The following is a 45,106-nucleotide window of genomic DNA, read 5'->3' as shown; positions in this document are numbered from 1 at the left end:
GGGCGCGCGGGGTTGCGGGGGGGGTTTTCCGCGAACGTGCGGGGGGGGGGGCGCCCGGGCCCCCTTTCCCGGGGGGCGCGTTCCCCCCGGGGGGGGCCCCCCCCCCGGGGGGGGGCCCCCCCCACGTCGTACGCGGACCGGGTCAGCCCTTGCTCAGCTCCCAGAACCGGAAGACGGTCGAGGCGTCGAGGCAGTACTCCAGGCCGTAGACGCGGTCCTGGACGACGGCGTACTGCTTGCCCTGCCAGACCGGCAGGAGGGGGATGTCCTCGGCGACCTGGTTCTGGATCCGCTCGAACTCCTTGTCGGTGGAGCCTCGGTCGCTCTCGGCGGCGGTGCGCGGCAGGAGCGTCTTGGTGATGGCGCCGGGGTCGTAGTTGTTGTCCAGGACGTTGCCCTCGCCGAAGAAGGGGCCGGTGAAGTTGTCGGCGTCCGGGTAGTCGGGCACCCAGCCCTTGACGTAGACCCCGTACTTGCCGGCCGCGACGTCCTTCTCGTACTGGGCGAACTCGACGGACTTGACGTCGGCGTCGAACAGCCCGCTGGCGTTGAGCTGCTTGGCGATCGCCGCGAGCTCCTGGTCGGTGGCCGGGCCGTAGCGGGCCGGGGTGGACCAGAGGGTCAGCTTCACCTTGTCGGTGATGCCCTCGTTCCGCAGCGCCGCCTCGGCCTTCGACCTGGACGGGCGGGCGCCGTAGATGTCGAAGAAGGCCGTGTTGTGACCGGCGACACCGGCCGGGATGATCGAGTACAGCGGGGTGGCCGTGTTGCGGTAGACGTCGTGCATCAGGGCGTCACGGTCCAGCAGGTGGGCGATGGCCTTGCGGACCCCGAGCCGGCCGGCCACGGGGTCGTCCATGTTGAAGACCAGGTGCTGCACCTCGGCGCTGCTGCCCTCGACGACCTCGATGCCGCCGTCGCCGCGGTCGGCCTCCTCGATGTCGTTGATGGCCTGGGCGGTGAGACCGCGGTAGGCGATGTCGACCTCGCCCTTCTCCAGCGCCTTCTTCAGCCCGTTCTGGTCGCCGTGGAAGAACGACAGGGTCACGCCGGAGTTCTGGGTCTCGGCGGAGCCGCTGTAGTGCTCGTTGACGGAGAACACGGCCTTGTTGTCGTCGAACGAGTCCAGCTTGTACGGGCCGGAGCCGACCGCCTTGCCGTCCTCGCGCAGACCGTTCGCGTCGTACTCGCGGTGGTTGACGATGGCGCCGGCGCCGGAGGCGATCTTGCTGGGGAAGGTGGCGTCGGCCGTGTTGAGCGTGAAGACGACCGTCTTCTCGTCCGGGGTGTCGACCTTCTCCAGGGTGGAGAACATGACCGCGGGACCGTCGGGGTCGTCGATCTTCAGCGTGCGGTCGAAGGAGAACTTCACGTCCTCCGCGGTGAGCGCGTCGCCGTTGCTGAACTTCAGCCCGTCGCGCAGCGTGCAGCGGTAGACCTTGGTGGCGGTGTCGGTGAACTCGCAGCTCTCGGCGGCGTCCGGCTGCGGTTCGGTGCCGCCCTTGGGGAAGCCCAGGAGCGACTGGAAGACGTTGTTGAAGAGCAGCCAGGACCCGGGGTCGTAACCGGAGGCGGGGTCGGTGGCGAGGACGTCGTCGGACATGCCGACCACGATCTTGTTGCCGTTCGAGCTCGCGTCCCCGTCGTCGGAGCCGCAGCCGGTGAGCAGGCCGGAGGCCAGCCCTGCCACAAGGGGCAGGACCGGCCACTGGTTGCGCAGGTTCACGAGCGATGCCTTGTCGTTCCGTGGGTCCGGAACAGGGCACCCGGATCCCGGCCTACAGGTAGGTCAGCCGCTGACCCCGCGCCCGAGCTCCCACAGCTGGAGCGTCGAGGAGGAGTTGAGCGCGTACGCCGTACCGGTGATGTCGTCGCGGGCGGCGAGGTACTGCTTGCCCTGCCACAGCGGCAGGACCGGGACCTCGTCGGCGACGATGTCCTGGATGTCCGTGAAGGCCTTCGAGGCCGCGAGCCGGTCGGCCTGGCGGCGCGACTCGGGGATCAGGTCGTTGCGGACCTCGGTGTTCACGTAGGGCGAGTTGAGGAAGTTGTCCTCGTCGAGGAAGGGCGCGACGAAGGCGTCGGCGTCCGGGTAGTCCGGGAACCAGCCCATGCCGTAGACGTCGTACTTGCCCTTCTGGCCGGCCGGGCGGAACTTGTCCCAGGTGGCGCCCTGGGTGTCCGTCTGGAACAGGCCGCTGTCGTTGAGCTGCTTGCTGAGCTGCTCGAACTCGGCCTTGGTGGCCGGACCGTAGTGGTCGGTCGTGTAGTGCAGCGTGAGCTTCACCGGGGTGTCGATGTCGGCGTCCTTGAGCAGCTCGCGCGCCTTGGCCACGTCCGGGTCGCCGTACGTGTTGAAGAAGGCGTTGGAGTGACCGGTGACGCCGGCGGGCACCAGGGAGAACAGCGGCTCGGCCTGGCTGCCGTAGACCCTGGCGACGAGCTCGTCGCGGTTGATCACCTGGGCCATGGCCTGGCGGACGGCCTTGTCCTTCACCGTCTCGGCCTTGGTGTTGAAGGCCAGGTAGCGGATCTCCAGCCCCGGGGACTCCACCAGCTCGACCTCGCCGTCGGAGGCGGTGGACAGCTTCTGGATCTGCTGGGGCGACATGCTGCGGCTGGCGACGTCGATGTCGCCCTTCTCCAGCGCGTCGCCCATGGACTCGGCGCTGTCGAAGGCCGCGAGTTCGACCTTGTCGTTCTTCACCTCGAGAACGCCCTTGTACGAGGGGTTCTTGGTGAAGGTGGCCTTGACCAGGACGCCGTCCTTGACCTCGCTCTTCATCGTGTACGGGCCGGAGCCGTCCACGTCGAAGCCGTCGCGCAGCTTGTCCTTGGCGTAGTCGTCCTGGTTGACGATGCCCGCGACCGGGGTGGACAGCTTGTACGGGAAGGTGGCGTCGGCCGCCTTGAGGTGGAAGATCACCTCGCGGTCGCCCTGCGTCTCTACGGTGTCGACGGTGGACAGCAGCGCGAAGACACCACTGTCGCCCTCGAGGGAGATGGCGCGGTCGATCGAGTACTTCACGTCCTGCGCGGTGATCGGGTCGCCGTTCGAGAACTTCAGCCCGTCGCGCAGCGTGCAGCTGTACCGCTCGTTGCCGGCGTCCGTGAAGCCGCAGGACTCCGCGGCCTCGGGCACCGGCTCGCCGTCGCCGCGGGGCTGCACCATGAGCGTCTGCACGGTCTGCCGCAGGATGTTCCAGGTGCCGACGTCGTAGGCCCAGGCGGGGTCGAGGGGCGCGAGGCCCTCTTCCTCGGAGGCGGTGAACCGGTCCGTGGTGCCCACGACGATCGCGTCGCCGTCGCCGCTGCCGCTCTCCGTGTCACCACAGGCGGCGAGCACCGGCGCGAGCAGGCCCATCGCGGCCGCCAGCACCAAAGTCTTGCGGTTCATGCTCGAGTTTCTCCAGGACGTGTCGACTCCGAGTGATCCGGCATGCGGGGGTGACGCAGCGGATCGCAGGGAGGGGTGAGCTTCTCGCGACGACATTAGTCCGCGCCCGCAGGAGGGTTCGCGGCGCCCGGAGTTGGGTGCTCATCACGCAGGGGAACCAGGTGTGAACGGACCGACAGGGATGACCGGGGAAGGATTGGTGCAGCTTCCCACCAATCGGGACACAGCGTCCCGCCGGTGATCTCCTGAATCGGGCGGGATGCACACCTGGACATCGTTGCCAACGCGTGCGCATGTGGTGAAGATCACATGTGAAAAGAGGCTTGGCGGTGCTCGACGACGACCGCCGGCGACCGGAACGCATGCGTGCGGCTCGGGCCTACGGCCCCGGGGACGGGGCGCCGCGCATGCCGGTCCGGCGCCATGGCACGCCGGGTGAACGGCTAGCGCAGATCCGTCATCAGTCCGCGGAGGAACGCCAGGTCCACGGCGTCGAGCGAGGGGACCACCGCGCGCCGGGCGGCCGGGGTGATGGGACCCACCGACGGCACCGCGACGACCTGGCACCCGGCGGCCTCGGCGGAGGTGACACCGGTGACCGTGTCCTCGATCACGGCGCACCGCACCGGGTCGGCGCCCAGTCCGGCGGCTGCCGCGAGGTAGGGGTCGGGGTGGGGCTTGGTGCGCGGCACCTCGTCGCCGGCGACGGACAGGGCGAAGTGCTCACGGCCCAGGACGGGCAGCACCCGGTCGATGATGCGCCGGTGCGAGGCGGAGACGAGCGCCGTCGGGATCTCGTGCTCGGCCAGCTCGGCGAGCAGCCGGGCGGCGCCCGGCATCAGCGGCAGGGCGTGGTCGATACGGCTCTCGAAGCCGTCGTTGAGCAGCACCGTGAGTTCGTCCAGCCCGATGTCGGCACCGGTCGCCTCGATGAGGAAGCCCGCGCTGCGGGTCATGGGACCGCCGACCACGACGTGGCGCCAGGCCTCGTCGAGGGTGTGTCCGAGGGAGGCGAAGACCTCCACCTCGACGTCCCACCAGAAGCCCTCGGTGTCCACCAGGGTGCCGTCCATGTCGAGGAGCACCGCCTGGAGTGCCGAGCCTTCGGTCGTGAGTGTTCCGAGCGCGGGGACCGTACTGGTCATCCACATACCTCCTTGAGGGACGATCAGGCCGGTTCCCACGAAGGGAACCGGCCTGCGGTGGACCGACCAGTGTACGTCGTGCGCGTCGGAAATGCCTGGTGTGACCGCTGGGGCCCCCGCGGGGGCCGGTCAGCGGGCGTTGAAGTACTTCGCCTCGGGGTGGTGGATCACGATGGCGTCGGTGGACTGCTCGGGGTGCAGCTGGAACTCCTCGGAGAGCTGCACGCCGATGCGCTCCGGCTGGAGCAGGTCGGCGATCTTGGCGCGGTCCTCCAGGTCCGGGCAGGCGCCGTAGCCGAGGGAGAAGCGCGCGCCGCGGTACTTCAGGGCGAACATGTCCTCCATCACGGCCGGGTCCTCTCCCGCGAAGCCGAGCTCGGAGCGCACCCGGGCGTGCCAGTACTCGGCGAGGGCTTCGGCGAGCTGGACGGACAGGCCGTGCAGCTCCAGGTAGTCGCGGTAGGCGTTGGCCTCGAACATCCGGGCGGTCTCCTCGCCGATGCGGGAGCCGACGGTGACGACCTGGAGGCCGACGACGTCGGTCTCGCCGGACTCCTCGGGGCGGAAGAAGTCCGCCAGGCAGAGCCTGCGGCCCCGGCGCTGGCGCGGGAAGGTGAAACGGGTGCGCTCGTTGCCCTGCTCGTCCAGGATGATCAGGTCGTCGTCCTTGGAGACGCACGGGAAGTAGCCGTAGACCACGGCCGCCTCCAGCAGGTTCTCCGTCTGCAGCCGGTCCAGCAGACCCCGCAGCCGCGGGCGGCCCTCGGTCTCCACCAGTTCCTCGTAGGTGGGGCCGTCTCCGGTGCGGGCCTGCTTCAGACCCCACTGGCCCTTGAACAGCGCGCCCTCGTCGAGCCAGCCGGCGTACTCCTTCAGCTGGATGCCCTTGATCACGCGGGTGCCCCAGAACGGCGGCTCGGGCACCGGGTTGTCCACGGCGACGTCGGAGCGGACGCTGCCCTCCTCCGGGCGCTCCTCGATCTCCACGGTGGCCGCGCGGACCCGGCGCTGCTTCAACTCGGGGAGGGCGGCCCCGGGGACGCCGCGCTTGATGCCGATGAGGGCGTCCATCAGGCGCAGGCCCTCGAAGGCGTCGCGGGCGTAGCGGACCTCGCCCTGGTAGATCTCGTGGAGGTCCTGCTCGACGTAGGCGCGGGTGAGGGCGGCGCCGCCGAGGATGACCGGGTAGTCGGCGGCCAGGCCGCGCTGGTTCAGCTCCTCCAGGTTCTCCTTCATGATCACTGTGGACTTCACCAGCAGACCGGACATCCCGATCACGTCGGCCTTGTGCTCGTCGGCGGCCTCCAGGATCGCGGAGACCGGCTGCTTGATGCCCAGGTTGACCACGTTGTAGCCGTTGTTCGACAGGATGATGTCGACGAGGTTCTTGCCGATGTCGTGGACGTCGCCGCGCACCGTGGCCAGCACGATCGTGCCCTTGCCCGCCTCGTCGGTCTTCTCCATGTGCGGCTCCAGGTGGGCCACCGCGGTCTTCATCACCTCGGCCGACTGGAGCACGAACGGCAGCTGCATCTGCCCCGAGCCGAACAGCTCGCCGACCACCTTCATGCCGTCCAGGAGGGTGTCGTTGACGATGTCCAGCGCCGGGCGCTGTGTCAGCGCCTCGTCCAGGTCGGCCTCCAGGCCGTTGCGCTCGCCGTCGATGATGCGGCGCTTGAGCCGCTCGTCCAGCGGCAGCGCGGCCAGCTCCTCGGCCTTGCCCGCCTTCAGCGACTTCGCGGTGGCGCCCTCGAACAGCTGCATGAGCTTCTGCAGCGGGTCGTAGCCCTCGGAGCGGCGGTCGTAGATCAGGTCGAGGGCGGTGGTCACCTCTTCCTCACTGAACCGGGCGATCGGCAGGATCTTGCTCGCGTGCACGATCGCCGAGTCCAGGCCCGCCTTCACGCACTCGTCCAGGAACACGCTGTTGAGCAGGATGCGGGCGGCCGGGTTCAGACCGAAGGAGATGTTCGACAGGCCCAGCGTGGTCTGCACGTCCGGGTGGCGGCGCTTCAGCTCCCGGATACCCTCGATGGTGGCGACACCGTCCTTGCGAGACTCCTCCTGGCCCGTGCAGATGGTGAAGGTCAGACAGTCGACGAGGATGTCCTCCTCGCGGATCCCCCAGTTCCCCGTCAGATCCTCGATCAGCCGCTCGGCGATCTCGACCTTCTTCTCCGCCGTGCGGGCCTGGCCCTCCTCGTCGATGGTCAGCGCGATCAGCGCCGCACCGTGCTCCCGCGCCAGCTCCGTCACCCGCGCGAACCGGGACTCGGGACCGTCACCGTCCTCGTAGTTCACCGAGTTGATCACCGCCCGGCCGCCCAGCTTCTCCAGCCCCGCCCGGATCACGTCCACCTCGGTGGAGTCCAGCACGAGCGGCAGCGTCGAGGCGGTCGCGAAACGCCCCGCCAGCTCCCGCATGTCCGCGACACCGTCCCGGCCGACGTAGTCCACGCACAGGTCCAGCATGTGCGCGCCCTCACGGATCTGCTCCCGCGCCATCTCCACACAGTCGTCCCAGCGGCCCTCCAGCATGGCCTCACGGAACTTCTTCGACCCGTTCGCGTTCGTCCGCTCACCGATCGCCAGATACGACGTGTCCTGCCGGAACGGCACGCTCTGGTACAACGACGCCGCACCCGGCTCGGGCTGCGGCCGCCGCTCCGTCGGCGCCATGTCCCGCACCCGCTCCACCAGCCGGCGCAGATGCTCCGGCGTCGTACCGCAGCAGCCGCCCACCAGCGACAGCCCGTACTCCCGCACGAACGTCTCCTGGGCGTCCGCCAGCTCGGGCGCGGTCAGCGGGTAGTGGGCGCCGTCCTTCGTCAGCTCCGGCAGGCCCGCGTTCGGCATGCACGACAGCGGGACACGGGAGTGGCGCGCCAGGTAGCGCAGGTGCTCGCTCATCTCGGCGGGACCGGTCGCGCAGTTCAGGCCGACCATGTCGATGCCGAGCGGCTCCAGCGCGGTCAGCGCCGCGCCGATCTCCGACCCCAGCAGCATGGTGCCGGTGGTCTCCACGGTCACCGACACGATCAGCGGCACCTCGAGGCCGACGGCCTCCATGGCGCGGCGGGCGGCGACGACGGAGGCCTTGGTCTGCAGCAGGTCCTGGGTCGTCTCCACCAGCAGCGCGTCCGCGCCGCCCGCGAGCAGGCCCTCCGCGTTCTGCTGGTAGGCGTCACGGATGGCGCCGAAGGTGGTGTGGCCGAGGGTGGGCAGCTTGGTGCCCGGGCCCATGGAGCCGAGGACCCAGCGGGGCCGGCCGTCGCGCCCGGTGAACTCGTCCGCCGTCTCGCGGGCGATGCGGGCGCCCGCCTCGGACAGCTCCAGAACGCGCTCGGGGATGTCGTACTCGCCCAAAGCGGTGAGGTTGGCGCCGAACGTGTTGGTCTCGACGCAGTCGACGCCCGCCCCGAAGTACTCGGAGTGGACCGAACGGACGATGTCCGGCCGGGTCACGTTCAGGATCTCGTTGCAGCCCTCGAGGTTCTGGAAGTCCTCGAGAGTCGGGTCCTGGGCCTGCAGCATGGTGCCCATGGCTCCGTCGGCGACCACCACGCGGGTGGCGAGTGCCTCTCGGAGCGCGGACACACGGGTCCGGCTGTCGGTGGAAGGGGTCGGCGGCAACGAGGCCATGAAAAGGGCTCCCTCAGGTGCGACGGCTGTCGGCTTTGCGGCTGCCCGGAAAAGTCACCTGTTCGAGCTTCCCCGGCAGGGCGCACGCCGTCAGGGTATCCGGGACCGCCCCCTCGCGTCGGGGGCGTCCACGGGGCGGACGAAGATGGCCGGGGGGCGCCGGTCGGCGCGGGGGTGACCCGACCGATCGTGACCGACCATTAGCGAGAGGTCGGCATGGACCGGTAGTGTTCGGCATTGCCGAACACCGGCAGCGGACGTCGCGCGTCGACGCTCGAAGGGGACGGAGGCAGTACGGCGATGGCACGGAACATCCAGTCGCTCGAACGGGCGGCGGCGATGCTGCGCCTGCTCGCGGGCGGCGAGCGACGACTCGGCCTGTCGGACATCGCCTCCTCGCTGGGCCTCGCCAAGGGGACCGCGCACGGCATCCTGCGCACCCTCCAGCAGGAGGGGTTCGTCGAGCAGGACGAGGCCTCCGGCCGCTACCAGCTGGGCGCCGAGCTGCTGCGCCTGGGCACCACCTACCTGGACGTGCACGAGCTGCGGGCCCGCGCCCTGGTCTGGACGGACGACCTGGCCCGCTCCAGCGGCGAGAGCGTCTACCTCGGGGTACTGCACCAGCAGGGCGTGCTGATCGTGCACCACGTCTTCCGGCCCGACGACAGCCGGCAGGTGCTGGAGATCGGGGCGATGCAGCCGCTGCACTCCACGGCCCTCGGCAAGGTCCTGTCGGCGTACGACCCGGTCGCGCACAGCGAGGCCCTGGAGGCCGACCGCAAGGCGTTCACCGACCGCACGGTGTGCGACCCGGACGCCTTCGAGCACCTCCTCGACCTCACCCGCGCGCGCGGCTACGCGGCGGACGTGGAGGAGACCTGGGAGGGTGTGGCCTCCCTCGCCGCGCCGATCCACGACCGGCGGCGGATGCCGGTGGGGGCGGTCGGCATCACGGGGGCGGTGGAGCGGCTGCGCCGCGACGGCGAGCTGCGGACCGAGCTGATCGCCGCGGTACGGGACTGCGCCCGCGCGGTGTCGCGGGACCTGGGCGCCGGGCGCTTCTGAGCGGGCCCCGGCCGCACGCCGGACACCGGACGACACAGCACCCGGACGCCTGAGGGCGGGCCGGGCCCCAGGCATGCGCTCGTACAAAGACGGGCAGCAATCGGTCTGATCCGGCAGGCCCGGCGATCAGTAACGATCGCACTTTTCGACAACCAAGACCCTTGACGCATCTCTGGCGCCGGACAAGACTCCCGTCCATCGGTCGGCATTGTCGAACACCTACCGGCAATACGCGCTAGAGTGGGACAACGCCAAGGGCCGGCAACGCTCTCACCCCTGAGGGCGCCAATCCCCGGAGGGACCCGGGGGTCGGCTTCCCTGGACGAAGGACAAAGGAGTCGCGGGTGTCCAGCTCCGACATCTTCATCGGCGAGACCATCGGTACCGCCATACTCATCCTGCTCGGCGGCGGTGTGTGTGCCGCCGTGACGCTCAAGGCCTCCAAGGCCCGTAACGCCGGCTGGCTCGCCATCGCCTTCGGCTGGGGCTTCGCCGTCATGACGGCGGTCTACATATCGGGGCCGCTCTCCGGCGCCCACCTCAACCCGGCCGTGACCCTCGCGCTCGCCATCAAGGACGGCGGGTGGGCCAACGTTCCGACGTACTTCGCCGCGCAGATCCTCGGCGCGATGATCGGCGCCACGCTGGTGTGGCTCGCCTATTACGGCCAGTTCCACGCCCACCTCACCGACAAGGAGATCGTGGGCGGACCGGGTGCCCAGACGACCGCCGCCAAGGCCGTCGAGGCGCAGGAGAAGGGCGCGGGCCCGGTACTCGGCGTCTTCGCCACCGGCCCGGAGATCCGGCACACGGTGCAGAACCTCGCCACGGAGATCATCGGCACCTTCGTGCTGCTGCTCGCCATCCTCACGCAGGGCCTGAACGACGCGGGCAACGGCCTCGGCGTGCTGGGCGGTCTGATCACGGCGCTCGTGGTCGTCTCGATCGGCCTGTCGCTCGGCGGCCCGACCGGTTACGCCATCAACCCCGCCCGTGACCTCGGCCCCCGCATCGTCCACGCCCTGCTGCCGCTGCCCAACAAGGGCGGCTCCGACTGGTCGTACGCCTGGGTCCCGGTGGTCGGTCCGCTGATCGGCGGCGCCATCGCGGCCGGCGTCTACAACGTCGCCTTCGCATAGATGACCGCATCGCCTCTCACCGCGATCGTTGTAGAAGCGCCGTACCCACTGCCCCGTAACCAAGGAACTTCCAGGAGCACACCGTGACCGACGCCCACACCGCCGGCCCGTTCATCGCCGCCATCGACCAGGGCACCACGTCCTCCCGCTGCATCGTCTTCGACCGCGACGGGCGCATCGTCTCCGTCGACCAGAAGGAGCACGAGCAGATCTTCCCCAAGCCCGGCTGGGTCGAGCACGACGCCACCGAGATCTGGACGAACGTCCAGGAGGTCGTCGCCGGCGCCGTCGCCAAGGCCGGCATCACCCGTGACGACATCAAGGCCATCGGCATCACCAACCAGCGCGAGACCACCGTGCTGTGGGACCGCCACACGGGTGAACCCGTCCACAACGCGATCGTCTGGCAGGACACCCGCACCGACGCCCTGTGCAAGGAGCTCGGCCGCAACGTCGGCCAGGACCGCTTCCGCCGCGAGACCGGCCTCCCCCTCGCCTCCTACTTCGCCGGTCCCAAGGCCCGGTGGCTGCTCGACAACGTCGACGGCCTCAAGGAGCGTGCGGAGGCGGGAGACATTCTTTTCGGCACCATGGACACATGGGTCATTTGGAACCTCACGGGCGGAGTGGACGGCGGCCGGCACGTCACCGACGTGACCAACGCCTCCCGCACCATGCTCATGAACCTCCACACCATGCAGTGGGACGAGCGGATCGCCGAGTCGATCGGCGTCCCGACGCCGATGCTGCCGGAGATCCGTTCCTCCGCCGAGGTGTACGGCGAGATCAAGGGCGGCAAGCTGGGCGACCTGCTCGGCGGCATCCCGGTGGCCTCCGCGCTGGGCGACCAGCAGGCGGCCCTGTTCGGCCAGACCTGCTTCGCCGAGGGCGAGACCAAGTCGACCTACGGCACCGGCACCTTCATGGTCATGAACACCGGCGACAAGCTGATCAACTCCTACAGCGGCCTGCTCACCACGGTCGGCTACAAGATCGGCGACCAGGACACGGTCTACGCCCTGGAGGGCTCGATCGCCGTCACCGGCTCACTGGTGCAGTGGATGCGCGACCAGATGGGCCTGATCTCCACCGCCGCCGAGATCGAGACCCTGGCGCTGTCCGTCGAGGACAACGGCGGCGCGTACTTCGTACCGGCCTTCTCCGGCCTGTTCGCCCCGTACTGGCGCTCCGACGCCCGCGGTGTGATCGCCGGCCTCACCCGGTACGTCACCAAGGCGCACCTCGCGCGCGCCGTCCTGGAGGCCACCGCCTGGCAGACGCGGGAGATCGCGGACGCCATGACGAAGGACTCCGGCGTGGAGCTCGCCGCCCTCAAGGTCGACGGCGGCATGACCTCCAACAACCTGCTGATGCAGACCCTCGCCGACTTCGTGGACGCCCCCGTGGTGCGCCCGATGGTCGCCGAGACCACCTGCCTCGGCGCCGCCTACGCCGCCGGCCTCGCCGTCGGCTTCTGGAACAGCACCGACGACCTGCGCGCCAACTGGCGGCGGGCCGCCGAGTGGACCCCCCGCATGGACGCGGACACCCGCGACCGTGAGTACAAGAGCTGGCTCAAGGCCGTCGAGCGGACCATGGGCTGGCTCGAGGACGAGGAGTAGAACCGCCATGACCACCGAAGCCACCCCGCAGTCCGTACCTGCCCTGGGGACGCACCCGGCGTCCGGCTCTAACCCGAGCCGCGCCGAGACCCGGGAGCAGCTCTCCAAGGCGTCGTACGACCTTCTCGTCATCGGCGGCGGCATCCTGGGCATCTCCACCGCCTGGCACGCCGCGCAGTCCGGTCTCAGGGTGGCTCTGGTGGACGCCGGTGACTTCGCCGGAGCCACCTCCTCCGCCTCGTCCAAGCTGCTGCACGGCGGTCTGCGCTACCTGCAGACCGGTGCGGTGAAGCTGGTGGCGGAGAACCACTTCGAGCGCCGTGCGGTCTCCCGCCAGGTGGCCCCCCACCTGGCGAACCCGCTCACGTTCTATCTCCCCGTGTACAAAGGCGGGCCGCACGGCGCGGCGAAGCTCGGGGCCGGCGTCTTCGCCTACTCGGCGCTGTCGGCCTTCGGTGACGGTGTCGGCCACCTGCTGTCGCCGGCGAAGGCCGCGCAGGACGTGCCGGAACTGCGCACCGACAACCTCAAGGCCGTGGCCGTGTACGGCGACGACCAGATGAACGACGCGCGCATGGCGCTGATGACGGTCCGCGCGGCCGCCGAGTCGGGCGCGGTCGTCCTCAACCACGCCGAGGTGACGGGCCTGCGCTTCACCAAGGGCCGGGTCACCGGCGCCGAGCTGCGCGACCGTCTCTCGGGCGACGAGTTCGGCGTCAACGCCCGCCTGGTGCTGAACGCCACCGGCCCGTGGGTGGACCACCTGCGGCGCATGGAGGACCCGGACGCCGCTCCGTCCATCCGGCTGTCGAAGGGCGCGCACCTGGTCCTGAAGCGCACCGCCCCGTGGAAGGCCGCGCTGGCCACGCCGATCGACAAGTACCGGATCACCTTCGCCCTCCCCTGGGAGGACATGCTGCTGCTCGGCACCACCGACGAGGAGTACGAGGGCGACCCGGCGGACGTCGCGGTCAACGAGAAGGACATCGCGCAGATACTCGACGAGGCCGCGTTCTCCATCCGCGACCAGCAGCTCGACCGTGACCTGATCACGTACTCCTTCGCCGGTCTGCGGGTGCTGCCGGGCGGTCCCGGCGACACGGCCAAGGCCAAGCGGGAGACGGTGGTCACCGAGGGCCGCGGCGGGATGCTGTCCGTCGCGGGCGGCAAGTGGACCACGTTCCGCCACATCGGCCGCACGGTGATGCGCAAGCTCCAGGAGCTGCCCGGCCACCCGCTGGGCGAGGACTTCGAGCCGATCGGCGCGCTGCCGAAGAAGCTGCCGCTGCCGGGTGTGGCCAACCCGCGTGCCGTCGCGCACCGCCTGCTGGTGGACGGCCCGGCTCCCGGCCCGCGCATGGCCGCGGACACCGCCCGGCACCTGGCCACCCACTACGGGTCGCTGGCGTTCGACATCGCCCGGCTGGCGAACGAGGACCCGGCGCTGGCCCGCCGTGTCCACCCGGACGCGCCGGAGATCCGGGCGCAGGTCGTGTGGGCCCGGGACCACGAGTGGGCCGAGACGGCCGACGACGTGCTGCGCCGCCGTACCACCCTGACGATCCGCGGCCTGGCCACGGACGAGGTCCGGGCGGACGTGCAGGAACTGCTCGGCAAGAAGTGACCGGACCGCCCCCGGTTCCCCGCCCGGGAACCGGGGGCGGCGGCCGTCCACGTCCCGACCGGGCGCGCCGGAGCGGCAGTTGGACGCGCGGGGTGACGCTCCGTTTTCCCGGTGCTGTGCGGGGCAGTGATGGGGCACTCCCCTTGTACGGGGCTGCGGGCGCCCCCGCGGACACGCCGTAAGGTTGGTGCGTACACGAGGGCACGTCGGAAGGAGGCCCTGGGTGATCGAGCTCGAGGGGGTTCCCGAGCTGATCGACCCGGTCATGGTGGCCGCGTTCGAGGGCTGGAACGATGCCGGTGACGCCGCCTCCACCGCGGTCGCGCATCTGGACAGGGAATGGAAGGGCGAGGTGTTCGCGGCGCTGGACGCCGAGGACTACTACGACTTCCAGGTGAACCGCCCCACGGTGTTCATGGAGAACGGCGTGCGGAAGATCACCTGGCCCACCACGCGGCTGTCGGTGGTCCGGGTGGGCGGCGAGAAACCACGCGACCTGGTACTGGTGCGCGGCATCGAACCGTCCATGCGGTGGCGTTCGTTCTGCAACGAGATCCTCGGTTTCGCGCACGAGCTGGGTGTGGAGCTGGTGGTGGTGCTGGGCGCGCTGCTCGGTGACACCCCGCACACCCGTCCGGTCCCGATCAGCGGGACCACGTCCGATGCGGACCTGGCGCGCCGTATGGATCTCGAGGAGACCAAGTACGAGGGTCCGACGGGCATCGTCGGCATCCTTCAGGAGGCGTGCACGCACGCGGGCGTGCCCGCGGTGTCGCTGTGGGCGGCGGTGCCGCACTACGTGTCGCAGCCGCCCAACCCGAAGGCCACGCTGGCCCTGCTGAACCGGCTCGAGGACCTGATCGACGTGCGCATCCCGCTGGGCGAACTGCCCGAGGACGCGCGGGCCTGGCAGGTGGGCGTGGACCAGCTGGCCGCCGAGGACAGCGAGGTCGCCGAGTACGTCCAGACGCTGGAGGAGGCCCGGGACACCGCCGAGCTGCCGGAGGCGTCCGGTGAGGCCATCGCGCGCGAGTTCGAGCGGTATCTGCGCCGCCGTGACGGAGCGCCGGGTCCGCCCGGCGGGCACGCCACCGCCGAGGGCTCGGAGGGGCCGTCGTACCGGCGGGACGGGCCGGGCGGGCGGTCGCGTCCGCCGAAGTCGCCCCGCCAGGAGACGGAGCAGGACGGCGACGAGTCGCCGGACGACTGAGGAGACAGCGCGAAGGGGGCGCCCCGTTCGAGGAACGGGGCGCCCCCTTCGCGCTGTGCCTCAGGTGCGGCGCCGTCGTGGCTGTCCGCGCAGTTCCCCGCGCCCCTCAGAGGGCGACGCCCAGGAGGGCGTCCACGGCTCGGGAGACGACGCCGGGGGCGCCGATGTCGCTGCCGCCGCTCTGCTCCTGAAGGACGGTCCAGCGGTCGACGGCGGCCAGGGCGGCCGGCGCGTTCAGGTCGTCCGCGAGGGCGTCGCGGATCTCCTCGACGAGCGCCTCGGCGGGCGGTCCGTCGGGACGGGAGACGGCGGCCCGCCAGTGGTCGAGCCGGGTCACGGCGTCCTGGAGGACCTGATCGGTCCACTCCCAGTCGGAACGGTAGTGGTGGGCGAGCAGCGCCAGCCGGATCGCCGCCGGGTCCACGCCCTCGCGCCGCAACTGGGAGACGAAGACCAGATTGCCCTTGGACTTGGACATCTTCTCGCCGTGCAGGGCGACCATGCCGGCGTGCACGTACGCCTTGGCCATGGGGTACTCGCCGGTGAGCACCTGGGCGTGCGAGGCGCCCATCTCGTGGTGCGGGAAGACCAGGTCGGAGCCGCCGCCCTGGATGTCGAAGGTCATGCCCAGGTAGTCGAGGGCGATGGCCACGCACTCGATGTGCCAGCCGGGGCGGCCCCGGCCGAGCGAGCCGCCGTCCCAGCTCGGCTCGCCCTCGCGGGCGGCCATCCAGAGCATCGGGTCGACGGGGTTCTTCTTGCCCGGGCGGTCCGGGTCGCCGCCGCGTTCGGCGGACAGCAGCCGCATGGCGGCGGCGTCCAGGTGCGAGACCTGGCCGAAGTGCCGGTCGGACTCGACGGAGAAGTAGGTGTCACCGTCGATCTCGTAGGTCGCGCCGAGCTCACGGAGCCGCTCGACGATCGGGACGATGCCGGGTATGGCCTCGACCGCGCCTATGTACTGCCGGGGCGGCAGCATCCGCAGGGCCGTCATGTCCTCGCGGAACAGGGCGGTCTCCTGCTCGGCGAGCGCGGTCCAGTCGACGCCGTCGCGCTCGGCCCGCTCCAGCAGCGGGTCGTCGACGTCGGTGACGTTCTGGACGTAGTGGACCTGCCGCTTGTTGTCGAGCCACACGCGCTGCACGAGGTCGAACGCGTTGTACGTAGCCGCGTGTCCGATGTGCGTGGCGTCGTAGGGCGTGATGCCGCAGACGTAGAGACGGGCGACGGGACCGGGGTCGAGGGCGACCGGACCGCCGGTCGCGGTGTCGTGGATCCTCAGGTCGCGGCCCTGACCGGGCAGGGCGGGGACTTCGGAAGCGGGCCAGGCATGCATGTCATGAGCCTAACCGGACCCGAGTTCCAGATACGAACCGGAACGGGCCGTATGGCCGGGAAGGCGCTCTTGCGCGGCACGGCGCGCCGTGCCCGACCCGGCCGGGGACGGCGGCGGGGCCCGTCAGACCGGGGGCCAGGGGATGGCCGGCCACTCGGTGCCCGGTTCCGGATGGGTCCCGGTGGTGAGCAGGGTCTCCACGCGGGCGCGGGTCGCCTCGATCTCCGCGGGGGTGATCAGCGGGGCCAGGACGGTGGTGAGGGGGCCGGAGGTGGCGAGGGCCGCCCGCAGGGCCTTGAGGACGTCCAGGGCCTCCTCCGTCAGCGGCTCCCCCGCCCAGCCCCACAGCAGCGTGCGCAGCTTGTTCTCGGCGTTGAAGGTGACACCGTGGTCGATGCCGTACAGCGGGCCCTCCGCCGTGGGCAGCAGGTGCCCGCCCTTGCGGTCGGCGTTGTTGATCACCGCGTCGAGCACGGAGAGACGGCGCAGCCGGTCGTCGTCGGCGTGCACGAGCAGCGCGGTGCGGCCCTCGCCGACCTCGGCGAAGCCGACCGCCTTCCAGCCCGGTCCCGGTTCCTCGCCGTCGACCAGGGCGAGCAGCTCGTCGCCCGGCGCGGTCTCGATCCACAACTGGCACATGCCCTCGCCGTACGGGCCGTCGCGCAGCACGGTGGGCGGCACCAGGTCCCAGCCGGTCGCCCGGGAGACCTCGTACGCGGCGACCTCGCGCCCGGCGAGGGTGCCGTCGGGGAAGTCCCACAGCGGCCGCTCCCCCGCGACCGGCTTGTAGATGCAGGCGGCCTCGCGGTCCCCGTCGGTGACGGTGCAGTACAGCGCGGCGTTCGACGCCTCACGGATGCGTCCGCGCACGGTCAGCTCGCCGCGGGCGAGCAGTTCGGCCGCGGCCGGGTCGGTGGCGGTCACGCTCCGCGGCGGTATCCGTTCTGGCGCGGACATACGTGTCCTTCCGGGTCGAGCGGGAGACTGCACAGCGGGCACGGCGGGCGGCCCGCGTTGACGACGTCCAGGGCACGCTTGGCGAACGCCCGCGCCTGCGCCCCCGTGAGGCGGACGCGGAGCATCGGGGGGCCGTTCTCCTCGTCCTGGAGCAGCCGCTCCTCCGCCTCGGCGAGGTCCTCCTCGGATTCGGCGTCCAGTTCGACGAGGGCCTGCGCCTCCACGATCATCCGCTGCTCCTCGCCGTCCCAGGCGAGCGCCATGGTGCCGACGCGGAACTCCTCCTCGACGGGGGTGTCCAGCGGGGCGGTGTCGGTGATCTCGGTCGGTGCCATGGCGGGCACCGACGCGCTGCCGCCGCTGCGCCGTACGACCTCGTCGAGCAGTTCGTCCATCCGCTCGGCGAGCGCCGCGACCTGTGTCTTCTCCAGGGCCACGCTGGTCACCCGGGAGCCGGCGGTGGCCTGGAGGAAGAACGTACGGCGCCCTGGCAGTCCGACCGTGCCGGCCACGAAACGTTCCGGTTGGTCGTAGAGGAACACCTGACGGGACACGTCCTGTCTCCATTGAGAGTCGGGGAACGGGCGAGGGGTGGATCGGAACGCAACTCTGCGGTCGCTTCACCCTACTGCGGGGAACGATCACGGTGCGCCCGCGTCGCCCCCCACGGTGGCGTCGCCGGCCGGCGGCTCCTCGCGCGGCGCCAGGGAAGCGAAGTCGCCGGTGTCACCGAGGCGCAGGAGAAACGGCCGCAGCCGGGTGTAACGGATCGCGGTGATGGAACACGGTTCGACGGAGATCCGCTGGAAGAGGTCGAGATGAAGTCCGAGGGCGTCCGCCACCAGAGACTTGATGATGTCGCCGTGCGAGCACATCAGATACACGGCGTCGGCGCCGTGGTCGCGCTCCACGCGCGCGTTCCACTCGCGCACCGCCTCGGCGGCGCGCGTCTGCATCGCGCGCATGGACTCCCCGCCGGGGAAGGCGGCGGCCGACGGGTGCGCCTGCACCACGTCCATCAGCGGCTCGTCCTTGAGTTCGGCGAGTTTGCGGCCCGTCCAGTCGCCGTAGTGGCACTCGCCGATGCGGTCGTCGGTGTGGTGGGTGAGGCCGGGACGGGCCTCGAGCAGCGGTCCGACGGTCTCCCGGCACCGGTCGAGCGGGCTGGTGACGACCTCGGCCAGGGGCACGGGAGCGAGCCTTCCGGGCAGTGCGGCTGCCTGCGCGGTGCCGCGGTCGTCGAGGTGGACGCCGGGCGTCCAGCCGGCGAGCAGTCCTTCGGTGTTGGCGGTGGATCGTCCGTGCCGGACCAGGAGCAACGTGGGCATGCGGCCCAGGGTAGGCGCACCGGCGCGCGCGGGATCCGGCGCGGGAGGGGAACCGGGCGGCCGCCGGGCATGGGAACAGGACGGGACGGCAGGGGACCTGCCGGGAAGGGAGGACACGTTTCGTGATCGTCGACTGTGGCGTCTACCGGGAGGGGCACCGGTCGGAGGGCCCCAAGGACTTCTCCGACGCGCTGGACGAGGCACGGTCGGCGGGGGGTTTCGTCTGGATCGGGCTGCACGAGCCGACGGCGGAGGAGTTCGACCTGGTCGCACGGGAGTTCGGGCTGCATCCGCTGGCGGTGGAGGACGCCCTCAAGGCGCATCAGCGGCCCAAGCTGGAGGTCTACGACGACTCGGTGTTCGTGGTCCTCAAGCCGGTGGTGTACGAACCGGACAGCGACACCGTCTCCTCCGGCGAAATCATGATCTTCCTGGGCGACTCGTTCGCGGTGAGCGTACGGCACGGGGAGGGTGCCCCTCTGGACGCGGTGCGGGACCGCCTGGAGCGGGAGCCGGACCTGCTGGGCGAGGGTGCGACGGCGGTGCTGTACGCGGTCGCCGACGCCGTGGTCGACCACTACCTGGAGGTGGCGACCGAGCTGCAGACCGACCTGGAGGAGCTGGAGACGGAGGTCTTCACCCCCGACGCGGGCGGTTCGCGCAAGACCGCGTCCCGGATCTACGGCTTCAAGCGGCAGATCCTGGAGTTCCGCCGGGCCACCGTGCCGCTCACGGCGCCCATGGCCCGGCTCGCGGGGGCCGGCACGACCGGGGCGCGGGTGCCGTTCGTGGAGGACGGGGCGCGGCCGTACTTCCGTGACGTGCACGACCACCTCACGCGGGTGAACGAGTCGGTGGAGGGCCTGGACCGGCTGGTCTCGGACGTCCTGTCGGCGCACCTGGCGCAGGTGGGTGTGCAGCAGAACGACGACATGCGGAAGATCTCCGCGTGGGCGGCCATGGCCGTGGTCCCCACGATGATCGCGGGGATCTACGGGATGAACTTCGAGCACATGCCCGAGCTGCACTGGAGGTGGTCGTATCCCGTGGTCATCGCGGCGATGGCCGCCCTGGAGGTGCTGCTGTTCCGCACCTTCAAACGCCGGGGGTGGCTGTAGGGCCGGTCAGGCCGCTTCCGGTTCCGGGGTCGCCGGGCCGCCCAGCGCGTCGCGCCGCTCGGGCATGCGCAGCGAGACCATGCGGCGCCAGCCGCCCAGGCGTTCGTAGAGATACACGGCGTGGATACCGAGGGCGAGGAGCGCCGCCTTCGGCCGGGACCAGCCCAGGACGCGGCCCATGTGCGCCATCACCGCGAGGCTGACGTCGCGGTAGACGCGGATCTCGGCGAGCGCGCACTCACGCAGGGTGCGCTGGATGGCACGGCCGTGTCCCGCGTAGGCGAAGCGCAGCAGTTCCTCGTGGCAGTAGGCCAGGTGGTTGTCCTCGTCGTTGGAGATCATCCGCACCGCGCGGCCGAGGTCGGGATGGTCGGCGAAGTGCTTGCGGAGCAGTTCCATCTGCTCGGAGGCGCGCTGCTCGGTGACCCGGCTGTGGGCGAGGTAGGTGACGATGTCCTGCACGGTGAGCGGCTCGTCACGCTTGAGCTGGTCGTGCGCCAGGCCGATGCCGTTGCGCTCCAGCAGCATCGTGTAGTCGGTCTCCGGCGGGACCGGGACGGGTTCCAGGCCGCGCTTCTTGAGCAGGGCGTTGAAGATCCGGCCGTGCTTGTCCTCGTCGGCGCCGTGCCGGGTGATCTTGGGGGCCAGATCACGCTGGGTCTCGGGCACGAGCGCGGCGATGCGGGCGTTCTCCCAGCCGCCCTGGGATTCGCCGCTCGCGGCGATCGAACAGAACAACGCGAACGACTCGTCGTTGTCGAGGATCTCCTGGAACAGGCTTTTCGCCGACAGCATGAGGCCACCTCTCCGCGGCGTCCGCAGGTCCGCGGTCCGCACGTCCACAGTTCCGCAAAGTTGGAGTCAAGTGCGCCGGTGGGGGTGCGGCAACAGGTGCGGCGGACAACTCCGCCAATTGGAGTACGTGCGGGGAGAGAAGGGGTGAACCGAAGCGCGGGAGGGGTGCGCGGACGCGTACGCGCGGGCGGACGGGACGCGGTGCGGGGGCGCAGTGCGGGGCGCGGGGGTGGTACGCGGAGGTGCGGGGGCGCGTAACCCCGGGGGGCCGGCGGGCGTTGAGGTGGATGACGGCCGTGGCGGGGTCGACCCCCGAGCCCCCACCACGGCCGCGGAACCCAGGCCGCCGCCGCGCGGGACGCGGCGGCGGCCGTACGGTCGGGTCAGGCGAGGCCCGCGCGCTCCAGCGCCTCGACGCCGGCGCGCAGCGAGGAGAGCCGCTCGTCGAGGGTGAAGCCGGCCGGGGCGAGGGTGAGGGTGGTGACCCCGGCGGCGGCGTAGGCCTTCATGCGGTCGGCGATGCGGTCGACCGAACCGAGCAGGGTGGTGCCGTCGATCAGGTCGTGCGGGACGGCGGCGGCAGCGCCCTGCTTGTCGCCGGACAGGTACTTGTCCTGGATCTCGGCGGCCTCCTGCTCGTAGCCCATGCGCCGGGCGAGCTGGTTGTAGAAGTTCTGCTTGCGGCTGCCCATGCCGCCGACGTACAGCGCCGTGTAGGGGCGGAAGGTGTCGGCGAGCGTGGCGAGGTCCTTGTCGTCACCCACGGCGAGCGGGAGCGTGGGGCAGATGTCGAAGCCGTCGAGGGTCTTGCCGGCCTTCTCCCGGCCCGCGCGCAGGTGGCGGACGGCGGTGTCCTCCAGGTGCTCGGCGGACGGGAAGATCAGCAGGGCGCCGTCGGCGATCTCGCCGGTCTGCTCCAGGTTCTTCGGGCCGATCGCGGCGATGTACAGCGGGATGTGCTCGCGCTGCGGGTGCACGGTGAGCTTCAGGGGCTTGCCCGGGCCGCCGGGGAGGGGCAGGGTCCAGTGCTCACCGTCGAAGGAGAGGCGCTCACGGGTCATCGCCCTGCGGATGATCTCGACGTACTCGCGGGTGCGGGCGAGCGGCTTGTCGAACTTCACGCCGTACCAGCCTTCGGAGACCTGCGGGCCGGAGACGCCCAGGCCGAGGCGGAAGCGGCCGCCGGAGAGGGAGTCCAGGGTGGCCGCGGTCATCGCGGTCATGGCCGGCTGGCGGGCCGGGATCTGGAAGATGGCGGAGCCGACGTCGATGCGCTCGGTGCGGGCGGCGACAAAGGCGAGGACGGTGGCGGCGTCGGAGCCGTAGGCCTCGGCGGCCCAGCAGACCGCGTAGCCGAGCCGGTCGGCCTCCTGGGCCACGGCGAGGTTGTCCGCGTCCATTCCGGCGCCCCAGTAGCCGAGGTTGATCCCTAGCTGCATGGCCGTCTCCCCTTACCGATCAGTAACGTGATGTGTGCGCCGACCTTATACCTCCGGTGGTCGCGGGTGGGGTGCCCGCGGGGCCGGTGGCGCGGTGCCGGCCGATGGCCGCAGCCGTCGCGCGGCGCCCGGAAAACGGTTGTCCACAGGCCCCCACACGCAACGCTCTGGCCAGTAATCTCGGCGTTCATGGAGCAGAGGCATCTCGGCCGTACCGGCCTGCGTGTGTCCCGGATCGGGCTCGGGACCCTCACCTGGGGCCGTGACACCGACGAGCACGACGCGGCAGAGCTCTTGAAGACGTTCTGGGACGCCGGCGGGACGCTCGTCGACACGGCCGACGTGTACGGCGACGGGGACGCCGAATACCTGCTCGGACGGCTGATGGACGGGCTGGTGCCGCGCCGGGACCTGGTGATCTCCACCAAGGCCGGCAGCGTGCCCGACCCCGACCGCCGGTTCGACGGCTCACGCGGGCATCTGCTGTCCGCCCTGGACGCCTCCCTGGCCCGCCTCGGCACCGACTACGTCGACGTGTGGCACGTCCACGCCTACGACCCCGCCACCCCGCTGGAGGAGACGCTCCAGGCGCTGGACATCGCCGTCTCCAGCGGCCGGGCACGCTACGCGGGCGTCTCCAACTACTGCGGCTGGCAGCTCGCCAAGGCGGCGACCTGGCAGCTGGCCGCGCCCGGCGCGCGCACCCGCCTGGCGAGCACCCAGATGGAGTACTCCCTGCTGCAGCGCGGGGTGGAGCGTGAGGTGCTGCCCGCCGCGATCGACCTGGGCATCGGCATGCTGCCGTCCTCCCCGCTCGGGCGGGGCGTGCTCACCGGCAAGTACCGCAACGACGCCACCCCGGCGGACTCGCGCGGCGCCTCGGAGCACCTCGCGCCGTTCGTCGCCCCCTACCTGGACGACACGGCGAGCCGGATCGTGGACGCCGTGACGACCGCGGCCGACGGGCTCGCCGTGACCGCGCTGCAGGTGGCGCTCGCCTGGGTCCGCGACCGGCCCGGGGTGACCGCGCCCGTCGTGGGCGCCCGCACGGCACAGCAGCTGTCGGCGGCGTTGTCAGTGGAGGCGCTTAGTCTTCCTGACGAGATCTGCCGGGCGCTCGACGACGTGTCGGCTCCCGTGCACCGCTATCCCGATCACGACTGGAGCACGCTGTGAGCACGCCCGAGACCCCGGAGGAGCCGAAGAGCGCGGCGGACGACGCGCCCGCCGAGGGCGCGCAGGTGTCCGAGGCCGAGGCCGAGCTGGCCGCGCAGCGCCTGGAGCGGGAGCGGATCGAGCGGCGGAAGGCGGAGCGTCAAGGCCCGATCGCCGCCGGGACCGCGCTGAGCGGCACGGCCGCGGACCTGCTCGCCGCCGTACGGGCCGTGGAGAGCGGCGAGAAGCCGCCCGCCACCGTGTTCGAGGAGGCCGCCCCGGCGCCCCGGCGTCCCGCGCCCGAGCCGCAGCGGCGGGCCCCGGTGGTGAGCCAGGGGCCCGCGACCCCCGCCGAGGGCACCGTCGGGGAGGTCCGGGAGGTGCTGGCCCGGGGCGGTGCGCCCGCCGCTCTCGCCGCCCCGGCCGCTTCCGTGCTCGGGGAGGGTGCCGCGCGCGTGCTGCGGGACGATCCCTGGCAGCTGCTGCGGGTGCCGGGGGTGCGGCCGGAGCAGGCGGACGGGTTCGCGCGGGCGCTGCTCGGCGGGGAGGCCGGGCCCGCCGACGGGCGGCGGGGGCGGGCCGTCACCGTCTGGCTGCTGGAGCAGGCCGCGCCCGCCGGGCACACGGTGCTGGAGATGGCCGCGCTCACCGAGGCACTCGGCCGGCAGGGGGTGCCCGCTCCCGAGGACGCGGTGCGCGACGCCATCGCCGAGGGCGACGTCCTGGTCTTCCAGGACGGCCTGGGTGACGCCGCCGGGGAGGACGGGGGCGAGGACGGGGCCGCGGAGGGCGAGGAGCAGCCGGTCCAGGTGCTGGTGGGCCTGGAGCGCTGCGCACTGGCCGAGGAGAGCCTCACCGACGGCCTGGCCCGGCTGATCAACTCGGTGCCCAAGCAGGACGGGGCGGGCGAGGACTGGGAGCACGCGGCCGCCACGGCGGAGGGTTCCGCCGGCGAGCTGATCCGCGCGGTCGCGGGGCACGGACTGGTGCTGCACACCGGTGGGGAGGCCGCCCTGGCCGAGCCGGCCGCCCTCCTGGACGCGGCGCACGCCATGGGGCTGCGCGCCTGGGCCGCCACGCACGGCCCGGTCGGGCGGACCCGGTTCGCCGACCGGGTGGACGGCCCCGGCGTCGCCACGGTCGCCGGGCTGCTGTCCGGTGCCGAGGGACCCGGGCGGGACCCGGAGGGCGCGCTGGCCCTGGATCTGCTGGTGGTGCTGGACGCGCCGCAGCTGGACGTGGAGACGGGCGCGCTGCTCACGGAGTCGCTGCCGGACGGGGCGCGCCTCGTGCTGTCCGGTGACCCCGGGGTGCTGTGGTCGGTGGGTCCCGGGCGGGTGTTCGCGGACCTGCTGGCGGTGCGGGCCTGTCCGCAGATCGCCTCCCGGCGGCCGGACCCGGGGCCGCTCGGCGAGCTGGTCTCGGGGATCGGTGTCGGTGAGCTGCTCCAGGTGGAGGCGCCCGGCAAGGAGGTCGTCATCGTGCCCGTGCGGGACGCGGGCGAGGCGGTGCACCGGACCGTGCAGCTGGTGGTGGACTCGGTGCCGCGGGCCATCGGGGTTCCCGCGGAGGAGACGCAGGTCATCACGCCGGGGCACGGCGGCGCGGTCGGGACCCGTGTGCTGAACGCGGCACTGAAGGAGCGGCTGAACCCGGGACCGGGCCGCTTCGGCGGCTTCGACCCCGGCGACCGGGTGGTGTACTCCCCCGCTCCGGGGCGCACGCTGCCGGGCCGCGTGGTCGGGGCGGACGGCGAGGGCCTGCGCCTGGACTGCGCGGGCGAACGGATCGTGGTGCCGAAGGAACACGTGGAGCAGTCGGTGCGGCACGGCTGGGCGCTGACCGCGCACCAGGCGGTGGGTTCCCGCTGGCCGGCGGCCGTCGTGGTGCTGCCCGGCGACGCGGTGCCCGCGCTGAGCCGCCCTTGGATCTACACGGCGTTCAGCCGCGCCGACCGCCACCTGTCGGTGGTCCACGGCGTCGACCAGGCCCTGCCCCGCGCCGTGGCCGAAGTCACGGCGAAGCCGCGGACGACCCGGCTGCCGGTGCTGCTGGCCCCCCAACTGCCGACGCCGCCCGCCTGAGCGAGCCGTTGCCGACCGGCGGCCGGCGGCCGGGCAACACACCTCGACGGCGCGGACGCCCGTCGCGGCCCGCGCCGGCCGGGGGCCGGATGTCCGCCAGGCAGACTGCCGGCGGTCGACGGCCGAGGGGCCGGGCGGTCGACGGCCGGGCGGTCGACGGCCGGGCGGTGGGTGGTCGGTGGTCGGCGCGGCAAATCACTGGCGGTCAGCGGTGGGCGACGCACCGGGACGGCGCAGGCGGCCGGCGTGGGTCCGCGGCGGCCGGGGATGCAGGACGGCGGCGGCACCGGGGTGCCGCCGCCGTTGACGCTGTACCGGCAGGGGTCAGCGGTCCGCGTCGAGTGGTTCCAGCTCCTCGTCCGGGGCCAGGACCGCCTCGATGTCGTCGTCGCTCTCGTCCTCGCCGTCATCGTCGTCGTCGAAGACCGCACTGACGTCGAAGCGGCACACCACCGTCTCCGGGTCCACCTGCTCGAAGGGCGCCTCGAGCCACTCCCCCGGGTCCGGGATCTCGTCCGATGCCGTGACCCAGAGCGTGGAGTCGCCCTCCTCCAGGCCGAACTCCTTGTGCCGGGAGGCGATCTCGTCCGGTTCGTACTCGCCGAACAGCAGGCCGAGCGCCCCGTGGACCGTGCCGGAGGCCTCCGGACTCTCGTCGTCCGCCTCCTCGATCCGCTGGGCGTGCGCCAGCAGCCGCTGCGGTTCGGCGACGGCGTAGTCGCGGCGGATCAGCACGCTCACGGCGTTCGGTTCCTCGGGCCCGGCGTACGGCGGAAGGGCCTCCTCCGCGCTCGGGATCTCGAAGGGGGTGACCTCGTCGTAGCGGTCGTAGAGCAGTTCGTCGTACGTCTCCGCGGCCGCGGCCAGCTGGTTGAAGGCCTCGTAGACGGCCGGGTCGTCGTCCCCCGACCGGCTCTCGACCGCGGCCAGGTGGCGGTCGATCGCGGTCTTCACCGCCTCGGCGGCGGCACGTACCTCGGCAGCGGTGGGCTGCGCAGCATCAGACATAGTGCAGACGCTATCCGTACCGGGGGCCGGCCCGCACAATAGATGCGATGCCGGAATACGAATTCGCCGACGTGTACGTGCCGCGCGGGGTGTCCCGCAAGGAGACGGCGCGTCTGCTGACGGACCATGCCGAGTACGGTCACTGGGAGTTGTACCGCCTGACGCTGATGCGTGACGGCAGCCGCAGGGTGCGGCTGCGACGGCGGATCATCCGCCAGGTGCGCGCCACCTGGTGAGCTGAGCGCGCCCGACCGGAGTCAACAGGTGGAGCGGACCCCGCGTTCTGTCGCGGGGTCCGCTCCGTGTGTCCGAGATCACGCCGCGGCGCGCGCCTTGCGGTAGAGGACCGCGCCGGCGAGCAGCGCACCCGCGCCGACGGGCAGCACAAGGCCCATCGGCAGCTCGCTGCCGGTCTGGGCGAGTTCCGCGTCGCCCTGCGGGCCGGACTGGGCGCCCGGCTGGTTGCCGGACGAGGGGCCGCCCGGGGTGCCGGGGGTCCCGGGCTCACCCGGGTTACCGGGCTCACCGGGGTTACCGGGTTCCCCCGGGTTGCCGGGCTCACCGGGCTCCCCCGGCTCACCGGGGTTACCCGGCTCCCCCGGGTTGCCGGGCTCCCCCGGGTTGCCCGGCTCACCAGGGTTACCAGGCTCACCGGGCTCTCCCGGTTCACCGGGGTTACCCGGCTCCCCCGGCTCCCCGCCGCCGTGCCCCGTGTTGGCGCAGCCGTTGTCGCCCGTGCCGTTGCCCACGCCGATGACGTCGACGCTGTTGCCGCAGACGTTCACCGGCACGTGCACCGGAACCTGCACGACGTTGCCGGAGGCCACGCCGGGCGAACCCTTCGCCTTGCCGTGGGCGTGCGAGCCGCCGTGGCCGCCGGAGCCGCCCTTGTTGGCGCAGGCGTTGCCCACCGCCGGGTTGAGGATCCCGACGACATTGACCGTGTTGCCGCAGACGTTCACCGGCACGTGCACCGGGGCCTGCACCACGTTGCCGGAGAGCACGCCCGGCGAGCCGTTGGCCCCGCCCGTCGCCCCGGAGTCGGCGTGGGCGGCGGCCCCGCCCGCGGCGGCGAGCACACCGGTGGCGGCGGCCATGGTCATCAAGCCCTTGCGGGTGACCTGTCGCATGTGATGAATTCCCTGTCCTCGGACCTGCTGCCGGGAGGCGGCGTCCGCCGCGTCCCGGATTCTCGACGTATGGGGGGAACCGGTCGGCCCCGGAGCGCATGGCGCGCGCTCCGGGGCCGACGGGCTCGAACCCTCAGCGGGTGTTCCCTAGAGGGCGAGACACGACATCACGCGTTGACGCAGGTGTTGCCGAAGGCGGGGTTCAGCAGCCCGATCACGGAGATCGTGTTGCCGCAGACGTTCACGGGAACGTGAACCGGCACCTGCACGACGTTGCCGGACAGGACGCCCGGGGAGTGCACGGCGGCACCCTGGGCACCCGAGTCGGCAGCGGCCATGCCCGCGCCCGCGAGAACCAGACCACCGGTGGCGGCCGCGACGGCGACGACCTTCTTCAGCATGTATTCCTCCTAGTTGGCAATGTGATCCAAAGTCGCGGATCACATCACGGGTAACGAGGAGGAAGTAATGAGGCTACGAGCTTATGGTCGCATTCACTCTTCCCGGTCAACTCCGTACGTCTGCCCGATTCCTGAGATCACCGGCGCTCGCCGGAACACACCTCAGGACGCGTCCAGGAATCGGTCGAGCACACGGACGCCGAACTTGAGGCCGTCCACCGGCACCCGCTCGTCGACACCGTGGAACATGCCCGCGAAGTCCAGCTCCGGGGGCAGCTTCAGCGGCGCGAAGCCGAAGCAGCGGATGCCCAGGTCGTCGAAGGACTTGGCGTCGGTGCCGCCGGAGAGCATGTAGGGCACGGCGCGCGCGATCGGGTCCTCGGCGCTGAGCGCGGTCTGCATGGCGTCGACCAGCCGGCCGTCGAAGTCGGTCTCCAGCGCCTTGTCGGAGTGCACGTCCTCGCGCCGCACGCGCGGGCCGAGGATGCGGTCGAGGTCGGCGAGGAACTCCTCCTCGTAGCCGGGCAGGAAGCGGCCGTCGACGTGCGCGGTGGCCTGGCCGGGGATGACGTTGACCTTGTAGCCGGCGCCGAGCTGGGTGGGCGCCGCCGAGTTGCGCAGGGTGGTGCCGATCATGCGGGCGATGCCGCCCAGCTTGGCCAGGGTCTCGTCCATGTTCTCCGGGTCGAGCTCGGTGCCGAGCGCGTCGGAGAGCTCGTCCAGGAAGGCGCGGACGGTCTTGGTGACCCTGACCGGCCACTTGTGGCGGCCGAGCCGGGCCACGGCCTCGCACAGTTCGGTGATGGCGTTGTCGTCGTTGGTCATCGAGCCGTGGCCGGCCGTGCCGTCGACGGTGAGCCGCATCCAGTGCATGCCCTTCTCGGCGGTCTCCACGAGGTAGAGGCGCAGCTTCTCGTTGACGGTGAAGGAGAAGCCGCCGACCTCGCCGATCGCCTCGCTGACGCCGTCGAACAGCTCGGGGTGCTTGTGCACCAGGTGCTTGGCGCCGTAGGTGCCGCCGGCCTCCTCGTCGGCGAGGAAGGCGAGGACGACGTCGCGCGGGGGCTTGCGGCCGCTGCGCATGCGCTCACGGACGACCGCGAGGGTCATCGCGTCCATGTCCTTCATGTCGACGGCCCCGCGTCCCCACACGCATCCGTCGGCGATCTCGCCGGAGAAGGGGTGGTGGGTCCAGTCGTCGGCGTTGGCGGGGACGACGTCGGTGTGGCCGTGGATGAGCAGGGCGGGCCGCGAGGGGTCCTCGCCCTCGATCCGGGCGATCGTGGAGGCGCGTCCCGGGTGGGACTCGAAGATCTGCGGCTCCAGGCCCACTTCGGCGAGCTTCTCGGCCACGTACTCGGCCGCCTTGCGCTCGCCGGGGCCGGAGTGGTCGCCGTAGTTGCTGGTGTCGATCCGGATCAGCTCGCGGCAGAGGTCCACGACCTCGTCCTCACCGGTGACGCCCTTGGCCGGGTCCGTCTGGCTCACGTGCTTCCTCCCGCTGCTGGTGTTCCCGCTGGTGGGTCCCCCTCATCCTCCCTCGCTCGCGGGCCCGCCCCAAGACCCGGCCCGGCCCGTCACGCGCCGTTCACGCGGCGGCGCGGCGGGCGGGGGTGATCGGCCACCCCTGAACACCTGGTAATGTTTACGTCGTCGCCGCGGGGGGAAACCCGCGCGACAGACACCTTGTCCGGGTGGCGGAATGGCAGACGCGCTAGCTTGAGGTGCTAGTGCCCTTTATCGGGCGTGGGGGTTCAAGTCCCCCCTCGGACACTTGGAACACGAGGGCCGCGACCGCGAGGTCGCGGCCCTCGGCCGTTGTACGGAAGGTGCCTCATGACGTCTCGCACGTCCTGCCCCTGCGGCCTCCCCGAGACCTACGAGGAGTGCTGCGGCCGCTTCCACGGCGGAACCGCCGCCGCGCCCACCGCCGAGCGGCTGATGCGGTCGCGGTACTGCGCGTTCGTGCGGCAGGACGGGGCGTATCTGCTGCGGACCTGGCACCCGCGGACGCGGCCCGCCCGGCTGGACCTCGACCCGGGGACGCGCTGGACCGGGCTGGAGATCCTGGCGACGGAGGCCGGCTCCCCCTTCCACACCACCGGCACGGTGACCTTCCGCGCCTCCTACCGGGGCGGCTCCCTGCACGAACGCAGCCGCTTCGAACGCGTCGACGGCGCCTGGGTGTACGTCGACGGCGACTTCCCGGAGTAGCCGGATCCGGCGGCGCTACGGCGCCAGGACGTCCAGTTCCTGGAGGGCGCCCTCGGTGATCTCCCGGGTGAGTTCCTCCGCGCGGGCCGCGTCGCGGGCGCGGACCGCTTCGGCGAGCTGGACGTGCAGGGTGACGGCGGCCGGGTCGGGGTCCTCGAACATGACATCGTGGTGGGTGCGTCCGGCCAGCACCTCCGCGACGACGTCGCCGAGGCGGGCGAACATCTCGTTGCCGGAGGCGGTCAGGATCACGCGGTGGAACGCCACGTCGTGGAGGAGGTAGCCCTCCAGCTTGTGTCCGCGCGAGTGGGCGACCATTCCGAGGGCGCACTCGGTGAGTTCGGCGCACTGCTCGGCCGTGGCGTTGCGCGCGGCCAGGCCCGCCGCGACCGGTTCGATCGCGGAGCGCAGCACGGTGAGGGAGCGCAGCTGGCGGGGGCGGTCGGCGCCGGCCAGGCGCCAGCGGATGACCTGCGGGTCGTACACGTTCCACTCGCAGGCCGGCAGGACGGTCACGCCGACGCGGCGCCGCGACTCCACCAGGTGCATGGACTCCAGGACGCGGACCACCTCGCGCATCACGGAGCGCGACACGTCGAAACGCTGGGCGAGCTCGTCGGTGCGCAGGACACTGCCGGGCGGGTATTCGCCGGCGGTGATCTCGGGGCCGAGGGTGTCCAGTACGCGGCCGTGCAGCCCCCGGCCCGTGGTGCTCATGCACTCAGAGTACGGGGCGGATCACACGATTAAAAAGTCAGACTTATTCGTCACAGACTCTTGAAGTCGTCGTACTTATGAGTTTCAGTTGCCGTCGACATCAGGTGTCGACGAAGACAGCAGACAGTGAGGCAGCGATGAACACCCCCCACGTCGTCGTGGTCATGGGCGTCGCCGGGACGGGCAAGACCACCATCGGTCCCCTGCTCGCGGCCCGCCTCGGCGTCCCGTACGCCGAGGGCGACGACTTCCACCCGCAGCGCAACATCGCCAAGATGTCGGCCGGCACCCCGCTCACCGACGACGACCGGTGGCCCTGGCTGGACGCCATCGGCGACTGGGCGCAGCAGCGTGCGGGTCTGGGCGGCGTGGTGAGCTGCTCGGCGCTGAAGCGGTCGTACCGTGACCGGCTGCGGGCCGCCGCACCGGGCGTGGTCTTCGTGCACCTCACCGGTGACCGCGCGCTCGTGGAGGACCGGATGTCGCACCGCAAGGGGCACTTCATGCCCACGGCACTGCTCGACTCCCAGTTCGCCACGCTCCAGCCGCTGGGGCGGGACGAGGCCGGGGTCGCCGTGGACGTGGCGGGCAGCCCCGAGGAGATCACCGAACGGGCGGCCACCGCCCTGACGGCGCTCCCGGAGCCCACCCCGTAGGTCCCCCACCGGCCCCTTCCCCCGGGGCCGGCCACTCCCCCCAACCCCCGTACACCCTAGGGATCCACCGTGACCAGACTCAGCGTCGAGATGCTGGCAGCGGACGCACCCGAGCCGATCACCTCGGCCGGCCACGCTCAGCTGGGCATCGCCGTCCTGGCGGGCATAGCCGTCATCGTCCTGCTCATCACCAAGTTCAAGCTCCACGCCTTCCTGTCGCTGACCATCGGGTCACTGGCCCTCGGTGCCTTCGCCGGGGCGCCGCTGGACAAGGTGATCACCAGCTTCACCGCCGGACTGGGCTCCACCGTCGCCGGTGTGGGCGTGCTGATCGCCCTCGGCGCGATCCTCGGCAAGATGCTCGCCGACTCCGGCGGCGCGGACCAGATCGTCGACACCATCCTCGCCAGGGCGAGCGGCCGTTCCATGCCGTGGGCGATGGTGCTGATCGCCTCGGTGATCGGCCTGCCGCTGTTCTTCGAGGTCGGCGTGGTGCTGCTGATCCCGGTGGTACTGATGGTCGCCAAGCGCGGCAACTACTCGCTGATGCGCATCGGTATCCCCGCGCTGGCCGGTCTGTCCGTGATGCACGGTCTGGTTCCGCCGCACCCCGGCCCGCTGGTCGCCATCGACGCGGTCGACGCCAACCTGGGCGTGACGCTGGCGCTCGGCGTGCTGGTCGCGATCCCGACGGTGGTGATCGCCGGTCCGCTGTTCTCCGAGTACGCCGCCCGCTGGGTGGACGTCCCCGCCCCGGAGCGGATGGTCCCGCAGCGGCCGTCGGAGGAGCTGGAGCGGCGCCCCGGTTTCGGCGCGACGCTGGCCACGATCCTGCTGCCGGTCGTGCTGATGCTCGCCAAGGCACTGGTCGACATCGTGATCGACGACCCCGAGCACCAGGTGCAGCGCGTCTTCGACGTGATCGGCTCCCCGCTGATCGCACTGCTCGCGGCCGTGCTGGTCGGCATCTTCACGCTCGGCAGGCCCGCCGGCTTCAGCCGGGAGCGGATCTCCTCGCTGGTGGAGAAGGGCCTGGCGCCGATCGCGGGCATCCTGCTGATCGTCGGTGCGGGCGGCGGCTTCAAGCAGACGCTGATCGACACCGGCGTGGGCCAGATGATCCTCGACATCTCCGAGGACTGGTCGATCCCGGCGCTGCTGCTGGCGTGGCTGATCGCGGTGGCGATCCGGCTGGCGACGGGTTCGGCGACCGTGGCGACCGTGTCGGCGGCCGGCCTGGTCGCGCCGCTCGCGGCCGACATGTCGACCGCGCACACCGCGCTGCTGGTGCTCGCCATCGGCGCCGGTTCGCTGTTCTTCAGCCATGTGAACGACGCCGGCTTCTGGCTGGTGAAGGAGTACTTCGGGCTGAACGTCGGCCAGACGATCAAGACCTGGTCGGTGATGGAGACGATCATCTCGGTGGTCGCGGGGGCGCTGGTGCTCCTGCTGTCCTTGATCATCTAGCCGGGTCCGGGCTCAGGAGGCCCGTCCGCCCTCCATGAGGAGGGCGGACGGGCCTCCGTCGCGTCAGGGGCGCCACAGGGGGTGTTCGCGCTCCGCCCATTCCCTGCCGACCGAGCCGGTGCGCAGGCCCCGGCGGGCCTCGGGGTCGGCGAGGGCCATGCCGACGTGCCCGGCGAGGACGATGCCGACGGTCAGCGCCAGCCAGTCGTGGACGAAGGTCGCGGCGGTCCGCCAGACCAGCGGGGTGAGGTGGGTGAACCACATCAGCAGGCCGGTGCCGAGCATCACCAGGGTGGCCCCCGTGATCCAGGCCGCGTAGAGCTTCTGTCCGGCGTTGAACTTCCCGGCCGGGCGGGAGACGGGGCGGCGGTCGCGGCGCAGGGCGGCCCGCAGCCAGACCCGGTCGTGCGGGCCGAAGCGGTTGAGCCGGCCGAGGTCGGCGCGGAACGCGCGGGAGGCGAGGGCGGCGAGCGCGGGGACGGGCAGCAGCAGGCCCGACCACTGGTGGAGCGTGACGACCAGGGCGCGACGGCCCACCAGCTGGGCGAGCTGGGGAACGTAGAGGCAGGCGGCGGTGGCCACGCAGACGCCCATCAGTACGGCCGTGGCGCGGTGCGCCCGCCGCTGGGCGGGGCCGAAGCGCCGTACGGTCGCGGCGGCGGGCGGGGCGTCAGCTCGTGGGTGCATCGTCGCGTCCGTTCGAGCGGCCGACCCAGGCGTCGACGTCGTAGCCGCGCACCTCCCAGTAGCCCGGTTCGACGTCCTCGGTGACGGTGATGCCGGAGAGCCACTTGGCGGACTTGTAGAAGTACATGGGTGCCACGTAGAGGCGTACCGGGCCGCCGTGGCCGTGGCCGATGTCCTCGTCCCGCATGCGCAGGGCGACCAGGACGTCGGAGCGGCGGGCCTGGTCGAGGGTGAGGCTCTCGGAGTAGGCGCCGTCGAAGCAGGTGAAGCGCACCGCGCGGGCGGTGGGGCGCACGCCGGCCGCGTCGAGGAGCCGGGACAGGGGCACCCCTTCGAACGGTGTGTGCGGCACCCGCCAGCCGGTGACACACTGCACGTCGCGGACCGTACGGGTCTGCGGCAGGGCCTTCAGGTCGGCGAGGGTGTAGGTGGCGGGGCGGTCCACGAGGCCGTCGACGGTGAGGCGGTAGGTCCGTTCGTCCTTGCGGGGGACGGACGCGGTGACCGAGTAGTAGCGGAAGCCGCCGCCGTTCGGGAGCAGTCCGGTCAGGCCGGTGGGGTCGCGTTCGGAGGCGCCGGCGAGGAAGGACTCCAGGCCGCGCTGGAGGGTGGGCGCGGCGGCCAGGCCGAGCGCGCCGAGGCCGAGGGTGCCGAGCAGGACGCGGCGGCCGACGGGCTTCCCGCGCGCGTCCGGGTCGTCCGCCTCGGCCCGAGTGCGGGGGGCGTCCGGGTCGGGCGGGGGCTGTTCGGGGTTCACCCCGACATTCGAGCACCCGCGCCCCGGCCCGGGCCAGGGAACGCGGGTGCTCGTCAGACTTCCGTAAGACGGGTGCGGGTGTCCTACGGGGTGCGCTCGGCCTCCTTCTCCAGCTGGAAGGCCTCGTTGCCCAGGCCGATGCGGGCGTGTGTCTCGGGGGCGCGGGCGCGCAGGATCGCACCCTGGACCAGCCCGATCACGAGGGCGAGGCCGATGACGCCCGGCAGGATCCAGCGCAGCGCGGAGTCCGGGCCGGTGCCGACCAGCACGTCGAAGTCCTTCACCGTGTAGACCGCGATCACCACCAGGGCGAGGCCGGCGACGGTCGAGGTGACCAGCCGCCAGGCCTGCGCGCTCGCGGCGCCGCGCCGCACGAAGAAGACGACGACGGACAGCGAGGCGATGGCCATCAGCACGATCACGCCGAGCGCGCCGATGTTGCCGCCCCAGGTGAACAGGTGCAGGACGGGCGCGGTCGGGTCGCCGGTCGGCTTGTCGTCGGTGAGCGCGAAGGTCAGCACCAGCATCGCCGCGATGCCGGTCTGCAGCAGGGAGCCGGTGCCGGGGGCGCCGCTGGTGCCGGTGGTGCGGCCGAAGGTGGCGGGCAGCAGGCCCTCGCGGCCCATGGCGAAGGCGTAGCGGGCGACGACGTTGTGGAAGCTGAGCATGGCGGCGAACATGCCGGTCACGAACAGGATGTGCAGGACGTCGGTGAAGGTGGCGCCGAGCCGGTCCTCGGTGAGGAAGAACAGCAGGCCCGCGCTCTGCTCCTGAGAAGTGCCGACGATGGCGGAGGGGCCGGTGGCGACCGTGAGCGCCCAGCTGCTGACGGCGAAGAAGACGGCGACGCCGGTGACGGCGAGGAACATCACGCGCGGCACCAGTACGTGCGGCCTGCTGGTCTCCTCGGCGTACACCGGGGCCTGCTCGAAGCCGAGGAAGGCCGCGATGCAGAAGCACAGGGCGGTGCCGACGCCGGCGCCGGTGAGGGTGTCCGGGTTGAAGGCGTGCAGCGACAGGCCCTCCTTGCCGGGGTCGGCGACGGCGGCGATGTCGAAGACGACGACCAGGATCACCTCGATGACCAGCAGGACGCCGAGTACCTTCGCGTTGACGTCGATCTTCAGCCAGCCCAGCGCGCCGACGGCCAGCACGGCGACGAGGGAGGGTATCCACCAGGCGACCTCGAGGTCGGCGTAGGTGGCGAAGAGGCCGGAGACCTCGAAGCCGAAGATGCCGTAGATGCCGACCTGGAGGGCGTTGTAGGCGACCAGCGCGACCAGGGCGGCGCCCGCGCCGGCGGTGCCGCCGAGCCCGCGGGAGATGTAGGCGTAGAAGGCACCGGCGTTGTGGACGTGCCGGCTCATCTCCGCGTATCCGAGGCTGAACAGCACCAGTACGGCGCCCAGGACCACGAAGAGCAGCGGCTGGCCGACGATCCCCATCACCGCGAATGTGGTGGGCATGACACCTGCGACCACCATGAGGGGGGCGGTCGCGGCCAGGACGGAGAGCAGCAGGCCCCCCGTGCCGAGGCGGTCGGCCCGCAGGGCGCGCTCCTGCCCCTTGAAGGTGCTGATCCCCTCGGCCGGGGCTCTGTTGGTGCTCGAACTGTCCGTCGTCATCTCGAGACCGTCCTTGGTCGGTGGTGGGTGCGGGGGGCGTCGGGGTGGGGGTCAGGCCGTGCCCAGGGCGGCGGCGCGTGCGGTACGGAAGGCGGTGACACCGTCCCGGTCGGGATAGGACCAGGGGGCGGGGGTGGCGTGCTCGCCGATGCGGTGGAACAGCGCGGCGGCCTCGGCGCCCCGGCCCTCGCAGACCTTGGCGTGGGCGAGGAAGTTCAGGTCGACCAGGCGGCGGGGGTGGTCCTCGTGCTCCCACTCCAGCCACCAGTCGAAGGCCGCCTTCATCACCTGCCGGGCACGGCGTCCGACCCAGTGGCCGGAGGCGACCGGGTCGGAAGCCTCGTGTCCGGCGGCGGCCAGGGTGCGGTAGCGCTCGGCGTGCGCGATGACCGGCAGGATGGCGAGCGGCGAGTCGGCGGGGGCCTGTTCGGCGGCCCAGTTGGCGAAGTCGTACACCTCGTGCAGCGGGTCCGGGCCCGCCTCCACGCGGCGCTCCGCGAGCCAGCCGACCACCAGGTGGTGGGCGTGGTGGTGGTCCGCGTAGCGGGTGCGGACCTGCTCGAAGACGCGGACCACGTCGCCCTCCGCGCCCAGCGAGCACTCCAGCATCAGTGACCCGAGCCAGGGCGTCGGATCGTCCGGCAGCATCGCGGCGGCCTTCTGGCAGGCGTCGCGGACCCGGGCGGGCTTCTCCTTGCCGCGCAGCCCGCGCCGCACCTGGGCCAGGGCGAGCAGCACGGTCGCGTCCCCGGAGTCGGGCTCGGCGAGCAGCCACTCACGCGCCCACGGGGCGCAGTACGGCTCACGGGCGAGCACTGTGATCCGGTGCCCGCGGCGGTCCCAGTCGTCCCCCGTCCGGACCAGCAGCGAGCGGGTGCTCTGCCACCGCCCCTGTGCCAGTGCGGCCCTCGCGGCGACGAGTTCGGCGTCGTCGAGGGCCTCGTCATGGGCCTGTGCCGCTCGTTTGCGGGCACGGCCGAGGGGAGGCGGGGGTGGGGACACCGCGGAACTTCCTCACGCGCTTCTCTTGTCATACGGCTCACGGCGGGTGGTCGGTGGCAGTGGTCGGCTGCCGCCTGCCATGAGCTGATCACGGACAGCAAACCGCCCGCCAACGGATCACGTCAAGGGCGAAGAGGGTGTTACACGCGTCAACTGCGGTCACGAACGGGCAACTTGTGGCGACGGGAGGCGGGCGCGCACCGCGGGTGCCGTGCGGGGCGGGAGGCGGGCGCGCTGCTTTGATGGCGGTATGAGTGAGAGCGCACGAGTGGGAGCGGGATGAGCGAGAGCGGAATGAGCGAGAGCGGTCGGAGTGCGGACGAGGTCATCGACGTCGTCGACGAGCGGGACCGGGTGGTGGGGCAGGTCCGGCGCGGGAAGGCGTACGCGCGAGGGCTGCGCCACCGGTGCGTCTTCGTCCTGGCCAGGGACGGCGCGGGCCGGGTCTTCGTGCACCGCCGCACGCCGGACAAGCTGGTCTTCCCCTCGCTGTACGACATGTTCGTCGGCGGGGTCGTCGGCGCGGGCGAGGAGTACGACGAGGCGGCCCTGCGGGAGGCCGAGGAAGAACTCGGCGTGAGCGGCCTGCCGCGCCCCTCGCACCTCTTCACCTTCCTGTACGACGACGGCGCGGACCGGACCTGGTGGTCGGCGGTGTACGAGGTGCGCTGCGACCTGCCGGTGCGGCCGCAGGCCGAGGAGGTGGCCTGGTACGACTTCCTGCCGGAGGAGGAGGTCGAACGGCGGCTCGGCGAGTGGGAGTGGGTGCCGGACGGGCTGGCGGCGTACGAACGGCTGCGGGCGTACCGGGCGGGCGCACGCGGACACGGGACCGGCTGATCGTGTGCGGGCGTACCAGGCGGGCGCACACGGCAACGGGACCGCCTGACCGGAGGCGACCGGTAGGGTCGCCGACGTGATCGACTTCGCACGGAACGTCCGGTTGTGGTTCTCCCCCGCCGAGGTGCGGGAGGACGGGGAGACGCCCGACTACCGCTTCTCGCTGGCGAACGAGCGGACGTTCCTCGCCTGGCTGCGGACGGCGCTCGCGCTGATCGGCGGCGGGTTCGCGGTGGACCAGTTCCTGCCCGACCTGCGCTGGGGCTGGCGGGTCGGGCTGGCCCTCGCTCTGCTGGCTGCCGGTGCGCTGTGCGCGTTCCGGGCGGTCAACCACTGGGTGCGGTGCGAGCGGGCGATGCGGCGTGGGGAGGACCTGCCGGTGTCGCGGTTCCCGGCGCTGCTGGGGGTGGTGGTGGCGGGGGTCGCCGTGGTGATGGTCGTGGTGGTGCTGGTGGGGTGGGAGCAGTGACGCCCGGGGCGGCCGAGGGCGCGGGGCGGATGGACCGCGATCCGGGGCTCCAGCCCGAGCGGACGCGGCTGGCGTGGCGGCGGACGACGCTGGCGAGCACGGTGGTGGCGGTGCTGGCGGCGAAGGCGGGGCTGGCGGGCGGGGCGTCGGCGGGTGTGCTCGCTGCGGGGGCCGTGTGCTGTGCGGGGTGGGCGGGGGTGTTGGTGGTCGCCCATCGGCGGATTCGGGGACTGGCGGGGGGTGGGGAGCCTGAGCGGCTCTCGTTTCCGTATGCGGCGGGGATTGTGGTGTGCGTGCTGGTGACGGTGGGGGGTGGGGTGGGGGTGGTGCTGTGGTAGGGGTTTTTCGCCCCCGCCGCCCTTTCCCTTGCCGACCCTGGGGCTGCGCCCCAGACCCCTTTCGGCCCTTCGGGCCTCGTCCTCGAACGCCGGACGGGCTGAAGAGAGGGTGTCACTTGGGCACCGTGATCGCGATCTTGCCGCGTACGTGCCCCTCCTCGCTGCGGCGGTGGGCGTCCGCGGCGCGCTCCAGGGGGAAGGTCTCCTCGACGTGGATGACCAGCACCCCCTGGTCCGCCAGTTCCGACAGCTTGCGCAGGTCCTGCGGGTCCGGCCGGACGAACCAGTAGTCGCCGCCGTACTCGACCACGCCGGGGTCGATGATCGACGCCAGGCGGCCTTCCGGCACGAGGAGGTTCGCGGAGGTCTTCAGGGCATCCCCGCCGACCGTGTCGAACACCGCGTCCACGCCCTCGGGGGCGAGCCCCCGGACCCGCTCGGCCAGGCCCTCGCCGTAGCTGACCGGCTCGGCGCCGAGGCCGCGCACGAAGTCGTGGTTGCGCTCGCTCGCCGTGCCGATGACCCGGGCGCCGACGTGGGCGGCGAGCTGGACGGCGACGGATCCGACCCCGCCGGCCGCGGCGTGCACCAGGACGGTCTCGCCCCGGCGCACCCCGAGAACGCGGTGCAGCACCTGGTACGCGGTGAGCCCGGCGAGCGGGATGCCGGCCGCCTGCTCGAAGCTGAGGCCGCGCGGCTTGGGCGCGAGGGTGCGCACCGGGGCGGCGACGTACTCGGCGAAGGTGCCTCCCGAGAGGACGTCCTGGCGCACGTAGCCGATCACCTCGTCGCCCTCGGCGAACTCCGGGACGGCGGGTCCGGGACGGACGACCACGCCCGCGACGTCCCAGCCGGGGACGACCGGGAAGACGGTCGGGAGGATCGCGTCGAGGTGCCCCTGGCGGGCCTTCCAGTCGACCGGGTTGACGGACGCCGCCCGCACCCTGACGAGCACCGTGTCGGGGCCGACCTTGGGGTCGTCCACGTCGCCGTACTCGAGGACCTCGGGGCCGCCGTACCGTGCGTAGCTGATCGCCTTCATGCGTCGACCCTCCGGGGTCCGCCCACGCCGTGCAAGCCGAATGGCCCGATGTACGCCATTCGCGTCACCGACGGGACCCGGCGGGGGCCGACGCCGGGCGTGTGATCCGCCTATCGTGGGCCCGATCACGTTGGGCCCCCGGTCTGGACGGCATACCGACCGGTCGGCATCATGGGTGGGTACGTGTCCGCCTGCCCACAGGAGCGACGATGAGCCCCGATCACCCGCCCGGACTGGATCTCGACCGGCTGCGCGAGCTGCTCGAACGGGAACGGCCCGGACTGCTGGCCGGCCCGCTCGCCGGCCGGCTGATCGAGGGCGGCAGGTCGAACCTGACCTACACGGTCACCGACGGCGCGGCGACCTGGGTGGTGCGGCGGCCGCCGCTCGGCCATGTCCTGGCCACCGCGCACGACATGAAGCGTGAGCACCGGGTGATCAGCGCGCTGCACCCGACGAAGGTGCCGGTGCCGCGTCCGGTGCTGCTGTGCGAGGACGAGGAGGTGCTGGGCGCGCCGTTCTACGTCATGGAGTACGTCGAGGGCACCCCCTACCGCACCGCCGACCAGCTGGCGCCGCTGGGCCCCGAGCGCACCCGCACGGCCGTACTGAACCTGGTGGACACGCTCGTCGAGCTGCACGCGGTCGATCCCGCCGAGGTCGGCCTCGCGGACTTCGGCCGTCCCGAGGGGTTCCTGGACCGGCAGCTGCGGCGCTGGGGCAAGCAGCTCGACGCCTCCCGCAATCGGGAGCTGGCCGGCATCGACGAGCTGCACGCCGCGCTCGGCCGTGAGCTGCCTGTCTCCCCCGCGCCCACCGTGGTGCACGGCGACTACCGCCTCGACAACGCGCTGATCAGCGACGACGAGTCGGTCCGCGCCGTCCTGGACTGGGAGATGTCCACCCTGGGCGACCCGCTGACCGACCTGGGGCTGCTGGTGATGTACAGCATGCCGCTGGGCATGCCGGACTCCCCCGTCTCCACGACCGCCGAGGCCCCCGGCCACCCCACGCCCGCCGAACTGATCGAGCGCTACGCCGTGCGGTCCGGCCGGGACGTGTCGGCGGTGTCCTGGTACACCGCGTTCGCCTGGTTCAAGCTCGCGGTGATCCTGGAGGGCATCCACTACCGGTACACGCTCGGCCGGACCGTCGGGGCCGGTTTCGACCGCATCGGCGATCTGGTCCCGGTCTTCATCGAGCACGGTCTGACCACCCTTCAGGAAGGCTGAACCGACATGGACTTCGCGTTCGACGCGCGCACCGAGGAACTGCGCGCCCGGCTCCTCGCCTTCATGGACGAGCACGTGTACCCCGCCGAGCAGGTCGCGCACGAGCAGCGCGAGCGGCTGTCCTCGCCGTGGGAGAACCCGCCGGTGGTGGAGGAGCTGAAGGCGGAGGCCCGCAGGCAGGGCCTGTGGAACCTGTTCCTGCCCGACGCCGAGTACGGCGCCGGACTCACCAACCTGCAGTACGCCCCGCTCGCCGAGATCACCGGCCGGTCCCCGCAGCTCGCCCCGACCGCGACCAACTGCGCGGCGCCCGACACCGGGAACATGGAGGTGCTGGCGCAGTTCGGCGACGAGCGGCAGAAGAAGCAGTGGCTGGAGCCGCTGCTCTCGGGCGAGATCCGCTCGGCGTTCGCGATGACCGAGCCGGACGTGGCCTCCTCGGACGCCACCAACATCACCACGCACATCCGGCGGGAGGGCGACGAGTACGTCGTCTCGGGGCGCAAGTGGTACATCTCCGGGGCGATGCACCCGGACTGCAAGATCTTCATCGTGATGGGCAAGACCGACCCGGACGGGGCGGACATCCGCCGCCAGCAGTCCATGGTCCTGGTCCCGCGGGACACCCCGGGCGTCACCGTGAAGCGGGCGATGCGGGTCTTCGGCTACGAGGACCACTACCACGGCGGTCACGCCGAGGTGGTCTTCGACGAGGCGCGGGTGCCGGTGTCGAACCTGATCGGTGAGGAGGGCGGCGGCTTCGCCATCGCCCAGGCGCGGCTCGGTCCGGGCCGGATCCACCACTGCATGCGGCTGATCGGCATGGCGGAGCGGGCCATCGAGCTGATGTGCCGGCGCGCGGTGTCCCGGGACGCCTTCGGCAAGGCGCTCGCCCAGCAGGGCGTGGTGCAGAACTGGATCGCGGACGCGCGCGTCGCGGTCGAGCAGCTGCGACTGCTGGTGCTGAAGACGGCCTGGATGATGGACACCGTCGGCAACCGGGGCGCCCACACCGAGATCCAGGCCATCAAGATCGCCACGCCGCGCACGGTCGTCGGCATCCTCGACCGGGCGATCCAGCTCCACGGCGCGGGCGGGGTGAGCCAGGACTTCCCGCTGGCCGAGCTGTACGCGGGCGCGCGCACGCTGATGATCGCGGACGGCCCGGACGAGGTGCACCAGCGGTCGCTGGCCCGCCGGGAGATCAAGAAGTACCTGTAGGCACGGTGCGCCCCGCCGGTGCGGCCGGCACCGGCGGGGTGCCGGGGGGACGGAGGGGTGCCGGGGGGGACGAAGGGGTGCCGGGGGACGACGGGGCCGGGGCGGCTCAGGCGCGCAGCGCGCGCAGCAGCAGGTCGGCCAGGTGGTCGGCGACCTCCTGGGGGCTGAGCGGGCCGTCGGGGCGGTACCAGGTGGACAGGTGGTGCACCGATCCGAAGTGGTAGTCGACCACGAGGTCGGCCGGGGTCGCCGTGGAGAACACGCCCTCGCGCTGGCCCTCCTCGATCAGCGCGCGGAACCGCTCGTGGTAGCGGCGGCGCTCGGCGCGGACCTGCTTGTTCTTCTCCGGGCTGAGGTGGTGCATGGAGCGGAAGAAGATCGACGCGTCGTCGAGGTTCTCGATGGTGGTGACGACCACGTCGGCCGCGGCACCGCGCAGCCGCTCCTCGATGGGGTCGTCGGCGTCGGCGAACCGGTCCAGGCGCTCCTGCTGGAGGCGCAGCACGCGCGCGTACACCTCGTGCAGCAGGTCGTCCTTTGACCCGAAGTAGTGGTAGAGCGCCCCCTTGGTGACGCCGGCCGCCTCGACGATCTCCTGCACCGAGGTGCGGTCGTAGCCCTGCTCGGCGAAGAGCCGGGTGGCGGCGGCCAGGAGCCGCTGCGGCACGGGGGTCCCGTCACCGTCCGTCGTTCTGGGCACTGCCGCCACCCGCCTTTCCGTGTTGCTGTCGGTCGTCGTGCGTCAGGAAACGCCGTCCCCGACGGAGGATCTTCCCACTTCACGGATCCGCCTCCGGAGGCACACCTCCCCGCCCAGTTTCTCCCCCGGCGCGGCGACGGGTGCTGGCGGGTCCGGGCGGGAGCCCGTCCGGTGCGGGCGGGCGGCTGTCGCGGAGTGGGTCAGCGGGTGGCTTCCCACTGCTGCTGGACGCGGTTCATTCCGGAGAGCCAGCGGTCGGGGTCGGTGGCGCGGGCGCGGTAGTAGTCGGCGACCTCCGGGTGCGGCAGGATCAGGAAACGGTCCTGCTCGATGCCCTCGAACAGGGCGTCGGCCACGTCCTCCGGCTCGATCGCGGTCGGCTTGAGCACCAGGTCGCCGGCGCTGCCGCTCGCGTCGAGCATGTCGGTGCGCACGCCCTGCGGGCAGATCGCGTGCACCTTCACCCCCCGGTGCCGGTACGTCAGCGACAGCCACTCGGCGAAGGCGTAGGCGCCGTGCTTGGTGACGCTGTACGGGGCGGTGCCGATCATGGTGAGCAGCCCGGCGGCGGAGACGGTGGAGACGAAGCGCCCACCGCCCCGTTCCAGCCACTCGGGGAGCAGCGCGTGGGCCGCGCGGACGTGGGCCATCACGTTGACGTCCCAGGACAGGGCCCAGTCCTCCTCGCGCAGCGGCTCCCCCGGCTCCCCGCCGTCACGGCCGACCCCGGCGTTGGCGCACCAGACGTCGATCGTCCCGCCGAGCGCGTCCCGGGCCTCCGCGACGATCGCTGAGGCGTCGCCCGCCACCGCCAGACCGCCGATCTCCCCGGCCACGGACTTGGCCCGGCCGGCGTCCAGGTCGTTGACCACGACCCGCGCCCCCTGTGCGGCGAAACGGCGGGCCAGCGCCGCCCCGATGCCGCCCCCGGCTCCCGTGACGACCACCTTCGCACCCTGCACGGCTTGCACCATCGGTCTCCTTCGACGCGGCTCCCCAACGGTTGTCGGCGTCAGACTAACCGGTCGGTATGCCGGGTGGAAGGGGCCTTCCGCGTGGCGCGGGTCCGACGCGTTCCCCGGGACGGTCCGGCACGCTAGCGTGCGTGGGCATGACATGTACCGCGATCACGGAGGTCACCGCATGAGGCTGTCCCGACGGAGCCTGCTCGCCACCACCACGGCCGCGGTCGCGGCCTCCGCCGCTCCGGCGGTCGCCGCTCCCGGGCCGGGGCCGGGACACGGCGGCGGCCGGACACTGCGCACCGGGTTCGAACGGCTCGCGGCGGACGGTTACGCGCTGCTGGACGGACGCCGCGTCGGCGTGGTCACCAACCCCACCGGCATCACCCGCGACGTGCGGCACATCGTGGACGTCATGCACGCCGACGGCCGGGTGGACCTGGCCGCGGTCTTCGGCCCCGAGCACGGCTTCCGGGGCACCGCGCAGGCGGGCGGCTCCGAGGGCCGGTACGACGACCCGGCGACCGGGCTGCCCGTCTACGACACCTACCTGAAGAGCGGTCAGGAACTCGCCGGCATCTTCACGGCGTCCGGCGTGGACACGGTCGTCTTCGACATCCAGGACGCCGGCGCCCGTTTCTACACGTACATCTGGACGCTGTTCGACTGCATGGAGGCGGCGCAGCTCGCGGGCCTGTCGTTCGTGGTCCTGGACCGGCCGAACCCGGTGTCCGGGCGGGCGGCGCTGGGTCCGGTGCTGCACAAGGAGTTCGCCACCTTCGTCGGACGGCAGCCGATCTCGCAGGCGCACGGGATGACCGTGGCGGAGCTGGCGCTGCTGTTCAACGAGGAGTTCCTGACGGCGCCCGTCGCCCTGGAGACCGTGAAGATGTCGGGGTGGAAGCGGTCGGACTTCTACGACGCGTCCGGGATGCCGTGGGTGCCGCCGAGCCCGAACATGCCGACGCCGGAGACGGCACTGGTGTACTCGGGCACCTGCCTGTTCGAGGGCACGAACCTCTCCGAGGGGCGCGGCACCACCCGGCCGTTCGAGCTGCTGGGAGCGGAGGGTGTCGACGGGCGCTGGGCGGCCGCGGCGAACGAGCTGGGGCTGGCGGGCGTGCGCTTCCGTGAGGCGTACTTCGCGCCGACCTTCTCCAAGTTCCAGGGGAAGACCGTCGGAGGCGTGCAGCTGCATGTGCACGACCGGGAGGCGTTCGACCCGGTGCGTACGGGCATCGGCCTGCTGATCACGGCGAAGCGGTCGTGGAGCGGCTTCGCCTGGCGCGAGGACAACTGGATCGACAAGCTCACCGGCTCCACCCAGGTGCGCACGATGATCGACGCGGGCGCGGACACGGACGAGGTGGTGGGCGGCTGGCAGCAGGAGCTGGCGGCGTTCCGCCGGAAGCGGCGTAATCACCTGCTGTACCGCTGAGCGCGGACGGGGCCGGGGCGGGGGGGGGGGGCGGGGGGGGGCCCCCCCCCCGCCCCGCCCCCCCCCCCCCCCCCCCCCGGCCCCCCCCCCCCCCCCCCCCCCCCCCCCAGCACGGCGGTTGACACCGGCCCCCCGCCGGCCCCG

At 72.0% G+C, this 45,106-nt stretch carries 40 protein-coding genes and 1 tRNA gene; 19 read left to right on the top strand and 22 right to left on the bottom strand.

The genetic code is table 11. From position 1 onward, the window contains the following. Positions 1 to 142: 142 nt before the first annotated feature. The 4 genes from ACIF8S_RS32925 to metH all read right to left on the bottom strand — a co-directional run bounded on the left by ACIF8S_RS32925 (position 143) and on the right by metH (position 8,184). Complete coding sequence (locus tag ACIF8S_RS32925; RefSeq protein ID WP_400004165.1) at positions 143 to 1,726, bottom strand: ABC transporter substrate-binding protein; 1,584 nt, start codon at positions 1,724 to 1,726, stop codon at positions 143 to 145. A gap of 63 nt (positions 1,727 to 1,789) precedes the next feature. Next, positions 1,790 to 3,397 (bottom strand): ABC transporter substrate-binding protein, encoded by a 1,608-nt coding sequence (locus ACIF8S_RS32920; protein ID WP_400004163.1) that lies wholly within the window; start codon positions 3,395 to 3,397, stop codon positions 1,790 to 1,792. A gap of 443 nt (positions 3,398 to 3,840) precedes the next feature. After that, complete coding sequence (locus ACIF8S_RS32915; protein ID WP_400004161.1) at positions 3,841 to 4,542, bottom strand: HAD family hydrolase; 702 nt, start codon at positions 4,540 to 4,542, stop codon at positions 3,841 to 3,843. Between the two features lie 129 nt (positions 4,543 to 4,671). Beyond that, complete coding sequence (metH, locus tag ACIF8S_RS32910) at positions 4,672 to 8,184, bottom strand: methionine synthase (protein WP_400004159.1); 3,513 nt, start codon at positions 8,182 to 8,184, stop codon at positions 4,672 to 4,674. Between the two features lie 300 nt (positions 8,185 to 8,484). On the opposite strand from metH, the gene ACIF8S_RS32905 reads away from it, so the two are divergent. The 5 genes from ACIF8S_RS32905 to ACIF8S_RS32885 all read left to right on the top strand — a co-directional run bounded on the left by ACIF8S_RS32905 (position 8,485) and on the right by ACIF8S_RS32885 (position 14,844). Further along, positions 8,485 to 9,249, top strand: a complete 765-nt coding sequence (locus ACIF8S_RS32905) for an IclR family transcriptional regulator (protein ID WP_400004157.1) — start codon at positions 8,485 to 8,487, stop codon at positions 9,247 to 9,249. A 344-nt stretch (positions 9,250 to 9,593) separates the two neighbouring features. After that, positions 9,594 to 10,388, top strand: coding sequence for an MIP/aquaporin family protein (locus ACIF8S_RS32900; protein WP_400004155.1), 795 nt, complete (start codon positions 9,594 to 9,596; stop codon positions 10,386 to 10,388). Between the two features lie 83 nt (positions 10,389 to 10,471). After that, positions 10,472 to 12,010, top strand: coding sequence for a glycerol kinase GlpK (glpK, locus tag ACIF8S_RS32895; RefSeq protein ID WP_400004153.1), 1,539 nt, complete (start codon positions 10,472 to 10,474; stop codon positions 12,008 to 12,010). Between the two features lie 7 nt (positions 12,011 to 12,017). Next, positions 12,018 to 13,634, top strand: a complete 1,617-nt coding sequence (locus ACIF8S_RS32890) for an FAD-dependent oxidoreductase (RefSeq protein ID WP_400004151.1) — start codon at positions 12,018 to 12,020, stop codon at positions 13,632 to 13,634. A gap of 223 nt (positions 13,635 to 13,857) precedes the next feature. Beyond that, on the top strand, positions 13,858 to 14,844 hold the full coding sequence (locus tag ACIF8S_RS32885) for a PAC2 family protein (RefSeq protein WP_400004149.1): 987 nt from the start codon (positions 13,858 to 13,860) through the stop codon (positions 14,842 to 14,844). Positions 14,845 to 14,950: 106 nt separating this feature from the next. On the opposite strand, the gene mshC is transcribed toward ACIF8S_RS32885, so the two are convergent. The 4 genes from mshC to ACIF8S_RS32865 all read right to left on the bottom strand — a co-directional run bounded on the left by mshC (position 14,951) and on the right by ACIF8S_RS32865 (position 18,465). Continuing rightward, on the bottom strand, positions 14,951 to 16,180 hold the full coding sequence (gene mshC / locus ACIF8S_RS32880) for a cysteine--1-D-myo-inosityl 2-amino-2-deoxy-alpha-D-glucopyranoside ligase (protein WP_400004147.1): 1,230 nt from the start codon (positions 16,178 to 16,180) through the stop codon (positions 14,951 to 14,953). A gap of 123 nt (positions 16,181 to 16,303) precedes the next feature. Then, positions 16,304 to 17,137 (bottom strand): SCO1664 family protein, encoded by an 834-nt coding sequence (locus ACIF8S_RS32875; RefSeq protein ID WP_400004146.1) that lies wholly within the window; start codon positions 17,135 to 17,137, stop codon positions 16,304 to 16,306. Continuing rightward, positions 17,101 to 17,691: a DUF3090 domain-containing protein gene (locus ACIF8S_RS32870; RefSeq protein WP_400004145.1), complete on the bottom strand. Its 591-nt coding sequence runs from the start codon at positions 17,689 to 17,691 to the stop codon at positions 17,101 to 17,103. The genes ACIF8S_RS32875 and ACIF8S_RS32870 overlap by 37 nt, the downstream gene beginning before the upstream one ends. Positions 17,692 to 17,778: 87 nt before the next feature. Then, a complete protein-coding gene (locus tag ACIF8S_RS32865) occupies positions 17,779 to 18,465 on the bottom strand; it encodes a histidine phosphatase family protein (protein WP_024885199.1) in 687 nt (228 codons plus the stop codon). A 122-nt stretch (positions 18,466 to 18,587) separates the two neighbouring features. Between ACIF8S_RS32865 and corA the strand changes: the two genes are divergently transcribed. After that, positions 18,588 to 19,583 carry a magnesium/cobalt transporter CorA gene (gene corA, locus ACIF8S_RS32860; RefSeq protein WP_349790706.1) on the top strand — a complete coding sequence of 332 codons (996 nt, stop codon included), beginning with the start codon at positions 18,588 to 18,590 and terminating at the stop codon, positions 19,581 to 19,583. Between the two features lie 6 nt (positions 19,584 to 19,589). On the opposite strand, the gene ACIF8S_RS32855 is transcribed toward corA, so the two are convergent. Both ACIF8S_RS32855 and ACIF8S_RS32850 read right to left on the bottom strand, forming a co-directional pair. Beyond that, the gene (locus ACIF8S_RS32855; RefSeq protein ID WP_400004142.1) at positions 19,590 to 20,378 is read right to left on the bottom strand and encodes a ferritin-like domain-containing protein; all 789 of its coding nucleotides are present in this window, start codon (positions 20,376 to 20,378) and stop codon (positions 19,590 to 19,592) included. Positions 20,379 to 20,761: 383 nt separating this feature from the next. After that, positions 20,762 to 21,817 (bottom strand): LLM class F420-dependent oxidoreductase, encoded by a 1,056-nt coding sequence (locus ACIF8S_RS32850; protein WP_349790704.1) that lies wholly within the window; start codon positions 21,815 to 21,817, stop codon positions 20,762 to 20,764. Between the two features lie 189 nt (positions 21,818 to 22,006). Here ACIF8S_RS32850 and ACIF8S_RS32845 point away from each other — a divergent pair, with 189 nt between their 5' ends. Together ACIF8S_RS32845 and ACIF8S_RS32840 are read left to right on the top strand one after the other, a co-directional pair. Continuing rightward, on the top strand, positions 22,007 to 22,993 hold the full coding sequence (locus ACIF8S_RS32845; RefSeq protein WP_349790703.1) for an aldo/keto reductase: 987 nt from the start codon (positions 22,007 to 22,009) through the stop codon (positions 22,991 to 22,993). Then, positions 22,990 to 25,056 carry a helix-hairpin-helix domain-containing protein gene (locus ACIF8S_RS32840; RefSeq protein WP_400004140.1) on the top strand — a complete coding sequence of 689 codons (2,067 nt, stop codon included), beginning with the start codon at positions 22,990 to 22,992 and terminating at the stop codon, positions 25,054 to 25,056. The genes ACIF8S_RS32845 and ACIF8S_RS32840 overlap by 4 nt, the downstream gene beginning before the upstream one ends. Before the next feature lie 324 nt (positions 25,057 to 25,380). Here ACIF8S_RS32840 and ACIF8S_RS32835 read toward each other — a convergent pair whose 3' ends face one another. After that, a complete protein-coding gene (locus tag ACIF8S_RS32835) occupies positions 25,381 to 26,064 on the bottom strand; it encodes a hypothetical protein (protein WP_400004138.1) in 684 nt (227 codons plus the stop codon). A gap of 47 nt (positions 26,065 to 26,111) precedes the next feature. Between ACIF8S_RS32835 and ACIF8S_RS32830 the strand changes: the two genes are divergently transcribed. Next, entirely contained in the window at positions 26,112 to 26,300 is a 189-nt protein-coding gene (locus ACIF8S_RS32830) for a DUF5703 family protein (RefSeq protein WP_030225438.1), read from the top strand. Between the two features lie 78 nt (positions 26,301 to 26,378). Here ACIF8S_RS32830 and ACIF8S_RS32825 read toward each other — a convergent pair whose 3' ends face one another. The 3 genes from ACIF8S_RS32825 to ACIF8S_RS32815 form a co-directional block, all read right to left on the bottom strand. Then, positions 26,379 to 27,194 carry a chaplin family protein gene (locus ACIF8S_RS32825; RefSeq protein ID WP_400004136.1) on the bottom strand — a complete coding sequence of 272 codons (816 nt, stop codon included), beginning with the start codon at positions 27,192 to 27,194 and terminating at the stop codon, positions 26,379 to 26,381. Positions 27,195 to 27,361: 167 nt separating this feature from the next. After that, positions 27,362 to 27,595 carry a chaplin ChpH gene (gene chpH / locus ACIF8S_RS32820; RefSeq protein ID WP_006135972.1) on the bottom strand — a complete coding sequence of 78 codons (234 nt, stop codon included), beginning with the start codon at positions 27,593 to 27,595 and terminating at the stop codon, positions 27,362 to 27,364. A 162-nt stretch (positions 27,596 to 27,757) separates the two neighbouring features. Beyond that, positions 27,758 to 29,083 (bottom strand): M20/M25/M40 family metallo-hydrolase, encoded by a 1,326-nt coding sequence (locus tag ACIF8S_RS32815; protein WP_349790699.1) that lies wholly within the window; start codon positions 29,081 to 29,083, stop codon positions 27,758 to 27,760. A gap of 200 nt (positions 29,084 to 29,283) precedes the next feature. On the opposite strand from ACIF8S_RS32815, the gene ACIF8S_RS32810 reads away from it, so the two are divergent. After that, positions 29,284 to 29,368 (top strand) — tRNA-Leu (locus ACIF8S_RS32810). 63 nt (positions 29,369 to 29,431) lie between these two features. Then, positions 29,432 to 29,809: a YchJ family protein gene (locus tag ACIF8S_RS32805; protein ID WP_400004134.1), complete on the top strand. Its 378-nt coding sequence runs from the start codon at positions 29,432 to 29,434 to the stop codon at positions 29,807 to 29,809. 15 nt (positions 29,810 to 29,824) lie between these two features. Here ACIF8S_RS32805 and ACIF8S_RS32800 read toward each other — a convergent pair whose 3' ends face one another. Then, positions 29,825 to 30,526 (bottom strand): FCD domain-containing protein, encoded by a 702-nt coding sequence (locus ACIF8S_RS32800; RefSeq protein WP_349790696.1) that lies wholly within the window; start codon positions 30,524 to 30,526, stop codon positions 29,825 to 29,827. A gap of 137 nt (positions 30,527 to 30,663) precedes the next feature. Between ACIF8S_RS32800 and ACIF8S_RS32795 the strand changes: the two genes are divergently transcribed. Both ACIF8S_RS32795 and ACIF8S_RS32790 read left to right on the top strand, forming a co-directional pair. Beyond that, positions 30,664 to 31,182, top strand: a complete 519-nt coding sequence (locus ACIF8S_RS32795; protein WP_349790695.1) for a gluconokinase — start codon at positions 30,664 to 30,666, stop codon at positions 31,180 to 31,182. Between the two features lie 69 nt (positions 31,183 to 31,251). Then, positions 31,252 to 32,649, top strand: coding sequence for a GntP family permease (locus ACIF8S_RS32790; protein WP_400004132.1), 1,398 nt, complete (start codon positions 31,252 to 31,254; stop codon positions 32,647 to 32,649). 63 nt (positions 32,650 to 32,712) lie between these two features. Here ACIF8S_RS32790 and ACIF8S_RS32785 read toward each other — a convergent pair whose 3' ends face one another. From ACIF8S_RS32785 to ACIF8S_RS32770, 4 genes are all read right to left on the bottom strand, one after another. After that, positions 32,713 to 33,336 (bottom strand): cytochrome b/b6 domain-containing protein, encoded by a 624-nt coding sequence (locus ACIF8S_RS32785; protein WP_400004130.1) that lies wholly within the window; start codon positions 33,334 to 33,336, stop codon positions 32,713 to 32,715. Continuing rightward, on the bottom strand, positions 33,320 to 34,093 hold the full coding sequence (locus tag ACIF8S_RS32780) for a molybdopterin-dependent oxidoreductase (protein ID WP_400004129.1): 774 nt from the start codon (positions 34,091 to 34,093) through the stop codon (positions 33,320 to 33,322). Before ACIF8S_RS32780 ends, ACIF8S_RS32785 begins: the two co-directional genes overlap by 17 nt. An 83-nt stretch (positions 34,094 to 34,176) precedes the next feature. Beyond that, complete coding sequence (locus tag ACIF8S_RS32775; RefSeq protein ID WP_400004127.1) at positions 34,177 to 35,718, bottom strand: APC family permease; 1,542 nt, start codon at positions 35,716 to 35,718, stop codon at positions 34,177 to 34,179. Positions 35,719 to 35,769: 51 nt separating this feature from the next. Beyond that, a complete protein-coding gene (locus ACIF8S_RS32770) occupies positions 35,770 to 36,720 on the bottom strand; it encodes a hypothetical protein (RefSeq protein ID WP_400004126.1) in 951 nt (316 codons plus the stop codon). A gap of 294 nt (positions 36,721 to 37,014) precedes the next feature. Between ACIF8S_RS32770 and ACIF8S_RS32765 the strand changes: the two genes are divergently transcribed. The 3 genes from ACIF8S_RS32765 (at position 37,015) to ACIF8S_RS32755 (ending at position 38,367) form a co-directional block, all read left to right on the top strand. Continuing rightward, positions 37,015 to 37,560 carry an NUDIX hydrolase gene (locus tag ACIF8S_RS32765; protein ID WP_400004124.1) on the top strand — a complete coding sequence of 182 codons (546 nt, stop codon included), beginning with the start codon at positions 37,015 to 37,017 and terminating at the stop codon, positions 37,558 to 37,560. Between the two features lie 76 nt (positions 37,561 to 37,636). Next, positions 37,637 to 38,029, top strand: a complete 393-nt coding sequence (locus tag ACIF8S_RS32760) for a YidH family protein (protein WP_400004122.1) — start codon at positions 37,637 to 37,639, stop codon at positions 38,027 to 38,029. Positions 38,030 to 38,058: 29 nt separating this feature from the next. After that, positions 38,059 to 38,367 carry a DUF202 domain-containing protein gene (locus ACIF8S_RS32755; protein WP_400004121.1) on the top strand — a complete coding sequence of 103 codons (309 nt, stop codon included), beginning with the start codon at positions 38,059 to 38,061 and terminating at the stop codon, positions 38,365 to 38,367. Between the two features lie 112 nt (positions 38,368 to 38,479). Here the strand turns inward: ACIF8S_RS32755 and ACIF8S_RS32750 are convergent, their stop codons facing one another. Further along, positions 38,480 to 39,409: an NADP-dependent oxidoreductase gene (locus ACIF8S_RS32750; RefSeq protein ID WP_400004119.1), complete on the bottom strand. Its 930-nt coding sequence runs from the start codon at positions 39,407 to 39,409 to the stop codon at positions 38,480 to 38,482. A gap of 209 nt (positions 39,410 to 39,618) precedes the next feature. On the opposite strand from ACIF8S_RS32750, the gene ACIF8S_RS32745 reads away from it, so the two are divergent. Both ACIF8S_RS32745 and ACIF8S_RS32740 read left to right on the top strand, forming a co-directional pair. Further along, complete coding sequence (locus tag ACIF8S_RS32745) at positions 39,619 to 40,641, top strand: phosphotransferase family protein (RefSeq protein ID WP_400004117.1); 1,023 nt, start codon at positions 39,619 to 39,621, stop codon at positions 40,639 to 40,641. A 6-nt stretch (positions 40,642 to 40,647) separates the two neighbouring features. Further along, positions 40,648 to 41,862: an acyl-CoA dehydrogenase family protein gene (locus ACIF8S_RS32740; protein ID WP_400004115.1), complete on the top strand. Its 1,215-nt coding sequence runs from the start codon at positions 40,648 to 40,650 to the stop codon at positions 41,860 to 41,862. Between the two features lie 106 nt (positions 41,863 to 41,968). On the opposite strand, the gene ACIF8S_RS32735 is transcribed toward ACIF8S_RS32740, so the two are convergent. Together ACIF8S_RS32735 and ACIF8S_RS32730 are read right to left on the bottom strand one after the other, a co-directional pair. Beyond that, the gene (locus ACIF8S_RS32735) at positions 41,969 to 42,562 is read right to left on the bottom strand and encodes a TetR/AcrR family transcriptional regulator (protein WP_400004113.1); all 594 of its coding nucleotides are present in this window, start codon (positions 42,560 to 42,562) and stop codon (positions 41,969 to 41,971) included. Positions 42,563 to 42,762: 200 nt separating this feature from the next. Beyond that, the gene (locus tag ACIF8S_RS32730; RefSeq protein WP_400004111.1) at positions 42,763 to 43,536 is read right to left on the bottom strand and encodes an SDR family oxidoreductase; all 774 of its coding nucleotides are present in this window, start codon (positions 43,534 to 43,536) and stop codon (positions 42,763 to 42,765) included. Between the two features lie 169 nt (positions 43,537 to 43,705). On the opposite strand from ACIF8S_RS32730, the gene ACIF8S_RS32725 reads away from it, so the two are divergent. After that, positions 43,706 to 44,962, top strand: a complete 1,257-nt coding sequence (locus ACIF8S_RS32725) for an exo-beta-N-acetylmuramidase NamZ domain-containing protein (protein WP_400004109.1) — start codon at positions 43,706 to 43,708, stop codon at positions 44,960 to 44,962. Positions 44,963 to 45,106 lie beyond the last annotated feature (144 nt).

The organism is Streptomyces sp. NPDC085937 (assembly GCF_044540535.1).
GTDB lineage: Bacteria > Actinomycetota > Actinomycetes > Streptomycetales > Streptomycetaceae > Streptomyces.
Note: the sequence above shows the minus strand (reverse complement) of the source record. Positions and strands in the feature narration are given on the sequence as shown.

Bases quoted from the DNA above. Each gene is read 5' to 3' on its own strand.
- ACIF8S_RS32905 (WP_400004157.1), top strand. From the start codon at position 8,485: ATGGCACGGAACATCCAGTCGCTCGAACGGGCGGCGGCGATGCTGCGC.
- mshC (WP_400004147.1), bottom strand. From the start codon at position 16,180: ATGCATGCCTGGCCCGCTTCCGAAGTCCCCGCCCTGCCCGGTCAGGGC.
- ACIF8S_RS32740 (WP_400004115.1), top strand. From the start codon at position 40,648: ATGGACTTCGCGTTCGACGCGCGCACCGAGGAACTGCGCGCCCGGCTC.
- ACIF8S_RS32890 (WP_400004151.1), top strand. From the start codon at position 12,018: ATGACCACCGAAGCCACCCCGCAGTCCGTACCTGCCCTGGGGACGCAC.
- ACIF8S_RS32920 (WP_400004163.1), bottom strand. From the start codon at position 3,397: ATGAACCGCAAGACTTTGGTGCTGGCGGCCGCGATGGGCCTGCTCGCG.
- ACIF8S_RS32785 (WP_400004130.1), bottom strand. From the start codon at position 33,336: ATGCACCCACGAGCTGACGCCCCGCCCGCCGCCGCGACCGTACGGCGC.
- ACIF8S_RS32745 (WP_400004117.1), top strand. From the start codon at position 39,619: ATGAGCCCCGATCACCCGCCCGGACTGGATCTCGACCGGCTGCGCGAG.
- ACIF8S_RS32775 (WP_400004127.1), bottom strand. From the start codon at position 35,718: ATGACGACGGACAGTTCGAGCACCAACAGAGCCCCGGCCGAGGGGATC.
- metH (WP_400004159.1), bottom strand. From the start codon at position 8,184: ATGGCCTCGTTGCCGCCGACCCCTTCCACCGACAGCCGGACCCGTGTG.
- ACIF8S_RS32845 (WP_349790703.1), top strand. From the start codon at position 22,007: ATGGAGCAGAGGCATCTCGGCCGTACCGGCCTGCGTGTGTCCCGGATC.
- ACIF8S_RS32725 (WP_400004109.1), top strand. From the start codon at position 43,706: ATGAGGCTGTCCCGACGGAGCCTGCTCGCCACCACCACGGCCGCGGTC.
- ACIF8S_RS32825 (WP_400004136.1), bottom strand. From the start codon at position 27,194: ATGCGACAGGTCACCCGCAAGGGCTTGATGACCATGGCCGCCGCCACC.
- ACIF8S_RS32830 (WP_030225438.1), top strand. From the start codon at position 26,112: ATGCCGGAATACGAATTCGCCGACGTGTACGTGCCGCGCGGGGTGTCC.
- ACIF8S_RS32835 (WP_400004138.1), bottom strand. From the start codon at position 26,064: ATGTCTGATGCTGCGCAGCCCACCGCTGCCGAGGTACGTGCCGCCGCC.
- ACIF8S_RS32750 (WP_400004119.1), bottom strand. From the start codon at position 39,409: ATGAAGGCGATCAGCTACGCACGGTACGGCGGCCCCGAGGTCCTCGAG.
- ACIF8S_RS32855 (WP_400004142.1), bottom strand. From the start codon at position 20,378: ATGCTGTCGGCGAAAAGCCTGTTCCAGGAGATCCTCGACAACGACGAG.
- ACIF8S_RS32805 (WP_400004134.1), top strand. From the start codon at position 29,432: ATGACGTCTCGCACGTCCTGCCCCTGCGGCCTCCCCGAGACCTACGAG.
- chpH (WP_006135972.1), bottom strand. From the start codon at position 27,595: ATGCTGAAGAAGGTCGTCGCCGTCGCGGCCGCCACCGGTGGTCTGGTT.
- ACIF8S_RS32875 (WP_400004146.1), bottom strand. From the start codon at position 17,137: ATGTCCGCGCCAGAACGGATACCGCCGCGGAGCGTGACCGCCACCGAC.
- ACIF8S_RS32730 (WP_400004111.1), bottom strand. From the start codon at position 43,536: ATGGTGCAAGCCGTGCAGGGTGCGAAGGTGGTCGTCACGGGAGCCGGG.
- ACIF8S_RS32850 (WP_349790704.1), bottom strand. From the start codon at position 21,817: ATGCAGCTAGGGATCAACCTCGGCTACTGGGGCGCCGGAATGGACGCG.
- ACIF8S_RS32865 (WP_024885199.1), bottom strand. From the start codon at position 18,465: ATGCCCACGTTGCTCCTGGTCCGGCACGGACGATCCACCGCCAACACC.
- ACIF8S_RS32765 (WP_400004124.1), top strand. From the start codon at position 37,015: ATGAGCGAGAGCGGTCGGAGTGCGGACGAGGTCATCGACGTCGTCGAC.
- ACIF8S_RS32915 (WP_400004161.1), bottom strand. From the start codon at position 4,542: ATGACCAGTACGGTCCCCGCGCTCGGAACACTCACGACCGAAGGCTCG.
- ACIF8S_RS32755 (WP_400004121.1), top strand. From the start codon at position 38,059: ATGGACCGCGATCCGGGGCTCCAGCCCGAGCGGACGCGGCTGGCGTGG.
- ACIF8S_RS32800 (WP_349790696.1), bottom strand. From the start codon at position 30,526: ATGAGCACCACGGGCCGGGGGCTGCACGGCCGCGTACTGGACACCCTC.
- ACIF8S_RS32795 (WP_349790695.1), top strand. From the start codon at position 30,664: ATGAACACCCCCCACGTCGTCGTGGTCATGGGCGTCGCCGGGACGGGC.